This window comes from Xanthomonas sp. WCS2018Noco2-27, assembly GCF_031843525.1.
Classification (GTDB): Bacteria; Pseudomonadota; Gammaproteobacteria; order Xanthomonadales; family Xanthomonadaceae; genus Xanthomonas.
This window is the reverse complement of record NZ_JAVTIK010000006.1, coordinates 114,308-171,978: the sequence shown is the minus strand read 5'-3', so window position 1 is coordinate 171,978 and position 57,671 is coordinate 114,308. Positions and strand designations below refer to the sequence as shown.

Sequence of the window (57,671 nt, the reverse complement as noted above, 5' to 3'; positions counted from 1 at the left end):
GATTGAAGCCGGCATCGACGAATGCATCCAGCAAGGCGAACGAGGTCGCCTCATCGGCGCTCCAGCCGAACACATTGCCGCCGAAGACGATCGGTTGAACCTGCAGGCCGGAGCGGCCCAGTGCGCGGGGGTGAGTCATCGTGGAAGCTCCTGATGCGAACTGCCGACAGGATAGTCATGCACACCGATCATGCGTGTGACATCGATGTGGATTCAGCGTTCCGCCGATCGTGTGCATCGGCTCACAGGATATGAACATCTCGCGGATGCACGGCGATGCGAACCACCGCTTAGCATTGCGATTCGGGCACATGGCAGGCCCCGGGCCGCGTGCTAGGCTCGCGCTACTTTTACCCGGAAGAGGGCGCTGCGATGATCCGCAACAAGCTGGCCTGTGCGTGTGTGATGAGTGTCATGGTGGCGATGAGTGCGCCCCTGGCGATGGCCATGAAGCCGACCGACAGCGCGAGCCTGCCGGCGCCCGATGCCGCGTTGCAGGCGGCCATCAATGGCAACTGGCGCGACCGTGTGTACGTGCAGCGCGATCAGTACCGTCACCCGGGCCAGACGCTGGCGTTCTTCGGTATCAAGCCGACCCAGACCGTTATCGAGATCACGCCCGGCGGCGGCTGGTATTCGGAAATCCTGTCGCCTTACTTGCGCGAGAAGGGCAAGTACGTGGCAGCGGTGGTCGACCCGGCGTCGGCATCCGAAGGCCGTAACCGCGATTACGCTCAGCGTGCGCGCGACGAGCTGGAAAAGAAGTTCAAGGCCAAGCCCGAGGTGTATGGCAAGCCGTCGTTCGTGTCGTATGTGCCCAAGTCGCCGTCGTTCGGCGTGGACAACTCGGCCGACCTGGTGCTGACCTTCCGTAACGTGCACAACTGGCGCATGGCCGGCAGTGCCGAGGCGATGTTCGCCGGCTTCTACAAAGTGCTCAAGCCCGGCGGCGTGCTGGGCGTGGTCGAGCACCGCGCCAAGACCGATGTGCCGGCCGACGACAAGAGCGGCTATGTCGGTCAGGCGCAGGTGATTGCGATGGCCGAAGCGGCGGGCTTCAAGCTGGCAGGCAAAAGCGAGCTCAACGCCAATCCGCGCGATACCAAGGATTACCCGGGTGGCGTGTGGACGTTGCCGCCGAGCAACAGCCACGACAAGGCCGACGATGCCAAGTACAAGGCCATCGGCGAGAGCGACCGCATGACCTTGAAGTTCGTCAAACAGTAAGCACGTGTCTGCATGCCGGCGCAGATGCGGCCGGCATGCAGTGGTTGCTGCGCATAACGGCTGTCTGTGGCTTGCGGTTATGTGTGCATGACCGGCTGCGCAAGAACGCAACGCAAATGTCTTGCGCGTTTTTCAGAATCCGGTCCCTGATGCGCGGCAAACCGTTGCCGCTGATCATGGTCGATGTGCACACCTGAGATACCTGTTCTTTCCCTGCAATGGCGCATGCCAGCGATAGCACTGCTGGCTGCGCGCATCCTGCTTATGTCATACAGCCACGCGCGGCGATCGCTGCGCGCAGCGCTGTCCTGCAACAGGTCTGTCCATGTTGGTGCTGTTGAACAAACCCTATGGCGTGCTGTCGCAATTCAGCGACCGCTCGCAGCCGCCCAAGCGCACGCTGGCCGAGTTCGGCCTGCCGCCGGACGTGTACGCGGCGGGCCGCCTGGATCACGACAGCGAAGGGCTGTTGTTGCTCACCGACGATGGCGCACTGGCGCATCGGCTCACCGACCCACGGCACAAACAGCCCAAAACGTACTGGGTGCAGGTGGAAGGCGAGCCCCAGGACGCACAGCTGCAGGCCTTGCGCGATGGCGTGCTGCTCAACGACGGCCCGACCCGGCCGGCAGCGGTGCGCACGCTCGACCCCGCGCCGGAGCTGTGGCCGCGCAATCCGCCGGTGCGTGTGCGCAAGACCGTGCCCGATGCCTGGCTGGAACTGCAGATCAGCGAAGGCCGCAACCGTCAGGTGCGTCGGATGACCGCATCGGTCGGTCTGCCTACCTTGCGTCTGGTGCGGGTGGCGATCGGCGACTGGAGACTGGATGCGCTCGCGCCTGGCCAGTGGCGTGTGGATGACACGCCTGGCCCGCGACAGGGGCGTGGGTCGCGCAGATAGCGCTGGGGTGTTGCGATCACCTCGATGGTGCGATGGCTGCAATCGCCAGTGATGCGATCGAACTGCGGCGATTGCATGCGTCTTTCAACGAGCGGCTGACGACACGTAGCGAGCAGCTCTTACGTGGGTGTGGATGCCGCACTCGGATCCGGCGTGTACGTGTACGGGTATTCCGTGCTGCACCGAGCACCGAGCACAGGCCGCGCCCGCCTGACGATGGGCGCAGTCGTTTTCTTAGCTGCTCTAAAGCGGCATAGCGATCAGGCAACGTAGTGGGTTGCTATGCGGCTGAGCGCCACACAGCGCTATGAAATGCCTGCCCACAAACGACAACGCCACGGCGCGAGGCCGTGGCGTTGTGTCATGCAGTGCAATCCGCCTGTTCGGCGGACTCGATGTCTTATTCGACGCCGTCGCTCGGGGTCACTGCAGCGCGGCGCTGGTAGGCGGCGCGACGTGCGTTGGCATTGCTGGCGTGTTCGCGATCCAGACGATGCACATTGCCACTCAGCACCTGCTGATCGCGCTGGCGCTTGCGATACACCGCATAGCCGATCAGGCCGAGGCCGGCGACGGCCGCTGCCACGGTGATGGCCGGGTTGCGCTTGACCAGCTTGCTGGCCGCCTTGCCGCCGCTGCGCACTGCGCCCAGGGCCACGCCGGTCTTCAGCCATTCGCTGGCACCCGGACCGAAATGACGCAGGCTGCTGCCGGCGCTACGTGCCTGGTCGCCCGCAGTAGATGCGGCATGACGCAGTTGGTCGCCGGCGGTGCCGGCCAGTTCCAGGGCACGCTCCAGGGCGCGTTCGGTGATCACAGTCAGCTTGCTCATTGAAGGCGTTTCCTTTCCGAGTACGTGGCCTGCAGTCTGTGGCCAATGGCGTATAGGCGGCGTTAGCGGCAGTAAGCGCCGTTTGGCTAACGGTTAAAAAGCGTTGTTGCCTGCGTGCAAAAGAGATGCCGCATCGCATTGCACGATCAATGCGCGGCCGTCCCCGCACCCCAACCGCTCTCCCGGCGGGCGAGGGGCTACAGCAAAGTGGGTCAGGTGCCGCGCGGTTTTGCGCGATGGGTTGCGGCGGCTGTCCAGGGGTCGTCTGGCCATGGGTGTCTGGGATACCGGCCCTTCATTTCTTTTTTGACGTCCGGATAGGTGTTGGCCCAGAAGCTTTTCAGATCCTGCGTGACCTGCAGTGGGCGGCCGCCGGGCGACAGCAGGTGCAGGGTCAGCGGGATGCGGCCATCGGCAATGCGCGGGGTTTCGGCCAGGCCGAACAGTTCCTGCAGTTTGACCGCCAGCACCGGCGGCAGCGGTTGCTGGGTGTGGTCGAGTGCGTAGCTGATCTGGCGTTCCATGCCCGACGGCACGCTGATGCGGGTGGGAGCGTGGCGGTCGATGGCCTGGCGGCGTTCCCACGGTAGGGCGGCCTTGAGCGCCTCGCCCAGGCTGGACTCATCCAGCGCGTCGAGCCGGGTCTTGCCGGCGAAGGCCGGGCGCAGCCAACGGTCCAACGAGGCGAGCAGTGCGGTATCGGAGAGATCGGGCAGCTCCAGCTCGGGCATCCACACCCGCAGCGACAACACGCGCGCGCGCCATTGCTGCAGGGTCTCGGTCCAGGGCAGGGCGTCCAGGCCGAGCTGGCGCACCGCCTCGGTCAGGGCGCCAGCGGCCTGCGCGGGATCGACGCGGCCGGCGGGGCGGCTGTCGAGCACGATGCGGTCGAAGCTGGATTGCCGGCGCGCGACCAAGGCGCGTTTGTCGGCGTCCCACTGCACCACGTCCTGCTGCACGAAACGCTCGGGCAGGCTGCGGCGCAGATACGCCTCGTCGACCGGAGCGGCGCGCAGCAGCAGGGCGTCCTTGGCTTCGTAGCGCAGCTCGCTGGCGACCAGCCACGGTTCGCCGCGCAGGTCGCTGTGGTCGAACAGACGCGCGCTGCGGCCGTTGGCGAGCAGATAGCGCAACGGGTCGGTCGGGTGGCGTGCGGCGATGCGGTCGGGGAAGGCATGCGCGAGCAGGTCGCCCAGCGCGTGCGCCTCCACGCTGCTGGGTGGGGCAGTGTCGCAGCGTAGTCGGCGGCGCCATTGTTTGGCGGCACTGTCGATCGCGGCCAGGCCGCCGCGGTTGGCATCGGGCGCGTTGCGGCCCTGGCGAAATGCCGCCAACGCGCGCCAGCGTGCGGCCAATCCATCGCCGCCCTGCCGCAGCGGGTCGCGCGCTTCCAACAACGCGGCCAGGTCGCAGGCCAATGCCAGGCGCGATGCAGCGCCGGCCTGCGCCAGCATCGCGGCCAGACGCGGATGCGTGCCCAGCGCCAGCATGCGGCGGCCCAGCGCGGTGATGCCGCCGCTGTCGCTGAGCGCGCCCAGCCGTTGCAGCAATTCGCGCGCGGCCGCCAGCGCGCCGGTGGGCGGGGCATCGACAAAGCGCAGCGCATCGCTGCCCCAGGCGGCCAGTTCCAGTGCCAGGCCGGCCAGTTCCACCTGGGTGATCTCGGCGCGCCGTTGCGGTTCCAGGCGCTGCGATTGCGGCCACAGCCGGTACGCCCAGCCGCTGGCCACGCGTCCGGCACGGCCGGCGCGCTGGTCGGCCGACGCCTGCGAAATGGTGGCTACATCCAGCCGCGAAAAGCCGCTGTTGGGGTCGTAGTGCGGCTCGCGGGCCTGGCCGCTGTCGATCACCGCGCGCACGCCGGGCAAGGTCACCGAGGACTCTGCCACGTTGGTGGCCAGCACCACGCGGCGGCGGCCCTGCGCATCCGGCTGCAGCACCTGACTTTGCGCGTCCACCGACAACTCGCCGTGCAGCGGCAATACCTGGATGGCCGGGTCCAGTGCGTCCTGCAAGGCGCCTTGCACGCGCGCGATCTCGCGTTGGCCGGGCAAAAACACCAGCACATCGCCGGGATGGTTGAGCAGGGCATGCTCCACTGCGCGCCGCGTCTGTGGTTCCAGCGCTTCGTCGCGGCGCGCGGGGAAATGTGCGATCTCCACCGGAAAACTGCGTCCGGCGCTGCTCAGGCGCGGCGCATCCAGAAAGCCGGCCAGCCGCTCGCCATCCAACGTGGCCGACATCGCCACGATGCGCAGGTCGTCACGCACCTGTGCCTGCACGTCCAGCGCCAATGCCAGGCCGAGGTCGCCGGCCAGATGGCGTTCGTGGAATTCGTCGAACAGCAGCGCGCCCACGCGTTCCAGCATCGGGTCGTCCTGGATCATCCGGGTCAGGATGCCTTCGGTGACCACTTCGATCCGGGTGCGCGCAGAGGTCTTGTTTTCGAAGCGGATGCGGTAGCCCACCGTTTCGCCGACCGGCTCGCCCAACTGGCGCGCCATGAACAGCGCAGCGCTACGCGCGGCCACCCGGCGCGGTTCCAGCATCACGATGCTGCGGCCGGCCAGCCACGGCGCATCCAGTAACGCCAGCGGCACCTGGGTGGTCTTGCCGGCACCGGGCGGGGCTTCGAGCACCAGACGCGGGTGGGCGGCAAGGCTGTCGCGGATCTGCGGTAGCAGTGCGGCGATGGGGAATGCAGGTTCGGTCATGCGCGGCAAGGATACGGGCCTGCTCGCGCCGGTGCGATGGTCGGGGATCGAGGTGAAGCCTGTCAGGGAATGGCGTATGGCCTGTCGGCAACGCAACTGCTTGGGCTTGCCGCCAGCGCTTGCTGCCCGGCGACGTGCTGCGGGCCAAGAGCCTGCGTGCACAAAGATGTGCGCCACTTAGCCGCTCCGGCAGCGTCCGCTCGGTTGCCGCGCGGCGGATCTGACGAGTGCAAATGCAGGAGGCTTGCATGCTTCAGAGTGCATGGCCGGCGTCGATAACCCGGTTGAACCCGTCACTGGATTGACCATGTCCACCCCGTCCCCGCGTTTTGTCAGTCTGCAAAGCAAGCTGCTGGGCGCCCTTGCGCTTGGTCTGTCGATCATCCTGTTGTGCGCACTTGGCGGTCTGGGCTCTGCCTGGTTGAGTCTGTCCGGCAAGGTGCCGGTGGAAGTGGCACAGGCTTCGGCTAGCGAAGAACTCACCCGCGATTTCCGCCTGCAGGTGCAGGAGTGGAAGAACGTGCTGATCCGGGGCCGCGACCCTGCACAGCTCGAAAAACATCTGACTGCCTTCCGCGACAAGGGCAAGAACGTGCAGGGCACGGTCACCTCACTGGCAGGCGCGCTGGCCGATCCGCAGGCGCGCACGTTGGCGCAGGACTTTGCCAAGGCGCATCTTGAACTGCAGGTCAGCTACGAAGCGGCGTTGGGCAAGTTTGCCGAGTCCGGTTACGACACCCAGGTGGGCGACCAGCTGGTCAAGGGCAAGGACCGTGCGCCCAGCCAGACATTGGAGGCGTTGGTCGCGCGCAGCAAGGCGTTGGCCGATGCGGCCGTGCTGGCAAGTTCGCAATCGGCGCAGCACATGCTGGTGTATTCGGCGCTGGCCACCATTGCCGCGGCGTTATGTCTGGTGGTGGTGTTGGGGTGGTGGATTCGACGCTCGATCGTGCGGCCCATCGAAAACGTCGCGCGTGCGGCACGCCTGGTGGCGGCCGGCGATCTGTCCGCGCGCGCTGCGGTCAGCAACCGCGATGAAATCGGCCTGCTCGGCCAGGCAATGGGGCAGGTGGTCAACACGCTTACCGATGTCTCCAGCGCGCAGGCGGACATGGCGCAGCGCCACGAAGCCGGGCAGATGAGCTACCGTATGGACGCGCAGGCGTTTCCCGGCGCTTACGGCCGCATGGTCGATGACACCAACGGACTGATCGGCGCGCAGGTGGGCCTGATCGGCACCATGCTGCAGGTGATGCAGCATTACGCGGTGGGCGACATGTCGGTGGACATGCCGCGCCTGCCGGGCGAAAAGGCGCAGATCACCGATGCGATGGACACCACCAAGCGCAACCTGGCCGCCATCAATGGCGAAATTCGCGGCCTGGTGGAAGCGGCTGCGGCCGGCGACTTTGCGACCCGCGGCAATGCCGCTGCCTATAAGTTCGAATTCCGCGGCATGGTCGAGGGCCTCAATGGCCTGATGCAGAACGTGGACCAGAATCTGGGCGAGTTGTCGCAGCTGCTTAAGGCGATTGCCGATGGCGATCTGACCGCGCGCATGCGCGGTAACCAGCAGGGCGTGTTCGCGCGGATGCGCGACGATGCCAACGCCACCGTGCAACGCCTCACCGATATCGTTGGCGATATCACGCTGGCCGCGCAGACCATCCGCACCGCCTCGGCAGAAATTGCCGCCGGCAACAGCGATCTGGCGCAACGCACCGAACAACAGGCCGCGAATCTGGAAGAAACCGCCGCCTCGATGGAAGAACTCACCTCGACCGTGCGGCAGAACTCCGACACCGCGCAGCAGGCCAGCCGTGGTGCGCAGGCCGCTGCCGACATCGCCGGCCGTGGCGGCGAGATGGTCGCCAGCGTGGTCGATACCATGGGCGAGATCGAAGTGTCGTCGAAGAAGATCGCCGAGATCATCAGCGTCATCGACGGCATCGCGTTCCAGACCAATATCCTGGCGTTGAACGCGGCGGTGGAAGCCGCGCGCGCCGGCGAACAGGGCCGCGGCTTTGCGGTGGTGGCCTCCGAAGTGCGAGCGCTGGCGCAGCGCTCGGCCGGTGCCGCCAAGGAGGTCAAGCAGTTGATCGATGCATCGGTGGAGAGCGTGGCGCGCGGGAGCGCACGCGTGGATCAGGCCGGACGCACGATGCAGGACATCGTGCAATCGGTGCAGCAGGTCACCACGCTGATCGCCGAGATCTCTGCTGCCTCGCGCGAGCAATCGTCGGGCATCGAACAGGTGGCGCGCACCGTCAACGACATGGACGAAACCACCCAGCGCAATGCAGCGTTGGTGGAAGAAGCCTCGGCCGCCGCACGTGCGATGGAAGAACAGGCAGTGGAGCTGAGCGAAGCGGTGTCGGTGTTCCGCCTGGATGCACGCAAGCCGCGCTTGGTGGCGGCTGCGTGAGCGCGGCGCGCAGCCGCTGCGTCGCCGACAGGTGCGCGGTGGGTTTGCGGTGCCGGCAAGAAGGGCCTGCACGCCGGCTTCTGCGCGCCGCGCGTTGCCGCCTGACCACGGCTCGCTAGGTGGTGTGGGTTGCATCATGGCGCGGCAGCGGCGATGGATCTTCGCAGGTGCGTCGCCTGTTTCAGCGGCCGGGCGACACGGGCGGTTCCACATCGCCCTGGTATTGCCTGCCGAAGCATTTTTCCAGGCGTTGATCGCGCTCGCGCTGGTTGCAGGGCTGGCGTAAGGCCCCGGTCATCGATAAAGCCGCGCGCGCTACGCCGGAGCGGAAGGCCCAGGTCTGCTGCACTTCGCCACCATCCGGTGCCCAGGCCTGGTTGAAGCGCGTGGTGTCCACTGGCAAGGCATCCGGCGGCGTGAGCAGGCGCTGGCTGCGTGCGGCGATTACTGGCGTGGTGTCGTGCACCTGCAGGTTCAAGCCGGGCGTGCCGGCCGCTGCCGTGCCGGGAGTCAGGGGCGAGGGCGTCGCCAATGAGGGTCCGATGGGCTGTTGCGCAGTCGCGATGAGACGCGTGTTCGTGCGCGTCGGTGCCCTGGTGGCTGGTTGCCGCATCAGGACAGGCGGGGTGGGTGCTGGCGACGGGTCACGTGCGATGAACGTGAGGGTGATGCGCGTGGCGGTGATGTCGCGCTGCCGTGGCATTCGGTCAGGGGATAGGTGTATGAGCCAAACGGCAAACATCACGTGCAGCACGAACACAGCGAGCAATGCCGATGCTGACTCGTGCCAACGTGACGCGGCACGCAATCCTGGTGCACTCCCCATGCGTCACATCCGTGTGGTCACTTTTGAAGCGTAGTGATCGCGATGTTGGGTTTGCGTTATCTACATGCGTCAGCTGTGCAAGCCGCGATGCCGCTGCGCTGCGGCACGCCCGTACGGATCGGGATCCGTCGGGCAGTGCGCTAGGCACACTTAACCCGCTTCGCGCACCCGGGCGGTGAGGCCTTTGAGGAAGGCGCGCAGCAGTTGGTCGCCGCAAGGGCGGAAGTTCTTGTGGCCGGGCTGGCGGAACAGGGCCGACAGTTCCGGCTTGGACAGGGGGAAGCCGGCGCCAGCGAAGATGGCGTGCATGTCCACGTCCTTCAGTTCGAAGGCCACGCGCAGCTTTTTCAGCACCAGGTTGTTGCCGACGCGGGTTTCCAGCGGGCGGGCCGGCTGACTTTCGTCGCGGCCGCGGAAGCGCAGCACCAGGCCATCGAGAAAGCGCGCCAGCATCGCATCGGTGCAGGGCTCGAAACCTGGCTCGTCTTCCTTCTTCAGCCAGGCCTGTACCTGCGGCTTGTCGAGCGCGAACTCGGGGTCGGCCAGGTGAGTGATTTCCACCACCTTGTCGTCGCTGAGGTCGAGCATGTAGCGGATGCTGCGCAGTACATCGTTGTGGATCATGACAATTCCGGGGCCCCGGCCTGTCGCCGGAAAGGCGTCATTCTACGGGGCCGGGGTGGAATGCGGCGTGTGTCGCGCCGATCCGTTACCGATCTGAAGCCGCCCGGAAGCGGCTGACAAGGCGTTGTGGGCAGCCGTCGTGAGCCGCTGTCGGGTGCATGCGGCCGGTGCGCGGGAGTTGCAGGTCGAGCGGTAGGCGTCGGCCTACGTACCGACCGCGCCGGTCTTGCGGGCGAGCGCAGTCGGTCTGAGCGCCACTCAGCTGCCGCGATAAGTGGAATACCCGTACGGCGACAGCAGCAGCGGCACATGGTAATGGCCGTGGTCGGCAATGCCGAAGGCGATGGGCACCTGTTCCAGGAACGGCGGGTCGGCCAGTGCGGTGCCGGTGGCGCGCCAGTAGCCGGCCACATCGAATTCCAGCCGGTAGCGGCCGGGTGGCAGGGTCAGGGTAGCCAGCGCTGGGCAACGCCCGTCCTGGTCGGTGACCGCCTCCAGCTGCAATGTGTCGCCAGCGAACAGGCGCAGCGGCACACCGGCAGCAGGGCGACCGGCGGCGGTATCCAGCACATGGGTGGACAGGCTGCTCATGCGACCGCCTGGGTCGGTTGCGGCCACTGGCCGACGAATTCGGGTTGGTCGTAGGCCAGATAGCTGTCGACCATGGCCTGGCGGTCGTCCAGGAACAGCTGGTCGGCCACCGCGCGGGCCAGCCGCGGCAACGCGGCCTTGAGCCCGGACAGCGCGGCGGCCGAGGGGCCGTGGTTGATCAGCGCCGAATAGTTGAAGGCGAACAGCCCGTGCAGCAGTGCGGCGTCGTCCGGCGTGCGTGGCAACAGTTCGAAGCCCGGCCCCAGGTACGGGTGTGCATCGAGCACCGGGTTGGCCTGGCCCGGTGGCGGTTGGTAGCGGTCTGCCCAGCAGGCGATGCGCCCGGACAGCGCGGCCAGCTCCGGGCGCAGCTGCGGGTCGGTGACCAGGCCGGTGGCGACGGCCAGGAAATCGAAGCGGTGTTCGCCGTGCGGGGTACGCACCACCACCGCGCCGTCGCGCTCGGCCACCTCCAGCCACGGCGCGCCCAGGTGCAGCGCAAAGCCTGGGTGCGCGCAGGCGCGCTGGAAGGTGTCGTTGGTGGGCGGTTGGTTGTGTGCGAAGAAGCTGGCCATCATCCGGTACTTGTCCGCATCGGGCAGCGTCAGAAACCGCGGAATGATGCCGGCCTGCTCCATGTGGCGGAACGGGTTGATGCGCGGCAATTCACTGCGGCGCACGAATACTTCGGCACTGGCGACGCCTTGGTCCAGCGCAAAACAGGCATTGTCGAACGCCGAGGCGCCGCCGCCCAGAATGCCCACGCGCTTGCCGGCAAGCGCGGCAAAGTCGATGTGGCTGGAGGTATGTGCGTAGCGGTGGCTGGGCAGGGCACGGCCGATCCAGTCCGGCACCACCCACTGCCCGCCGCCCTGGATGCCGGTGGCCAGGATCAGCTTGCGCGTCAGCAACGGCGCGCCCATCGCCAGATGCAGCCGGTGGATGCCGGGTGCGACCTCGGGTTCGACGCGTGCCAGCTGCGTGGCGTTGCGCACCGGCAGCCGCAGCGCCGCGCGGTACCAGCGCAGGTAGTCCATCCAGCGGGCGCGTGGAATCTTGTCCAGCGTGTCCCAGGCCGCGCTGCCGTGTTGCGCTTCCCACCAAGCGCGGAAGGTCAGCGACGGCACGCCCAGGTCGATCGAGGTGATCTGCTTGGGCGTGCGCAGTGTCTGCATCCGTGCGTAGGTGACCCAGGGGCCTTCCTGGCCGGCCGGGTTTTCGTCGATGACCAGCACGTTGTGCACGCGCTCGCGTTGCAGTGCGAACGCCGCGCCCAGGCCGCTCTGGCCGGCGCCCACAATCACCACGTCGTAGACATGCCCGGCCGGATGTACGCGCGGTTGCACCCAGGCATCGCCGCCGTGGGCCAGACGTTGCAGGTCGCGGGCGAGCTCGCGTTCGAGTTGGGCCAGGCTCATGGCAGTGCCTCCAGGCGCAAGTGGACGATCTTGCCGATCTCGGCGAGGGCGGTGGCGATCTCGGCGTCGCGCGAGGCATCCAGGCGCCGCTCCAGCGCGGCCAGAATGCCGGCCTTGTCATGCAGCCGCACGCAGATCACGAACGGGAAACCGAAGCGCTGGCGATAGGCCTGATTGAGCGCATGGAAGCGGGTAAATTCGTCCTCGCTCAACCGATCAAGACCGGCCGAGGCCTGCTCGGCGGCCGAGGCGGCGGTGAGCGTGCGGTCGATCGCGGCCTTGCCGGCCAGCTCCGGATGCGCGCGAATCAACGCGACCTGATCTTGCGGCGATGCATCGAACACCACCTGCATCAAGCCGCGATACACATCTTCGAACGGGCGGCGACGCGCGGCGCGCTCCACCACCCACGGCGAATGTTCGAACACCTCGCGATAGCGCGCCACGAAGGCGGCATCGTCCAGCACACGGTCGTCAGTCACGCTCATGCGTGAGTCCCTTGCAGCGACACGTGCGCGGCCACCACTTTCCAGCCATCGGCAAAACGTACCCAACTCTGACTCTGGCGGCCGCGCGCGCTGCTGCCTTCGCGGACGAATTCGGCATGGGCGGTTGCGCAGTCATGGCCGTAGCTGTGCACTTCCACATGCGCAAGCTGGCGTTGTGGCGAGCCGCCGCGGCCGATGCGAAACGCGCGGATCGCGTCGATGCCGTACAGCACCTCACCCACGCCGTAACGCACGGTGCTGGGCGCTGCATGAAACAGCGCATCCATCGCGGCGATGTCATCGCGCATCAACGCGCTCTCGTAAGCGTGGAAGGCGGCAGTCACCTGGGCGATCACCTCGGGCAGATCGATGTCGGCAGTGACAATGCTCATGCCGGATGCACCTGCAACCAGTGGCGCGCGATATCGATGCGTCGCGCCACCCAGGCATCGCCGCTGGCCAGCACGTGATCGACAAAGCGCGCCAGTGCGGCCGCGCGTGCGGGCTTGCCGACGATGCGCCCGTGCAGACCGATCGAGAGCATGCGCCCGCCTTCGCTGCGCAACTGCTCGAAGCTGTCGCGCAGATAGCGAAAGAACGGCTCGCCATCGGCAAACCCGTTGTAGGCGACGAACTTCATGTCATTGGCGTCCAGCGTGTACGGCACGATCAACTGCGCGCGGCCGTGGCGGGTGTCGTAATACGGCACATCGTCGGCATAGCTGTCGGCGTCGTAGACAAACCCGCCTTCTTCGGCAACCAGGCGTGCGGTGTTGGGGCTGGTGCGGCCCTGGTACCAGCCCAGCGGGCGGCTGCCGGTGACGCGGGTGTGCACCGCGATCGCCTGCGCGATATGCGCGCGCTCGGTGGCCTCGTCGATGTGTTGGTAGTCGATCCAGCGCAGCCCGTGGCTGGCGATTTCCCACTCGGCGGCCTGCATCGCGGCCACTGCGTCGGGATTGGCGGCCAGTGCGTTCGCCACGCCAAACACGGTCACTGGCACCGCGCGTGCGGCGAACAACCGATGCAGCCGCCAGAACCCGGCGCGGCTGCCGTACTCGTACAGGCTTTCCATGGCCATGGCGCGTGCGCCGGTTTGGGCGTGTGCGCCGACCATTTCCGACAGAAATGCTTCGGATGCCGCATCGCCGTTGAGCACGCAGTTTTCTGCGCCTTCTTCGTAATTGATGACGAACTGCACGGCGATGCGCGCGCCACCCGGCCACTGCGCAGCCGGCGGGGTGGCGCCGTAGCCGACCAGGTCGCGCGTCGCGCTCATGCAGCCGGCTCCGCATGCCAGGCCGCCAGGGCGGCTTCCACCGCCAGACCCGGCGTGCAGATGTAGCCTTCGGCACGCAGCACCGCTTCCAGCGCGGCCAGGGTGAGCAGCACCTTGTGCTTCATCGCGTTGTAGCCCATCGCGCCGATGCGCCAGATCTTGCCTTGCAGCGGGCCGAAGGCGGTGCCGATCTCGATCTCGAAATCCTCGCGCATACGCCGCCGCACCCCGTCGTTGTCGATACCCGCCGGGATCACCACACCGGTGACGTTGGTCATGCGATGCGCCGCGTCGCCGAACACCTCCAGACCCATCGCGGTGATGCCGGCGCTCACCGCACGGCCGGCGGCGGTGTGGCGCGCGAACCGCGCGGGCAGGCCTTCCTGCAGCGCGACGCGTGCGCATTCGCGTGCGCCGTACAACATGGTGGTGGCTTCGGTGTGGTGGTTGAGGCGCTTGTCCGACCAGTAATCCATGATCATCGCCAGATCGAAATAATTCGATGCGATGCGTGGCCCGGTGCCGTTGACGATGTCGTTGCGCACGATGCCGCGTTCGACATGCCGGCGCGCAAAGATCGCCTCGGCCGCGCGCTCGGACACGGTGATCGGTGCCGAGCCGGACGGCCCGCCCAGGCATTTCTGCAGGCCGCCGGTGACCACGTCCACGCCCCAGCGGTCGCTGGCGATCTCCATGCCGCCGATGGTGGCGGTGGCATCCACGTAACTCAGCGCGCCGGCCGCGCGGCACAGTGCGCCCAGGCCATCGAGCGGCTGCGCCATGGTGGTGGAGGTGTCGCCGTGCACGGTGGCCACCAGTTTGGGCGCCACCCGTTCGATCGCCTCGGCAATGGCCGCCAGCGGCACCACCTCGCCCCATGGTGCATCCACGCTGTGCACGTCGGCGCCCAGGCGCTGCAGGATTTCGGTAAGCAACAAGCCGAAGCGGCCGAAGTTGATCACCAACACGCGGTCGCCCGGTTGCACCAGCGATACCAGCGCCGCTTCGATGCCTGCACGCGCGGTGCCGTCGACCAGAAACGTCCAGCGATTTTCGGTGCCGAACAAGGGCCGATACAGCGCCATCACCTCGTTCATATAGGTGGTCATTTCCGGGTCGAACTGGCCCAGCAGATCGGCCGCCATCGCGCGCAGCACGCGCGGATGCGCATTGACCGGGCCGGGGCCCATCAACAGGCGTTGTGGCGGATCGAGTTCGCCAAAGGTATGCAGGTGGCGCAGATCAGGTGACAAGGGGGTCTCCCAGGTGTTCGATGAAATGGCGCATGACCGCCAGGGCGACCTCGGCATCGGCCGGGTCGACGTGTTCGTCCGGATGATGGCTGATGCCGCCGGCGCAGCGCACGAACAGCATCGCGGTTGGGCAGAGTGCGGCCATCGTCATCGCATCGTGGCCGGCACCGGAGACCAACCGCCGCGGGGCGATACCTTGCGCGGCGACCGCGTGGTCGAGCCGGGTCATCAGCGTCGGTGCGCATGGGCTGGCGGCGAGGGTTTGCAGCGGGGTGATGGCGATGGCGATGCCGCGCGCCGCGCCGATGCGCGCCAGTGCCTGTTCGATGGCGCGCACCGCGGCGTCGCGGGTGGCATCGTCGCCGGCGCGTACATCCAGCGTGCAGTCCACGCGGCCGGGCACCACGTTGACGGCGCCGGGTGCGAGCTGCAGCTTGCCGACGGTGGCGACCAGATCGTTGCTGCCATCGCGCGCGATGCGCTCGATCGCCAGCAGCGCCTCGGCCGCTGCGCTCAAGGCATCGCGACGCAGCGCCATCGTGGTGGTGCCGGCATGCCCGGCGCGGCCGTCGAAGCGCAGCGCGAAGCGGCGTTGCGCGGCGATCGCGGTGACGATGCCAACCGGCAGGCCGTCGGCTTCGAGCACCGGACCTTGTTCGATATGGGTTTCCAGATACGCCAGCACGCTGCCCGGCGTGCGTGCGGCGTGCTGGATGTTCGCGATGTCCAGATCCCAGTCTGCCAGCGCGCTGGCGACATCGATGCCGGCGGCGTCGGTCACCGCCAACGTGGTCGGGTCGAGCGTGCCGGCTACCGCACGGCTGCAGAACATCGAGGCCGGAAAGCGCGAGCCTTCTTCGTCGCCGAACGCGATGACTTCGATGGCGAATGGCAGGCGGCGCGCTTGCGCGTGCAGTGCGGCGACGCATTCGATGCCGAGCAGGATGCCGAGCGGGCCGTCGTAGCGGCCGGCATCGCGCACGCTGTCCAGGTGGCTGCCGATCAGCAGCGCCGGTGCGTCGGCCTGCGTGCCGTCGTAGCGGCCGATCAGGTTTGCCGCCGCGTCCAGGCGCACCTGCATGCCGGCCTGGCGCATCCACGTGCTCACCTGCGCGATGGCAGCGCGGTGCGCCGGGCTGAGCCAGGCGCGGAACAGTCCCTCGGGTGTATCGCTGTAGGGCGCAACGCCCAGCGCATCGCAACGCGCCACCGCACGTGCGCCGGAGCCGCTGTCCGGTGAGATGCTCTGGGTGCTCAGCATAGGGCGTGGTGCGGGTGAGCCGATCCACAGGCGCTGTACGGACCGCGATGCGATAGCGACTGATGCATGGAGCCTCCGCAAGCGGTGGGGAAGGACGAGGTATCACCGGGCGATGGAGTGCCCGGACGATGGTGTGGCGACAGGCGCTTACCGAGCGGGCAGCGCCTTGAGATCGACTATACGAACCACCCCCGTCACCCCAAAGCGGTTTTTTTAGGGTCACGCGTTGCAAAAAATGCGACAGGCGCCGTGGCCATGCGTCCCTTCCTCCATCGGGAGAAGGGGCCCGAAGGGCGGATGAGGCGGCGTCGCAGAGCGCTGTCAGTCCTTGCAAAGACAAACGCCTCGCCACGCGCCTATAGAAGCGAGGCACCGCCTGCTTCGCCAAGCCCTCCCTCCCCAACCCCGGCTCCACGCCCCGGCCCACGCTTGCGGCGCGGGCGCACCAATGCACGCACGCCAGGGGCGCGCACGCCGTGCCTTGGAGCCCCGCAGGAAAGTGGCGATAACCGCGCCGCCTCGAATCCAAACGGCTGCTACAGTCGGCGCATTCCATGAAAGAGATTCACCAATGGCGCGCGACAATTTCAAGGATTTGTTGGCGCTGATCGCCATCGTCCGCGAAGGCAGCTTCACCCGGGCCGCGGCCACGCTGGGCGTCTCGCAGTCGGCGTTGAGCCATACCATCCGTGGGCTCGAAGCCACGCTGGGCTTGCGCCTGCTGACGCGCACCACCCGCAGCGTGGCGCCCACCGAGGCGGGCGAGCGTCTGATTCAGACGGTGGCGCCGCGATTTACGGAGATCGAAGACGCGCTGTCGGCGCTGAGCGAAATGCGCGATACCCCTGCAGGCAACGTGCGCATCACCGCCACCGACTATGCCGCGCGCGCGATCCTGTGGCCCAAGCTGTCCAAGCTGCTGCAGCAATACCCCGACATCAACGTTGAAATGTTCATCGACAATGGACTAACCGACATTGTTGCCGATCGCTACGATTTGGGCGTACGTCTGGGCGACCAGGTCGAAAAGGACATGATCGCCGCACGCATCGCCCCGGATATGCGGATGGCGCTTGTTGCATCGCCGTCGTACCTGGCGCGCCGGCCGCTGCCAAAAACGCCGCAGGACCTCACCGCGCATCGCTGCATCAACCTGCGTATGAAAACCGCCGGTGGCATCTATGCCTGGGAGCTGGAGAAGGACGGCCGCGAAGTCATCGTGCGCGTGCAGGGCCAGCTGACCTTCAACGGCACCTATGAAGCGGTGGACGCGGCCGTCGATGGTTTCGGCATCGCGTTCGTGCAGGAAGATCTTGCCCGCGCACATATCAAGGCCGGACGCCTGCGCTGGATCATGAAGGATTGGTCGCCCACCTGGCCGGGCCTGCATGCGTTCTATCCCAGCCGCCGCCACTCGTCGCCAGCGTTCAATCTGGTGCTGGATGCATTGCGTTACAAAGGCTGATGCGCGCGCGTGATGGCGGAGCACTCGGTGCAGGCGTGCGACGCGTGGCATGGCCCTGCAGAGATGTGCCAAGCGTTGTTGATGTGAGTCGAACGGCGGCACCGTGAGCCAGGGCGCTGAACCTGAAAACAGGCGCCGCAGCCGCGCAGCTGTGGCAAAGATGGCGTCTGGATCGAGGCTGCACCAGCATTGCATTCGATCTCCCGGCCTGTGCATGCATGGACGCACCGTCGAACCGCCGTGCATCGCGCGCTTCACCACGATCATCCACAGACCACGCTCATGAGTGCACCTCATAAGCCCGTGCGGCGCAGGCGTCTTACTCCGCGAAGGCGGACCACGTAACCTGCGCAACCTCCATACACGAGTATGCCGGCGCCGCGATCATGCGCTGCATCACGTTTGTCGTGCGGCCGAAGCAAGCGAGGGCCGTTGCAGTCCATCGCCGCCCGTAGCGTATCCATCCCGAACAGCACAGTCGCTTGCGCGCCGTAGCGCGCCCATGTGCCGTGTGTCCTGTCTCTTACCTAAGGCTTCCCCATGCCAGCCAACACCTTGACCACCGATACAGCCCAGCCCGATGCCGTTGTCGCGACCCGTCAGACCTGGAGCGCGGTCGGCTCGATGTCGCTGTGCGTTGCGCTGTTGATCGCATCGGAATTCATGCCGGTGAGCCTGCTGACGCCGATCGCCGCCGATTTGCACGCAAGCGCCGGCATGGCCGGGCAGGCGATCTCCATCTCCGGCCTGTTTGCGGTGATTGCCAGCCTGCTGATCGCGCCGCTGTCGTCGCGTTTGAACCGGCGCCATGTATTGCTGGGCCTGAGCGCGGTGATGTTGCTGTCGTTGTTGCTGATTGCCAGCGCACACAGCTTTGGCATGTTGATGGTCGCGCGTGCCTTGCTCGGCATCACCATCGGTGGGTTCTGGGCGCTGTCCACCGCCACGGTGATGCGCATCATGCCCGAGCATTCCGTGCCCAAGGCATTGGGCATCGTGTTTATCGGCAATGCCGTGGCAACCGCGTTTGCCGCGCCGCTGGGCAGTTACCTCGGCGCCATCATCGGCTGGCGTGGTGTGTTCTGGGGAATGGTGCCGTTGGTGTTGCTGGCCATTGCCTGGCAATGGCGCAGCCTGCCGTCGATGCCGGCGCAAGGTGCCAGTTCACTGCGCGATATCGCCAGCTTGTTGAAGCGCCGCTACGTCGCCCGCGCAATGCTTGCGGTGATGCTTGGCTTTGCTGGCGCATTCTCTGCATTCACCTACTTCCGCCCGTTCCTGGAAACCGTCGCGCAGGTCGATGTGTCGCAGCTGTCGTTGTTGCTGCTTGGCCTGGGTCTTGCCGGCTTCGTTGGCACCTACGCGGCCACCGCGCTGGTCGCCAAGCGGCTGTTCACCCTGCTCAGCGTGTTGCCGGCCGCACTGGGCGTCGTAACGCTTAGCATGTTGCTGGGCGGCCACGTGCTGTGGGCGGTGGCGGTGGCAATGATCGCCTGGGGCACGCTCAACGCGGCAATTCCGGTGGCGTGGTCCACCTGGCTGAGCCGCTGCATCAAAGATGCGCCGGAAAGTGGCGGCGGCCTGATGGTGGCTGCGATCCAGTTGTCCATCATGCTCGGTGGCGCGCTGGGCGGTGTGTTGCTGGATCACCTGTCGATCGGCGCCACATTCATTGGGGCAAGCGTATTGCTGCTGGCGTCGTCGCTGGTGGCGAGCAACGGCGCGCGGCTACAGCCGTGATGCCAGCGCCCTCGCCGGCACGGACGCAGCAACACGCAATGCGTGTTGCCTTAAGCGCCGTGCCAGCTGAGCTTCGCGCGGCGCGTACGCCAGGGCTGGAATCAGCCCATGCCGAATTGCTTGTGCAGCACCTTGTCCAGCAACGCGCGTGGCAAAAAGCGCCTGGCGAATGCGCCTTGCCGTGCCGACTTACCCGAGGGATAGCGCAGCTTGGGGTGCTGGTCGCGGGCCGCCCGCACGATGGTCTCGGCCACGCTGTCGGCGCTGTCGGCAACTGCCATCGCCGTGTCGTAGGCGCGCTGGTAGCTGGCGCGTAGCGCATCGTAGGCTGGCAGCAGGCGGTCCGCCGTTGCGGTGCCCGACTCGAAACCGGTCTTGGTGGCGCCCGGCTCGATGACCGCCACGCGAATACCGAAGCCGCGCACTTCATGATCGAGCGATTCGGAATAGCCTTCCAGCGCGTGCTTGGTGGCCGAGTAGTACGCACTGAAGGGTGCCGGCAGCAAGCCCAGACCCGAGCCCACGTTGAGGATGCGTCCGCTGCGTTGCGCACGCATGATCGGCAGCACCGCATTGGTCACCCGCACCACGCCATGCACGTTGGTGTCGAACAGCGCACGCACCTGCTCGATCGAGCTTTCCTCGGCGGCTCCGGTGATGCCGATGCCGGCGTTGTTGACCAACAGGTCGATGCGTCCTTCGCGCGTCTGTAGCGTGGCGATGGCGGCCTGCACCGACGCATCGTCAGTGACGTCCAGCGCCAGCAACGGAAAGCCGCGCTGCCCTGCATCGGCGCCGCGGCGGCTGGTGCCATAGACGGTGTAGCCGGCCGCAGCCAGTTGCGTGGCCGCGGCAAGGCCGATACCTGAAGAAGCGCCGGTGACCAGCGCCACGGGATGCTTGGATGTCATGGAATGTTCTCGATGGTCACGGTGAAGAAGGAGCGCATTGCCACACGTGGAGCGTGCGATAACGCGTGGCTGTGTTGCTGTGCAGCCGGCTGACGCGCGGCGTGCAGGGCTGTTGTGGCCTCGCCCGCGCAGCCGCGTCGTGGATTGCGCTTAGGTGCTGGTGTGATACCGCTCGGCCGCATGCGCCTGGCGCAGGTCCGACAGCAGGCCCTGGCGGGCGCCGTCCAGTGCGTCCCAGCGTTCGGCCACGTGCAGCGGCGGGATGGTGATCAGCTCGCGGCGGTCGAAACCGACCAGCGCCGCATCGACCAACTCCTCCACGTCCATGACCTCGGGCAATGCATTGACGTCCATCCCGGCGCGCTCCCAGATTTCGGTGCGGGTGGCGGCCGGCAGCACGGCCTGCACGTAGACGCCCTTGGGCGAGAGTTCCACGTGCAGGCCCTGCGACAGGAACTGCACGTAGGCCTTGGTCGCGCCATAGACGGTGGCGGCGAACTCCGGCGCCAGCCCGACCACCGAGCCGAGGTTGACGATGGCGCCGCGACCGGCAGCGGCAAGGCGCGCGGCTACCGCGGCCGCGAGGCGGGTCGGTGCGGTGGTGTTAAGCGCGACCAGGCGCTCGATGCTGGCGGCATCCTGGTCCAGAAACCCGCCGGACTGCGCAATGCCGGCGTTGTTGATCAGGATCTCGATCTGGCTGTCGTCGCGCAGGCGCGCCTCGACCGCCTCCAACTCAGAGTGGCTGGTCAGGTCTGCCTGCAAGACGTCGACCGTGACGCCGTGGGCGTCGCGCAAATGCGCGGCCAATGCCTCCAGGCGCTGCTTGTCGCGCGCCACCAGCACCAGTGCATGGCCGCGCTGCGCAAAGCGCTGGGCATAGACGGCGCCAATACCACTGGAAGCGCCGGTGATCAGAACAGTGGGACGCGTGGTCATGACAGGTCTTCGGGTTGAGATGGAATTTATGATGATTATCATCATCTAAAAAAGCAAGCGTTTGCTGATGCTCGATATCGGGTCCTGCCAAGGACTGGTTGGATGGGCGCCGCGCTTGCCCGGGCAATCGGCCGGGCAGGGTGTTGTTGGGTAGGCGCGGTGTAGCCCCGTGCAGCGCTGTCGCCAGACTGGCGTTGCATCGACAATCCGAACGGCTGCCTTGGGACTTGCGAAGTCCGCTGCGTCAACGTGACCGGTGACGGGCGCTGTTTAACGCCGTGGCGTACGCATCCTGCGTGCGCATGCCACGCCTACATCGCCGGGCATCGGCTGTCTCGGCAATGCAGTCGCAGCCGGCTAAGCCAGCACTGTTGGGCCGTGATCCCGGTGCACTCATCGAGCAGGCGCAATGCAGCAATCCCGTCGCCGTGGTCGGGCTAGCTAGCCGCTGCATGAGAGGACAACCCGGAAGCAGTGGCGGCGAAACGTCTAGCTCAACGATGCAGCAGCAATCAGATCCTGCCGCAGGGCATCCACGCAGTCATCGACAAACGTGCGCACCTTGGATGAGCCCCGACGACCTTCCACATAGACCACATGCACCGGTTCCGGTGCGATCTCGAACGTCTCGAGGATGCACGTGAGTGTGCCGTTCTGGAGGTATTCGCGGATCTGGTAAGACGGCACTTGCGTCAGTCCCCAGCCCTGTACTGCGGCGCCGATGGCGGCATTGGACGAGGTCACGCTGAGGCGTGAGCCAACCTCGACCAGAGACTCACGCCCATCGATGCGAAACGGCCACTTGGGTGCGCGCTCCGAAGATGCGACCGAGAGGGTGCGGTGCTGCGATAGATCGTCTGGGTGCTGTGCAATGCTGTGTTCTGCCAGATAGCCCGGCGACGCGCAGACCATGCGACGCACGCTGCCCACCGGGATCGCGGTCAACGATGAATCGGGGAGTGCGCCGATGCGCACCGCGACGTCGATGCCCTCGTCCAGCAGTGGTAGCACGCGGTCGGCCAGAATGGCGCGTGCGGTGACCTTTGGGTAACGACTGAGAAAGCGCGTCAACACCGGCATGACATGCAACGCGCCGAACATCTGCGGAGCCGTCACCGTCAGCGATCCGCTGGGGACTGCGTGCAACCCGGCTGCTGTATTTTCGACATCCTCCAAGTCGGCCAACAGGCGTCGGCAGTCGATGGCGTACTGCTGTCCAGCCTCGGTAAGCCGCATGGTGCGGGTGGTGCGTACCACCAGCAGCACGCCGAGGCGTTTTTCCAGCTGCGCAATGGTGCGCGTCACCGTGGCGGTGGAAATGCCAAGGCGGCGCGCGACGCCGGCAAAGCTCGCTTGCTCTGCAAGTGCGGCAAACAGCGTCATTTCCTGGATGCGATCCACCGGTGCCTCACGCTTGGTTATCGCCACAGAGTAGCAGTGCGCCGCCGATGCACGGTGCAGGGCAGGGCGTGTGCAGGGAGCGCCGCAGCATTGCGAGCGCCGCAATGGTCAATTGATGGGCGCGGTGGTTCTGCTGCTGCGAAGCGAGGCCTAGCATGTCGATCACTTCATCCGATCTTCGACGTGCCATGACGCAGTCCGCTTCACCCATCACGCTCCATGCCGATCACGCGATTGAACTCGGCCGCCGCAAGATGCTTGTTTCATGCATCGGAACGGCAGTCGCGCTGGGCGCCGGCAGCCTGCGTGCAGGCGTGCTTTCCGGCAACACGCAGACCAACAAAGGAGCCGCTATGTCTCATGATCCAAGCATCAACGTGACCTACAAGACCCAACGCGTCGGCGATGTCGAGGTGTTCTATCGCGAAGCCGGGCGCGCGGATGCGCCTGTGTTGCTGTTGCTGCATGGCTTCCCCAGCGCCAGCCACATGTTCCGCGATCTGATGCCGTTGTTGGCAAGCCGCTACCGGTTGATTGCACCGGACCTGCCGGGCTTCGGCAATACCAAGGCGCCGCCACGCGGGCAGTTCGATTACACCTTCGAACAGCTTTACAAGGTGATCGAGGGCTTTACCGAAGCGCTGGGACTGCGCCGTTACGCGCTGTATCTGTTCGATTACGGCGCGCCGGTCGGGTTTCGCCTGGCTGCGGCAAACCCGCACAAGGTGAGCGCCATCATCAGCCAGAACGGCAATGCGTACCTGGACGGCTTCAGCGACCAGTGGGGTGCGTGGCAAGCGTATTGGCGCGACCCGACTGACGCCAATCGTGAAGCGTGCCGCGCCACCTTGTCGCCGCAGACCACGCGCGACTGGCAATACGGCACCGGTGCCGACCCGAGCAAGCTCTCCCCCGATGGCTACACATTGGACATCGCGTACATGGCGCGCCCCGGTGCGGAAGACATCCAGCTGGATCTGATCCTGGATTACCGCAGCAATGTGGAGGCCTATCCGGCATTCCACGCGTATTTCCGCAAGCATCAGCCGCCGTTGCTGGCGGTGTGGGGCAAACACGATCCGGCCTTTATTCCGGCGGGTGCGCAGGCGTATGCCAAGGATCTGCCGAAGGCCGAAATCCATCTGCTGGACACGGGTCACTTCGCGCTGGAAACGCATGCGCCGGAGATCGCGCAGTACATCGGTGAGTTCCTGCAGCGGACGCTCACGGCATCGGCGTAACCGGCGCGTTGCACGGGCGCTGCGGACGCGGCGACAGGGCTGCGTGCGCACGCAGATGTGGGGCTGCAGGCGCGTGCTAGTTTGCTGCGATCATTGCCCAGAGAACGACCGAGATGCTCAGCGCGTACCGATGGAGCGGATGGCTGGTGCTTGCCAGCCTGTTGCCGGTGTCTGCCTTTGCCGGCACGCCCGATGGCGGTTACCGGCAGCCGCCGGAGCCGCTCTTGAGCGTGTTGCGCGCGCCGCTCAATCCATCGCCGCGGCTGGATCCCACCGGCAAGACCCTGTTGCTGGTGCAGCGCACGCAGTATCCGCCGATCGCGCGCGTGGCCGAGCCGTACCTGAAGCTGGCCGGCGTGCGGGTGGAGCCGCGCACGCATAGCCGTCACGACATGTCCAGCGGCTACGGCATTCGTTCCTGCCTGGAAGGCTTCAGCCTGGTCGACGTCGCCACTGGCAAGCAGACCGCGGTGACCCTGCCGGCGGGCGCCTGCCCGGCAGCGCCGGTGTGGTCGCCGGACGGGCGTCGCTTCGCCTTCAACAACACGGCCGCCGATCGCGTCGAGCTCTGGGTAGGCGAGGTGGCTACCGGCAGCGTGCGCAAGATCGACGGTGTGCAACTCAACCCGGTGCTGGGTGGCGAAATCCAGTGGTTGGGCGGCAGCGACACCTTGCTGCTGAAGACGGTGCCGCACGACCTGGGCGCCGCGCCGCGCAAGGCGGCGGTGCCACCGGGCCCGGAGGTCAAGGAAACCATCCAGGGCAAGGGCGAAAGCAGCACCTACGAGGCGCGGGACACGCTCTCCAGCCCAGAAGACGAGGCCTTGTTTAGCTACTACGCCACCTCCCAGCTGCTCACGGTGGATGCGGCCACCGGCAACCAGCGCAAGCTCGGTTCGCCTGCGGTCTACAGCACCGTGGATGGCGCGCCCGATGGCCGCCACGTGCTGGTGGAACGGTTGAAGCAGCCGTATTCCTACGTCACCACTTACGCGCGCTTCGCCCACGACGTGGCGGTGCTGGATCTGGCCAACGACAGCGAGCGCAAGCTGGCCGATCTGCCGGTTGCCGACCGGGTGCCGGTGCAAGGGGTTGCGATCGGCCCGCGCGCCTATTCCTGGCGTGCCAATCAACCGGCCACGCTGGTCTGGGCCGAGGCGCTGGATGGGGGCGACTGGAAAACCAGCGTGCCCGCGCGCGACAAGCTGATGACGCTGGCTGCACCGTTCACCGCCAAGCCGCGTGAACTCACACGCGTGCAGCAGCGCTATGCCGGCCTGTCGTGGTTTGCCGAAGGCGGCCGGGCGCTGTTGGACGAGTACGACGAAAACCGCCATTGGCGTCGCACCACGCTGCTGGATGCCGACCGCCCCGGCACTGCCGGGCGGGTGTTGTTCGACTTGTCCACCGACGACCTGTATGCCGATCCCGGCGTGCCGGAAACGCGTCTACTGGCCAACGGCCAGGCCGTACTGCGCGAAGAACAGGGTGCGTTGTTCCTGAGCGGTCAGGGCGCCTCACCGGCGGGCGACCGGCCGTTTCTGGATCGCTACGCACTGGCCAGTGGCAAGACCCAGCGACTGTTCCGCAGCGACGCCAGTGTGGACGAACTGTTCTTCGGCTTTGCCGGCGACGATGTGTCGCGCCTGCTGACCTGGCACCAGTCGCCGACCGACCCGCCCAATGTGTACCTGCGCACGTTGGGTCAGCCATTGCCGACGGCGGCGACGGGTGAGGCGATCCTTGCCTCCACTGCCACGCCGGTCACCCGTTTTCCGGATCCGACCCCGATGGTGCGGCAGATCAAGAAGCGCCTGGTGACTTACAAGCGCAAGGACGGCGTGGAGCTGTCGTTCACCCTGTACACGCCGCCCGGCTATACCGAAGGCACGCGCGTACCAGCGATCCTGTACGCCTACCCGCTCGACTATGCCGACCCCTCCAAGGCCGGCCAGGTCAGCGGCGCCAGCGAGCGCGACTTCACCCGCCTCAGCTACTACCAAGTGCTGCTGTTGGCCGGTTACGCGATCATCGACGATGCCGCCTTCCCCATCGTCGGCGACCCCAAGACCGCGTACGACACTTACCTGCAGCAGCTGGTGGACGACGCCACCGCCGCGGTGGACAAGGCAGTGGAGTTGGGCGTGGTCGACCGTCAGCGTATCGGCGTCACCGGGCATAGCCACGGCGCGCTGATGACGGCCAACCTGTTGGCACACACCGACCTGTTCCGCGCCGGCGCCGCCACCAGCGGCAGTTACAACAAGACGCTGACGCCGTTCGGTTTCCAGAGCGAGCGCCGCTCGTTCTGGGCCGCGCCGGAGATCTACGCGCAGGCGTCGGCATTCTTCCACGCCGACAAGATCAACGAGCCATTGTTGATCGTGCACGGCATGGACGACGCCAACCCCGGCACCGAAACCACCCAGGCACCGCGCTTGTTCCAGGCGATTCGTGGCAACGGCGGCACCGCGCGGCTGGTATTGCTGCCGTTCGAACCGCACTGGTATACCGCACGCGAATCCACTGAGGATGTGGTCGCCGAGATGCTGGACTGGTTCGACCGCTACGTGAAAAACGCGCCGCCGCGTGATGCGGCTGGCAAGCCAGCGCGGTAAATCAAGGGCCACTGGCGCTGGCTGGAACGACGGCGGCAACGCACGCAGCTTTCGCCGTTGTGCAGCGCTGAAGCATGCCTGGAGATCCGTTCGAACAGTTTGATGTGAGGTGGCGAGCACCTCACACCAACACCGAGCCTATCGGGCTTAATCCGCCGACAGCGATCCCAGCGTAAAGCCGGACACGGCATTGACCTTGCCGCGCCACAGCACGCCGCGGTTGCTCGGCAGCGGCTGGCCGCCGGGCGAGAAGCAACGTGACTCGATCAGGTGAATGAACTGCGGCGGCCTGCTGCTTTGCTGCGCATCGTCCTCGGTGTCGTAGATGCTGGCATGGCTGGCGAACGCACGACGGATATCCTCTTTTTCCTCGGCATCGCCGGGATAGGCAGCGGAAAATTCCTGCGCAAACGCTTCGAAGTACTGCTTCCCGCTAACCAGCTGGCCGGAAACGATGATGCCTTCCACGAACAGCGTGATGCCGAACTGCACGTTCGAGGTGTTGACGGTTGCGACCAGCTTCTGCAGATACCAATCCAGGCTCTGGCCGTCGAACGCCAGCTTGACGTCTTCCAGACTCGGTTGATTGTCTTCTTGATCTGTCATGTGGCTCTCCTTGGTGGAAGGTTTGATGCGTCTGTCGAAATAAGCGCGGCGACGTCCCTACTCATCGCCCCGCATGCCCAAGAAAGCAAGTGCATCACTGTCCAGTGATTGGCGCAGTTGGGTCCGCTATGGTCGCCTTGGAGAGCATGCCCAGAGTCTATGACATGTTCACCTTGTCGGCCTGCTTCGGCCGGAATCTCGATCCTAAGCGCCAGCGCGTGCTGCTGCGTAGGCTTTCTGCTCGCGTGCGTGTTCGATTGGGGTGTCGGTCAACGTTTGTTGTTGAGCGCCGGGCAGTCGCGGCGCAGCTTGGCGGTCCGCAGCGGTGTGAGCGACGGCTCGGCATAGGCCTGGATGACCAAGGTTCTCTGCGGAACGTGCGCGGCTGGAGGTGGCTTGCTTCGACACGTGTCAGCCTTGATGGCTCGCCATGCCTGCCCGCCTCTTCATTGAGGAGCGCCGATACAATCACACCGCGTCGAGAGAACAGGTCAATCGTCGTGGCTCCCCGATAGGCGGTGGATTTCCAAAGAACGCCATCGGCTGCGTGTCGCCCAGCCAGCAATGGAAGATGTAGAGCCACTTGCGAGGCTGGTTGCCGAGCCAAGAACGGGCATGCCATTGCAACGACTTGGCTCGGTTTCGATCAAGATTTACCTGTGTCGTCTAAACAGAAGCGCGCCATCAATGAAGACTGTAGAAGACTGCAACATGCTGGTCCAAGAGGGATATCTCTCTCCAGAGAAGTGGGAGGCGAATCTTGCGCAAGCTCAGCGGCTGCTTTGCGAAGCGCTGGAGGACGATTCAGACAACCCGCTTCTGCGCACCTGTCTGGGTGCGGTTCTTTGCGATCAAGGCCAGCACACAGACGCCGCACTGCAATTGCGCCATGCGATAGCGCACGGCTCACAAGACAAAAATACCTTCTTCAATCTCGGGGTTGCATTGCTCAACTCCAGAAGCGGCAAGGACGCCATGACGTTCTTCGACAAGGCACGATCATGTCAGGCCTCGCCTCTGTCCTGGCAGGCGTACTTCGACCCTCAGGCGCACTGAATCGATAGGGTGATGTGCAGTCTTTGAGCTGCGGCCTGGGATGCGTCAGTCCGCATTTGATCTTTGTGGTCCCCAGAGTTGGAAAACGCGCCAGGTCTTGGCTTCCCTGATCTTGTCGGCCCGCTTGGACGACTCCAATCCCCAACCTCACCACCCAGCCACTGCGCCATCGGAGCGCGGGTCACTGGCGCCGCTGATCACGCCATCCACCTCGCGCACCAATGCACCGGCGTGGCCCATCACCGAGGTATAGGCGGGCAATAGTTCCACTGCATGTCCGGCGTCGCGTAGTGCCTGTACCACGGCCCGGTCGAAGCGGCCTTCCAGCTTCAGCGAGGTGCTGTCTTCGCCCCAGGTGCGGCCGAGTAGCCAGCGTGGTGCGGTGATGGCTTGTTGCAGCGGCATGCCGTAGCGGGCGTAGCGCGAGAACATCGCCGCCTGGGTTTGCGGTTGGCCTTCGCCGCCCATGGTGCCGTAGGTCATGACGCGGCCGTCGTCGAAGGTGGCCAGCGCGGGGTTGAGCGTGTGGAAGGGTTTGCGCCCCGGGGCGAGGGCGTTCCAGCCATCGGGTGCGAGACGAAAGCTGCAACCGCGGTTTTGCCAGGTGATGCCGGTGCGTGGCAGGACCAGGCCGGAGCCGAATTCGAAATAGGTGGACTGGATGCAGCTGACCGCGCGGCCGTGCGCATCGATGGCGCCGAACCAGACAGTGTCGCCAGCCTGCGATGGTTGCGGCCACGGCAACGCGGTGGTCATGTCGATGCGCGCGGCGAGTGCGTCGAGCGCGGCGCTATCGTCGAGCAGCGCCTGTGCGTCGAGCGACATCCAGGACGGGTCGCCGATGTGCGCATCGCGAATCAGGAAGGCTTGTTTGGTGGCTTCGATCAGGCCGTGCAGATGCGCGTAGCTGTCCGGCTGGTCGGCATGCAGGCGATCGAACAAGGCCATGATCAGCAGCGAGGCCAACCCTTGGGTGGGCGGTGCATGGTTGTACAAGCGCGCACCGGCGATGGCGACCGACAGCGGCACGCTGACGTCGGCGCTGTGTGCGGCCAGGTCGTTAGCCTGCAGCGGGCTGCCGAGCGTGTGCAGATCGGCGGCGATGTCGTCAGCCAGGGCGCCGCGGTAGAAGCTGTCCAGCCCATCGTTTGCCAGCCGCTGCAGGGTGCGCGCGAGTTGCGGCTGCTGCAGCACTGCGCCTTCGTGCAGGGGCGCGCCACGTGGCTCGAAGATGCGCGCGTACGCGCCGGGCAGGCAGCGCAGTGCATCGCCCTTGCTGGCGGCGACGTGTGCACCGCCGAGGGTGATGGGGACGCCTGCGTCGGCGTGATGGATGGCCTCTTGCAGCAGCTGCGGCAAGGGCAGTGCGCCACCGGCCTGTTGCAGCGCCAGCGCCCAGCCGGAGACGGTGCCGGCCACGGTGTTGGCTGCGCCGGGGCCGCGCCAGGGGATCTGCGTGTGGCCGCGATAGAAGTCCAGCGTGGCCGCCTGCGCGGCGCGGCCGCAGGCATCGATGGCGTGCACGCGGCCATCGGGCTCATGGATCAGCCAGAAGCCATCGCCGCCGATCCCGGTCATGTGCGGATACACCACGGCCAGGCAGGCGGCGGTGGCGACGGCCGCTTCGATGGCGTTGCCGCCGGAGCGCAGGATGTCACGCCCGGCCTGTGCGGCCAGATGGTGCGGGGCGACGACCATGCCGCGACGTGCGCGCAAGGTGTGCAGCATCAGGGTGTCTCCGGCGGCGCGCTGAAGGCGAGCAAGCCGTCGCGCTCGAGTTGTGCGGCGAGCGCGAACAGGCGGTCTTCGCGGCCGGGTGCGGCGATCAATTGCACCCCCAGCGGAAGGCGCCCCGGACGCGGCAACGGTGCGGCCAGCACCGGGCAGGCGGCCAGGCCCAGCGGTTGGGTGAAGATGCCGAGATTGGCGCGCGCAGACACGGGCAGGCCATCGATCACGATGGTGTCCTGATCGATGCGCGGCGCAACGCAGGGCGTAGCCGGTGCGATCAGCACGTCTACGTCGTCCCACAGCTGTTGCATGGCTGCGCGAAACCAGTGTGCGAAGCGGTGCGCATCGGCCACCGCGCTGGCCGGCAGCTGCAGACCGGCGAACAGGCGGTCGCGTGTGGCCGGGTCGAATTGATCGCCGTGCGTGGTGAGTGCTGCGCGATGGCGGTGGCCGCCCTCGGCCGCGGTGAGTACGAAGGCAGCCGCGCGGGCGCGCTCTGCTTCCGGCAATTCGACGAGCGTGCTGCTGTTGCACGCGGTCAGCAATGCGCCGATGCCGGCATCCAGCTCGGGATCGAGATTGCGTTGAAACCAGCCGCCGAGCCGGGCGATACGCAGGTTGGCGACGTTGCAACTGCGCAGCGCATGGCTGTGCATGACCTCGTACACGCGGCGCAGATCGGCCACCGAGTTAGCGAACGGGCCGACCACATCCAGCGCATCGACGAACGGAAACACGCCCTCCAGCGGCACGGCGCCATGGGTGGGGCGCAGGCCGTACACGCCGCACAGCGCGGCCGGCACGCGGATGGAACCGTTGGTGTCCGATCCGAGTGCGAACGGCACCAGCCCGGCCGCCACTGCTGCCGCCGAGCCGCCGGACGAACCACCGGCCAGATGCCGGTGATCGTGCGGGTTGGCGGTGGTGCCGTAATGCGCGTTGACGGTGGCAAAGCCGTAGGCGAATTCGTCCATATTGGCGGTGCCCACCAGCACCGCACCGGCGTCGCACAGGCGTTGCACCACCGCCGCATCGCGGCTGGCGGGCGCGCACTGCGCGCGGACCACGGCGCCAGCGGTGGTGACCTGGCCGGCGACGTCGAATAGATCCTTGACCACGAACGGCACCCCGGCCAACGCACCGCCATCGCTGCCGCCGGCCAGCGCGGCTTGCACGCGCGCAGCATCGGCAGCGGTGCGTGCGGGCAGCAGGCGGGTGATCGCGCATAGGCGGTCGTTGGCCTGGTTGATGCGCGTGAGCGTCTGGGTGGCATGACGTGCTACCAGCGTAGGCTGGCTGCGGGTGGTGCTGACGATCGCTGCGATCTGGCCGCGCGGGGTGGTGGTGTCCGGTGATGCGGGACGCGGGACGATGAAGTTGGCAAGTAGCTGCGCGTGGCCGCGCAGGACCTCGCTATTGCGATCGATGCCGGCCTGCCACTGCGCTGGGAGTTGCATGGGGTCACCTTGGGTTGCTGGGAGTGCGGCGGGTGTGTGGTGCGTTGCTGGACCGCGGCGCCTGCGGCTGTGGGGCCGGACGACGCTGTGGATGCGCGATCAAAGCACGATGCGGCGGGAAAGTGCGGCGATTTTGTCTCAGCGTGTTGCGCTCTGGACGCTAGCCCCTTTCTGCGGGTGATGCGTTAGGTGATGGTGCCCGATAGGTTGGGGATGCGTGGGGCACTGGTAGCGCGCAAGTGGGTCATTGCGCTTGGGTCGGGGGAAAGGAAGGCAGTGCGGCGACGATGGAGCGGACCTCGCATGCGTAGGAGCGTGCCTGCGCGCGATGACGCTGTATCGATGAAGCCCATCACGCAGACGCGCTCGCATGTCGCGTGTTTCATATGCGTGGTCTCGGCCCTAGTTGCGTTGCGCCAGCAACGTGCGCTCGTACTGCGCCAGGTCGGTTTCCAGCTGCCATTGCAAGCGTGCCTTCTCGCTGGCCTTGCGGAACTCGGCGCAGGCCGCATCATCGGTTTCGCGCTGTACCGCTGCGGCACAGACCGGCACGGCGGCGCCTTCGGCGGTCCACAGGCTGTCGCCCGGCAGAAAGCTGTAACTCAGGCCGTTGCGTGCCAGCTGTTTAAGGGTCCGGTAGTCGATGGCTTGCTCCTGCATGGCACGCTGATATTCATGGGTCATGTCCGCGCGCGAAACGCCGGCATCGTCGGTGGACAGCACCACGGGGACACCGGCGCGCAGATACATCGCCAGCGGGTGCGCAGCGCCCTTGACGCCCAGAATCACATCGTTGCTGGTGAGGTTGATTTCCACCGCGACCTGTTGGCTGCGCATCTGTTGCAGTAGCCCGTTGGCATCGTCTTCGTAGGGCAGATCCACCCCATGGCCGATGCGCCGCGCACCGGCCTCCACCGCCTGGCGGATATGCGAGCGCAGTTGCGCTGGCGGCACCAACCCCAGCGTCAGCTCGCCGGCATGCAAGGACAGCGGCACCCCCGAATAGCGCGTAGCGAAGAAGCGGAACATCGCCATATGCCGGGTGTAATCGGCCAATGCCACCGGGTGGTCCTCGGGCGCGACGATATTCACCGCCACCGCGCGACTGCCGCCAGCGGCGATCAGGGCATGCGCAAGCGCCATCTGCCCGAACACCATCGGTTGCGGCAGCACGCGCAGCACATAGGGCACGTAGCGATAGCTCACCTGGCAGCCGGCGTGCGCATCCGCCTGGTCGCAGCGCAGGACACGGCGTACCTGCGTGTCGGTGGCCGCCAGCTCGCGTTGCGCGGCCTGTACCAGCGGCGGCAAGGCGTCCTGCAGGGCGCGCAGGTTTGCGGCATCGTCATCGCCACTCCACGGCAGCGACTGCATGCGCTGCGCTGCCTGATCCATCTGTGGCGGGTTGGCGATGATCTCCACATACGGCACGCGGTCGCGTGCAGCCTGGTCGAGCACCGCAGCCACGGTGTCTGCTACACGCGCCCGCACCACCGCGTCGAACTTGCCGAAGGTGCTGAAAAACTGGTCATGCCCGCTGGGCTGGGCAGCATTGGGGAGAAACTTGCGCATCGACAATGCATCGACCACCCGTCCGTACAGCGCCGCATTGCGCGCGGCCAGACCACGTGAGGGCTCCTGCCCCTGACCGCACGGCGCAGCGCGCAGGCTCAGGTCGTCCAGCTGCACGCAGGCACCGTCTTCGCTGGCCCATTGCAGATAGTCCTCGGCATACACCGAACCGGAGAGATGATTGTGCAGGTCGCCGCCCTTGGGCATGGCCTGCAGCCACGCGCGCAATTGCGCAGGTTGCGCGGCCGCGTCGTGAAACAGCTGTGCCACCTGCTGCTCGCGCTGCTGCGCGGGCGCTTGCAAAGGACGTGCGAGCGTCATGCCCGGTAACAAGGTGCACAAGGCAAGGATCAGACAGCGATAACGATGTGGCATGCGGTGAGCTCTGGGAAAGAGGCGGCAATGCTGTGGCGCTGCCGATTGCGATGCAGCTTGCCGCGCGACGCGGTGCGAGGCCAGTGGGTGGTGAGATGGAACAGGCCGGGCAATCCGTTCATTCCAACGCATAGCGCAGCACGAACAGGCCGGCAATCGCCCAGGTGGCCGGATGCACCGCGCGCCAGCGGCCACTGCCCAGCTTGAGTGCTGCGTAGGTGATGAAGCCGAAGGCCAGGCCGGTGGCGATGGAGTAGGTGAGCGGCATCGCCAGCATGCAGATGGCGGCCGGTAGTGCGTCGCCGACATCGTCCCACTGGATCTGCGTGCACTCGCGCAGCATTACCGACGCCAGGTAGATCAGCGCCGGTGCGGTGGCATACGCCGGCACCATCGCCGCCAATGGCGAGAACAACAGCGCCAGCAGAAACAGCGCTGCCACCACCAGCGCGGTGAGGCCGGTGCGCCCGCCTGCCTGCACGCCGGCAGCGCTTTCCACGTAGGCGGTGGTGCTGGAGGTGCCAAGCAGCGAGCCGGCCAGGATGGCGGTGCTGTCGGCGAGCAGGGCGCGGTCGAACTGGCGACGGTGCGCCGGGGTGCGCAACAGGCCGGCGCGCTGGGCCACGCCCATCAAGGTGCCGGTGGCATCGAACATCTCCACCAGCACGAACACCAGCACCACGTGCAGCACGGCGGTCAAAGCGCCGCTGCCGCCATGGCCTTGCAAGGCGCCGGCAATATCGAGCTGCAGCAGGGTGGGCGCAAGGCTCGGCGGCAGCGACAGCACGCCCTGGTAGTGCACCAGACCCAGCGCCAGCGCCGCCACGGTGACCGCCAGGATGCCCAGCAACATCGCCCCACGCACGCGGCGGACTTCCAGCACGCCGATCAGCAGCAGCCCCGCCAACGCAAGCAGCGGCTCGGGCCGATGCAGGTCGCCCAAGGTCACCAGTGTCTGCGGATGCGCCACCACCAGCCCGGCTTTTTGCAAACCGATCAGGGCCAAAAACATGCCAATACCTGCCGCAATCGCACTGCGCAACGCGGGCGGAATGCCATCCACCAGCCAGCGCCGCGCGCCGGTGACGCTGAGCAGCAAGAACACGCAGCCGGAGACGAACACCAGCCCCAACGTCTGCTGCCAGCTGTAGCCCAGCGTGCCCACCACCGAGAAGGCAAAAAACGCATTCAAGCCCATGCCCGGCGCCATCCCGATGGGATAGTTGGCCAGCACGCCCATCAACAGCGAGCCAAGCGCGGCGGCCAGACAGGTCGCCACGAACACCGCGCCGTGGTCCATGCCGGTGGTGGCCAGAATGTCCGGGTTGACGAAGACGATGTAGGCCATCGTCAGGAAGGTGGTGGCGCCGGCCAGAACCTCCGTGCGCACGCTGCTGCCATTGGCGGCAAGCGCAAATCCTTGCCAGCGCATCAGCGTGCGCCCCGGCAAAGGCGGGCGAAGGCGATCACACAAACGACCATCGGCAGACATCTCATCGACACAAAGGGACACGCGCGGTCGCGGTGTACGCGCGCGGGGCGATTATCTTGCACTGTGCGACGGCGGTTGCCACGGACCTTGGGCACGGAATGCGGCGCAGGCGCGTTGCGTCTTGCGTAGCAGGAAGGCATGCCGGCCCCTGTCTGGCTGGGGTTGTGCCAACGTGGCGCTGTGCCGGCCTCAATCGTCCCGTGCAAGAAGACGCAGCGCCAACGCCTGTCCGCAGGCTTTGACGGCGCTGGTACGTGCATCGCGCTGCGGCGTTACCCGCATCACCCACCTGCGCGCCCGCTGTCGTCCTGTCTGCGCACGCGCATGCCGCACAAAGCGATCAAAGATCCAGCACCAAGCGCGGCGAACGGCTACGCGAGCAGCACAGCGTGATCTGCGCGTTAGCGGCGCGCTCGCTGTCGCTGAGCACGCTGTCGCGGTGATCCGGCGTGCCGGCGATGACGCCGGTCAGGCAGGCGCCGCACATGCCTTGTTCGCAGGACAGCGGCACCGCGATACCGGCATCCAGCAAGGCGCTGGCGATGCTGCAATCGGCCGGCACCTGCACCACGCGACCACTCGCGGCCAGCTCCACTTCGAAGGCGCTGTCGGCATCATGCGCAAGGCCGGTATCGATGGCGGCAAAGTGTTCGCGATGCAGCTGCGCCGCCGTCCATCCATGCGTCCTGGCGAGTTGGGTGAAGTGATCCATGAAGGCCGCCGGCCCGCACAGATACAGTTGATCGCGCGCACCTGCCTGGACGAGTGCGTCGGGCACGTGCACGCGCGGACTCTGCCCGCCATCGCTCAGATGCACGTGCACCTGCCCATGGCTGAAGCCTTGTTGCAGCCGCTGCACGAAGGCCACATCGGCATGCCGGCGTGCGTAGTAATGCAGCACGAACGGCTCGCCACGCGCTTCCAGCGCTTCAGCCATCGACAGCAGCGGGGTGATGCCGATGCCGGCGGCCAGCAGCACATGCCGCTCGCCCGGATGCAGTGGGAACAGATTGCGCGGGCTGGAAATCTGCAGGCGGTCGCCGGTGCTGAGCTGTTCGCACAGATGGCGCGAGCCACCGCGCGAGGCGTCGGCCAATTTGACGCATAGCAAATAGTGATCGCGCGCATGCGGTGCGCTGGCAATCGAATATTGCCGGATCAAACCATCAGGCAGATGCAGGTCCACATGCGCGCCGGCCTCGAAGGCAGGCAGTTCGGCATCGATCGGTTCCAGCCGGATCGCACGCTGGCGATGCCCCTGGTCGACCACCGCGGCAACGCGCACTTGATGCAGGCTCATGGCAGTGTCCTTGGCGGTCAGCGTAGAAAGAAGTCGCTATAGCCCTGGCTGCGCAGGCCACGGCGATAGGCGATCGAGCTGCGGTCGGCCGGGATGTGCACCTCCAGCAGCGGGTCCAGCGGCAGGTATTCGGGGCGCTGCGCTTCGACCATGGCGCGGTCTTCCTCGAATACGCGCAGGTTGAAGGCGTGCACGTCTTCCACCGGCAGATGGGTGTCGAAGTTGCGTGCGATCGGCACCAGCAGCCGCGTCTTGTGCTTGGACACCGGGCTGGCGGCATTCATGATCACCAGCCGCTTGCCCGGCACCGGGAAGTGGATGGTGAGCGTGGCAGTAAACGGCAGATGGATTTCAAAGTGCCGCAGCCACTGGAAGCTGGGGTCCACCTCCGGCAACGGCATGTCCACCGAATAGTTGGCCACGCTGCTGAGGTAATCGGCGTTGAAGCCGGTCGGCGTTTCGGTGGTGGTGTAGGCCGGCACCTCGCGCTTGTCCGGCTGGGCGAAGGTGGCGGTGTGCACGAAGGCGAAATGCGCCACGTCGATGAAGCCTTCCAGCTGGCGCGCGGCGCTGCCGCCGATGTCGAACGCCGGGCACACGATCTGCTGGAAGCCGTCCTCGTCCCAACCCGGCATCGGCGGGATCTGCACCTCGGCCGCACTCACGCCCGCCGGTTTGGCCAGGCACACCCAGATCAGCCCATAGCGCTCGGCCACCGCATAGGTGTGCAGGCGCATCTTGGTCGGGATGTTCTGATTTGGGCTGGCCGGGATGTGATTGCAGCGCCCGCCCGCGCCGAAACGCAGGCCGTGATACGCACACACCACGCCACCACCGTCGGCGGTGCCCATGCTCAGCGGCACGCCGCGGTGCGGGCAGACATCGCGCGCGGCCACCAGCTCCTCGCCCAGCCGGTACAGCACCAGCGGCTCGTCCAGCAGGGTGGCCTTGAACGGCGCCTGCCCCACCTCACTGCTCAGCGCCACCGCGTGCCAATGTTGGGCCAGGCGCTGCCAGTCGGCGGCTTCGAAGGTGCAGTGCAGCGGCAGGGCGGGGACGGCGACATCCATGGGGCGGTCTCTGGCGTGAGGCGGGAGCGGTGCCCGATTGACTCTAGGAAGCCGGGGGTGTGTGATCAAACATCGTTTTTCCGCCAAGCCATTGCAAAAAATGCAACACCAACCGAGCCCCGCCGCATGCTGACCTTCTCCCGCTTCACCCGTTACTTCATCGAAGTGGCCCGCTGCGGCAGCATCCGCAAGGCGTCCGACGTGTTGCACGTGTCCGCCTCGGCGATCGACCGGCAGATCCTCAAGGCCGAAGAGGAGCTGGGCGCGCAGCTGTTCGAACGCCTGCCGGGCCGGCTGCGGCTGACCGCCGCCGGCGAGCTGCTGCTGGTGGATGTGCGCGGCTGGGAGAAGGCCTACGCGCGCACCCTGGAGCGCTTTGACGAACTCAAGGGGCTGCGCCGCGGGCATGTGGAGATCGCCATGATCGACGCGCTCAGCGAAGGCGTGGTGCCGGCAGCGGTGGCCGCGCTGGTGCAGGAATACCCGGGCATCACCTTCAATCTGTCTACCGCGCGCAACCAGCGGGTGATGGAAATGGTGACCTCCGCCGACGTGGATATCGGCTTGCTGCTGGACCCGGTGAGCAGCGTGGACCTGGAGGTGCGCGCGTTTGCGGATATCCCGTTGGGCATTGCCATGCCGGTCGGGCACCCGTTGAGCACGCGCACCGAGCTGCAGCTGAGCGAAACGCTGGAGCATCGGTTGCTGCTGCCGGCCGCCCCGCTGATCGTGGGCGAGCACGCCAAGGTGCTGTACCAGCGCCAGCACATCGACGTGAAGCGACTCACCCACTGCAACGATGTGCGCACCCTGCGCGGACTGGTGCGCGCGGGTGCGGGCGTGGGTCTGATGTCGTGGTTGGACGCCGCCCCCGATGTGGCCGACGGGCGACTGGCGTTCGTGCCGTTCCGCCAGCACCTGACCAAGCCGATGACACTGGCCTTGTGCGTGGCCCCGCAGCGACAACTCTCGCGCTCGGCGCAGCTGGCAATCCAGGCGCTGGCGGCGAAGATCGATGCGATGGTGGTGCCGGTGGTGGGGTGAGTGTGTTGCGCAAGCGGCCCTCACCCCTGCCCCTCTCCCGCAGGCGGGAGAGGGGTACGGCAACGCAGTCGCTGCAGACCGGTGGTGTGCAGGTGCTGCATGGCGGCATGCAGTGCTGTCAGCCGTGTTCGGGTGCATAGAGCGCGCGCAGATGCCGACGAGCGCATGCAGACATAGCTAGCCGCGCGCGGATACCGCGGACAGCTGCGGAGACCGCCAACAGCATGCGGATACCCCCAGCAGCATGCAGATACCCCAACAGCATGCAGATACTGCCAACAGCATGCAGATGCCGCAGCGGCTATCCCTTCTCCCGCGTGCGGGAAAACGACAAAGCGCCGAGATAATCACCCCGCCACCCGCGCCCGCAGCGCGTCCCTTCTCCCGCCTGCGGGAGAAGGTGCCCGCAGGGCGGATGAGGGCAACGCTCACCCAGTACAATCGCATCTGCTCTTTCAGGCCACACCCGCACCATGCAGTTGATCGATATCGGCGCCAACCTCACCCATGATTCCTTTGATCGCGACCGCGACGCCGTGTTGCAACGCGCACGCGAGGCGGGCGTGGCGCAGCTGGTGATCACCGGCGCCAGCCGCGAGCATTCGCCGTTGGCCCTGCAACTGGCGCAACAACATCCCGGAGTCTTGTACGCCACCGCCGGCGTCCACCCGCATCATGCCGTGGAATTTACCGCCGAATGCGAGGCCGAAATGCGCACCTTGCAGGCGCATCCGCAGGTGGTGGCGGTGGGCGAATGCGGGCTGGATTACTTCCGCGATTTCGCACCGCGCCCGGCCCAGCACAAGGCCTTCGAGCGCCAGCTGCAACTGGCCGCCAACAATGGCAAGCCGCTGTTTCTGCATCAGCGCGACGCGCACGACGACTTCCTGTCCATCATGCGCAGCTTCGACGGCAAGCTGGGTGCGGCCGTCGTGCATTGCTTCACCGGCACGCGCGAAGAACTGTTCGCCTATCTGGATCGCGATTACTACATCGGCATCACCGGCTGGCTGTGCGACGAACGCCGTGGCGCGCATCTGCGCGAGCTGGTGCGCAATATCCCCGCCAACCGCTTGATGATCGAAACCGACGCGCCCTACCTGTTGCCGCGCACGCTCAAGCCCATGCCCAAGGACCGCCGCAACGAGCCGATGTTTCTGTCGCATATCGTCGAAGAACTGGCGCGCGACCGCGGCGAAGACGTAGCGGTGACCGCTGCCAACAGTACCGCTGCGGCGCGTGCGTTTTTCCGTTTGCCCGCGCCTCAATCGGCCAGCTGAAGATACGCAGTTATCGGCTGCCACATCGCCGAGATATCGCATCGCTGAAGTGAGTGCTGGTTATCGGCACCATCGCGCGCTGTTTCGTGCATGGACAATGGTGCCGAAGGCACAATGGCTACCGTTCGATAACCCGCTGCCCGCCAGCGCGTGTGCACTGCGCTAAAACCGCCAGATTCACGACGCTCTCGTCGTGGAGACCAGGGCACTTAACGGCACGACGTGCAGCTGGACGTTAATGCGATGGTGCAGCGTGCAGCCACGTAGCGCGTTGTCGAGCGATGTGCCGGTGTTGTCACGCGCAGGTCGTCATGCGGTCACCGCCAGTGTCCACCTTCGCCGACGGGCAATCGGCCCTCGCACTGAAGGGAAAGACCATGCGCATTTCTCGTTACCTGGAGCGCGGCGTGTTCGCCGTGGCTGCAGTGCTCACCTTGACCCTTGGCGGCGTCACGTCGGCCTACGCGGATTCGTTCAAGGTCAGCGGGAATCTGTCCTATCGCTCGACCGAGGTGAAACGCCTCGCCAATTGTGCGGCGACGCACTGGTACAACAAATCCGAATCGGGCGCCAAGCTCACCGGCTGCGACAATGCCGACAAGGATGCTTATTGGGACGCGATCCATTTGTCCGCCGCAACGCAGATGGAAATCGTTGGCGAGCGTGTGGGCTATTACAAAGGCGCATGCCCGCCCAAGCGCGGTTATGCGTACATCAAGTGCTACTACGTGGGTGGCCGCGCCCGTGGCAATCCGGTCATGACGGTGGCGGTGGAGTCGTCCGGCCTGGGTGGGATGACTGCCCATGTGACCTGGTACTACCTCTGAGTTTGCAACGCGACCGATGCACTGGGCTGCCACATCGGTGGCGGCGCAGTGCATGCGTCGAGCAGGTCAGTCAGTGGGTGTGCGATGGCAGAGCGCCGTGCTGTGGCTATCGCACATCAGCACGGCAGCGGGGTAAAGCATGCATGGTTGAAGGGACGGCGATGCGGCGCGACGCCGCCTTGCACTGCAAAGCCATCGTGGTGCCGTGGCCTAGGCAGCCAGCAATTCCCAGCCCTGCGCATCGCGCAGCCGCAGGCCCGGCTTTGGTGCGTCCACGCTAACGCGCAAGCCGTCTGCCCACGGCAGCTGACGTTGTTGCGGGAACCAGCGCCGGCGCTGATCCACCACGATCAACAAGCCGTCATCGTCGCCCAGCGCGACAAAGCCTTCCACGGCCGGCGCAAACGGGTGCACGCCGAAATGATGACCAACGCTGCTGGTCACCGCGTCGACGTTATTGCTGGGCAAGCCGATCTCGCTCAGACAAAGCAATTCGCTGCCATGAAATATGCCCTGGCCGGTGGGTGCGTCTTGCAGTGCATTGCGCGCAATCAGTTCGAGCACGGCGCCATCGGGGCCGGCAAAGTAGACCGAACGCGATTGCCACACGCCATCGAGCTGGAAGCGTTCCTGGCCAGCGGGATCGGTGAGCAGCGTTGCACGTGCGCCGATCCATGCCGCCGCTGCATCGAAGCGCGCAGGCGCAACGTTGAAGGCCAGATGCACGCTGCCCACAGGCTGCTGCGCCTGGATGCATTCCAGCGTGCTCCAGCCGATGCGAACGCTGTTGCCCGACAGTGGCAACTGCAGCGTATCTGCATAGAAGCGCAGGCTGAGGGTCGGATCGAGGCAGGGTAGAACAAGGTGGCGCAGTTGCATGGCGATACTTCTGTAGCGGGGAAGTCCATATTGAACAACCTCAATCATGGTTGAGATCAAGACCCCGTTGCCAACAAAGCGCTGTCGTCGCGATGGCAGGCCCGAACCTGATCGCACTAAATGTGACCGGAATATGTCGCATGGCGAACCCTTGGAGCATTGCACGAAGTTGCCTCCGTTTTTTTGCAGAGCCGTCAAGTAGAGTCCGGATGTGATTAGCGATTGTCACTGCGCGCAACAGCGGATGCAAGTTGCCATCCTTGGGTGGAACCCATTGCACAATGATGACCGCGGTCACCGGAAGTCCCGTCAAATGGGTTTCTCATCTTTAATCGATCAAAATCCGGGAGTGAATAAAAATGAGCATAAAGAGTTCGTTTATGGCCGCCAGCGTGCTGGCTGCATCGCTGTGTTTTTTGCCGAGTGCCAATGCCCAGTTGAGCCGGGATTACCATGTGTTGATGGTCGGTGTTCCGAACAGCAGTAACATCAACTCAGTTTATGTGGTTGGCAGAGGTATCAATAATACAGGATTTGAAACGTGTATTAGAGTGACTCGTGGAAACGATCGTGGGGCAATCACGTGGGTTACACCTCCCCAATCTCTGGTGGCCAACGGAACACCCGTAACCATTCGTGGATTTACTTCAACTCGTTGTCTGAACGGCATCGTGCTACGTAGGATGTCGACTGTCCCAGGGTTTGACCGTCTTACAAATTTCTGGTTCTCACTGCGCTGATATCTGTCGCGCATATCACTGCTGCAGTCAGGGCATGTCGTTGGCAGCAGTGATGCGTGGCAGCATGAACCTTGTTCCAAGCAACGGATTACCCTGGGGGTAGGCATTAAAGTGGCGAGAGCGGTGCGGCAAGCCAGTGCGCAGGTGTGGAAAGTGCCGCGCCCGCTGCCGGGCGCGTAAAGGGCGATCAGCCGCTTGAGGTCGTTGCGACGTCGGTTCTTGATTACATTCAGATCAATTCCGCCAGCCCCCATAGATGGCGCACCAGCGGAGCGCTGTCCAGCGCGCCCGGTGCAACCGCCAGGGCCAGTCGAGCGAGCGGCATGCGTCCTTCGATATCCAGGTAGCGCACGCCGGGGCGCTGCAATTGCGCGGTGGAGGCGGGCACCACCGACACGCCCAGTTCGGCGGCGACCAGGTTGATGATCGACGACATCTGCGGCGCCTCCTGGGTGATACGCAAGGTCACTCCCGACTCGCGGCAGGCAGCGAGGATTTCGTCGTACAGGCTCGAACCGAAGCTGCGCGGAAACAGGATGAACGGCTCGCCGGCCAACGCCGCCAACGGCGCGCTGTTGTGGGCGGCCAGCGGGTGCGCCGCCGGCACCGCGATCTTCATCGGCTCATCGGCAAAGCGCAGTAGCTGTAGGTCCGGTGGCGTGCTCAGGCCATAGCGGACGAACGCCGCATCCAGGCGGCCATCGGCCAGGCCCACCAGCAAGCTGGCGGTGTTGGTTTCTTCCAGCAACAGTTCGACCTGCGGCCATTGCCGACGGAAGTCGCGGATCAGGCGCGGCACCACCGGGCTGAAGGCGGCCGAGGCGGTGAAGCCCATGCGCAGCCGGCCGGATTCGCCGCGCGCCACACGCCGGGCGGTTTCCGCGGCGCGCTCCACATCGGCCAGCACCCGACGCACTTCGCCGAGAAAGGCCTCGCCGGCCGGCGTCAGTTCCGCGCCGCTATGGGTGCGGCGGAACAGCGGTGTGCCCAGCTCGCGCTCCAGTGTCTGGATCTGCTGGCTCAGCGGCGGCTGGCCGATGCCGACCCGTGCCGCAGCGCGGGTGAAGTTGCCTTCCTCGGCAACCGCCAGGAAATAACGCAGGTGACGCAGCTCCATGGTATCTGTTTCATATATGGCAACTGCCAGCATCATATATTGGACAGGGGGTTGTGGCGGGCGAATACTCCCTGTCCCCGGTCTCATCCAGATACCCGTGCCTGCTTCCGATTCCCGCTCCAGCGCCCTACCGGCCAGTGCCGCCGTCCCCGAGATCGCGGTGCCCGCCACTGGCCGCATCCGGCTGGCATTGTTCCTGGCCGGCTTTGCCACCTTCTCGCTGCTCTACAGCGTGCAGCCGGTGCTGCCCGAGTTCGCACGCGCCTTCGGCGTGGATGCGGCCACCGCCTCGCTGCCGCTGTCGCTGGCCACCGGCGGGCTGGCCGTGGCGATTTTCTGTGCCGGTGCGGTCTCGGAAAATCTGGGCCGGCGTGGGCTGATGTTCGCTTCCATCGCGCTGGCCGCGGTGCTGAACCTCATCGCGGCGTTCCTGCCGCACTGGGGCGCGCTGGTGGTGGTGCGCACCCTGTCCGGCATCGCGTTGGGCGGCGTGCCGGCGGTAGCGATGGTGTATCTGGGCGAAGAACTACCGGCCAACAAACTTGGCGCGGCCACCGGCCTGTATGTGGCCGGCAACGCATTCGGCGGCATGAGCGGGCGCATCATGATGAGCGTACTGACCGACCACACCGACTGGCGTACGGCATTGGCGCTGTTGAGCGGATTCGACCTGCTGTGTGCCGTCGCGTTTGTGTGGCTGCTGCCGCCGTCGCGCCATTTCGTGCGTCGGCACGGGGTCAATCTGCAGTTCCACCTGCGCGCCTGGGCCGGGCATCTGCGCGATCGCAATCTGCCGTGGCTGTTTGCATTGCCATTCCTGTTGATGGGCGTGTTCGTCAGCCTCTACAACTACGCCGGGTTTCGCTTGGGCGGGCCGGAATTCAACCTGAGCCAAAGCCAGATCGGCATGATCTTCAGCGCCTATGTGTTCGGCATCGTCAGCTCGTCGGTGGCAGGGGCGGCGTCGGATCGTTTCGGTCGCGGGCCGGTGGTCAGTGCCGGCATCGTGCTGTGCGTGCTCGGCGTGGCGCTGACCCTGGCGCATGTGCTGGCGCTGGTGGTGGGCGGTATCGTGTTGCTGACGATTGGCTTTTTTATCGCGCATTCGGCCGCCAGCGCGTGGGTGAGCCGGCTCGGCGGCACGCACCGCAGTCATGCTGCGTCGCTGTATCTGCTGGCGTATTACGCCGGCTCCAGCGTGATCGGCGCGCTCGGCGGCTGGTTCTGGCAACACGGCGGTTGGGCCGGGTTGGTCGGTATGTGCCTGACGCTGTTGGTGCTGGCGTTTGCCGCCGCGCATGTGTTGCGCCAACGCGCCGATGACGCACGCCCGTATGGCCGCTTTGCGCCGCATCCTGCGCGTGGCGAATGACAGGCGAATCGAGCGACTCGACAACTTGTTGCTCAGCGTTGTCGATGTGCATGCCACCTGCGACTTTGATGCGCGCGTGCTCGGCATGCAGGTGGTGAGTTCGGCGAAGGCCGGCCTGCGTTGGCCTTCGGCCAGCAGAAGATCAACCGGCATGCCGCCGGGCGCGCGTCCGACCCCAACGCACGCGTGCCGACGCCCGGATCGGCCGATCTGTGCCTGATCACCGCAACTGTGCTGCAGCAGGCGCAGGACTGCATCGTCGCTGCCGGCGTCATCATCGAGCAGGTTCCGATCCAGCGCACCGGCGCAACCGGCGCGGTGTTGTCGGTCTCCGCCGCGACCCGGATGGCAGTTTGATCGAGGTCAGCAGCTTGCTGTAATGGCGGATTGCTGCCGCATCTGCGGACCGTGCGCCTGTGCGCGATGCTGCGGTTCTCCGCGCGGCCGAGGGTCTTGACGCGATGGTCATCGCTCACCCACACGCGCTGCGCGTTGGTGTCGCAACTCCACCGCCAGATGGCGATGCACGCAAACACCGGACCGCGCTGCACACGCTCGGCTCCCTGCCTGCAGGCACACGACGAACGACAGGCGCAAACCCGCAACTGCATACTGCCTTGTCGCAGATGCGGCGCCTGGGTCCGCCGCAGGCGTCGGCTTGGAATTGGCCCGCACGGCCCCATCGTGATCGACACAGCCGCTTGCTGCATGCGGATGGATCTGCATCCAGCGCAGCGCACAGGTCGTACCCCTGTGCTGCAGACATCACGTGGCGCCACTGGCGCGCGTCGCGCGCTACCCACTGCCCGCAGTGCAGCGGTTGAACGTGTTGCGCCGCTGCAGGCGCGTCACACCAAGGTGTTGCACAGTGATCTCACCGCTAACGGAGTTGCATGATGACGGGCCTGACCGACCACACCGGCGATGCGTTGCAAGCGTTCATCGAGCGCTACCAGCGCCTGTTCGTGCTCACCGGCGCCGGTTGCAGCACCGACTCGGGCATTCCCGATTACCGCGATCTGCAAGGCGGCTGGAAGCGTCCGCAACCGGTGACCTTTCAGGCCTTCATGGGCGAGCTGTCCACGCGGCAGCGCTATTGGGCGCGCAGCCTGGTCGGCTGGCCGCGCTTCGGGCTGGCGCAACCCAACGCCACCCATCACGCATTGGCCGCGTTGGAAGCGCGCGGGCAACTGGAAGTGTTGCTCACCCAGAACGTGGACCGCCTGCATCAGGCCGCTGGCAGCCAGGCGGTGATCGATCTGCACGGCCGGCTCGATGTAGTGCGGTGCATGAGCTGCGAGCGGCGCATGCCGCGCACCGAGTTTCAGCTGCTGCTGGAGCGGGACAATCCCGGCTGGGCCACGCTGGACGCGGCGCAGGCGCCCGATGGCGATGCGGATCTGGACGATGTCGCCTTCGAGACCTTCGTGGTGCCGCCGTGCCCGATGTGTGGCGGCGTGCTCAAGCCGGATGTGGTGTTCTTCGGCGAGAACGTGCCGCGCGAGCGTGTGGAGCGCGCGTTTGCACATTTGCAGGCCGCCGATGCGGTGCTGGTGGTGGGCTCGTCGTTGATGGTGTATTCGGGTTTTCGCTTCGTGCAGACTGCCGCACGCAACGGCCTGCCGATCGCCGCGCTGAACTTCGGGCGTACCCGCGCCGATGACTTGCTCAGCCTGAAGGTGGAGCAGTCGTGCGCGCAGGCGCTGGCCTTCCTGCAGCAGCCACCGGACCCGCTGCACAGCGCGGCGGCCAGGTACGACAGTGCGCGCTCTGCATGACGCAGTGATCCATTGCAGCGGTTGTGCGGCGGCGCGTGGCGCAGTGCAATGGGCGTCCCCATGTCGCGTCTGGATGTTGCCTTGAGCCAGTTGTTCACCCCCATCGCCTTCGGCCCGCTCGCGCTCGCCAACCGTATCGTCATCGCGCCGATGTGCCAGTACTCCGCACAGGACGGCCGCGCCAGCGATTGGCACCGCATCCATCTGGGCACGCTGTCGCAATCGGGCGCGGGCCTGTTGATCCTGGAGGCCGCCGCAGTGCTGCCGGAAGGGCGCATCAGTTACGCCGATCTGGGCTTGTACGACGACGCCACCGAGCAGGCGCTGGATGAGGTGCTGCAGTCGGTGCGACGCTGGTCGCCGATGCCGATCGGCATCCAGCTGGCGCATGCCGGCCGCAAGGCTTCCACCGATCTGCCGTGGAAGGGCGGTGAGGCCATCGCCCCCGATCACGCGCATGGCTGGCAGACCGTGTCTGCCTCGGCGCAGCCGTTCCAGCCGGGCAAACCGGCGCCGCAGGCGTTGGACGAGGCCGGAATCGATGCGGTGGTCGCCGCATTCGTCACCGCGGCCACCCGCGCCGAACGCCTGGGCCTGGAGCTGATCGAACTGCATGCCGCGCATGGCTATCTGATGCATCAGTTCCTGTCGCCGCTGAGCAATCAGCGCAGCGACGCGTATGGCGGCTCGCTGGAAAACCGCATGCGCCTGACGCTGCGCGTCTTCGACGCGGTACGTGCGGCGGTGTCCGAGCGCATCGCGGTCGGCGTGCGCATCTCGGCCACCGATTGGGTGGAAGGCGGCTGGGATCTGGAGCAGAGCATCGCCTTGTCCAAGGCGCTGGATGCACGTGGCGCGCAATACATCCATGTCTCCAGCGGTGGGCTGGATCCGCGTCAGCAGATTCCGGTGCAGGCCGGCTACCAGATTCCGTTTGCGCAGGAGATTCGTGCGCAGGTCACGATGCCGGTGATCGGCGTGGGCCTGATCACCGAGCCGGCGCAGGCCGAGGCGATTTTGCAGGAGGGCCAGGCTGACGCAATCGCACTGGCGCGCGGCATCCTGTACGACCCGCGTTGGCCGTGGCATGCCGCCGCTGCGCTGGGTGCGTCGGTCACACCGGCGCCGCAATATCTGCGCTGCGAACCGCGCGATGCACGCGGCGTGTTTGCCAGCTGACGCACGCCACCGACGTCATACCGAGGAGGAAGCATACGCATGCCGATAGGATTTCTGGGGCTGGGCACGATGGGCCTGCCGATGGCGCACAACCTGCTGCGCGGCGGCTTCGAAGTGAGCGTCTGGAACCGTTCGCCAGAACGCGCGCACACCTTGCGTGATGCCGGGGCCACGGTGGTGGATGCGCCGGTGGGCGCCGCACACGGCCCGCTGTTGTTCTCGATGCTGGCCGACGACAGCGCGGTCTGTCAGACCGTGCTGGACGGCGGCGTGCTGGACGCACTGCCGGCCGGCAGCGTGCACGTCAACATGGCCACCATCTCGGTGGCGCTGGCGCACGAGCTGACCGCACTGCACGCCGAGCGCGGCATCGCCTACGTTGCCGCACCGGTGCTGGGCCGCGTCGACGTGGCCGAGGCAGGCAAGCTCAATATCCTGGCGGCCGGCGACGCTGCAGCGCTGGCGCGGGTGCAGCCGATGTTCGATGTGCTGGGGCAAAAGACCTGGCACATCGGTAATGCCCCGGAGCAGGCTAACGCGGTGAAACTGGCGGCTAACTTCTGCCTGGCCAGCGCCATCGGCGCCATGGCCGAGGCCAGCGCACTGGCACGCGGGCACGGCGTGGACGCCACCCAATTCCTGGGCATGCTCACCACTACCTTGTTCGCCGCACCCGCGTACCAGGGCTACGGCAAGCTGATCATGCAGCGCCAGTACACACCGGCCGGCTTCACTGCCACGCTGGGGCGCAAGGATGTGGACCTGGCCATCCAGGCCGGCGCCGGCAAACAGGTGCCGATGCCACTGGGCGAACTGCTGCGCGCCAGCCTGGACGACGCCATAGGGCATGGCGATGGCAATGCAGACTGGGCCGTGCTGGCAGAGGTGTCGGCGCGGCGGGCAGGGCAGGCCTGATCGCCACGCAGAGGCGCGCGCGCTTCGCTTGAAAGCGCGGCGCGATGCGTCTTGATCACCTCAACATGCAGCAGACCTTCTAAAATGCCGGCTCGTTACAGCCGCCGCTCCAGGGAGGATGCGATGCGACACCTGCATATCACGCTCGGTTCGACCGAGCGCACACCGCGCGCACTGACCTGCGCCGGTGGCACACGATGACCGCCGAGCCGGTCGTCAACCAGGGCCCGGTGGGGCCGGACCATCCCGAACATCCGGACCACTATCTGTTTGCGCAGATCCGCGAAGCGGTGGGCGTGCTCGATGCCGAGTTGAACAAACCCACCGACGAGGCCAGCGTCCGCATGGCCGCGCGCCTGCTGCCGCTGGCCAAGCAGCATGGCTTCGATCAGGTGGATTACGTGGTGCTCAGCCGGCACGTCGGCGAGGTGGGCGAGAACGTGTTTCTGGTGCGTGGCGAACTTTCCGACCCTGCGCATCTGCGTGCGCACATCACCACCCAGGAAGCGATGGAGACCTCGGTGGAGGCCTCGATGACGCAACTGGACGAGATCAATCGGCGACTGATGTTGCGGCTGCCGCCGCGCTGACCTTGATCGGGAGTGGCATGCGCATCGCGTTTGGCGAGGCATGCCACCAGCGCAACGCCTGCAGTGCGCTGATCGGCCGATCTGCACGCACCACGGGCACCGTGCCATCGCGCATACCTGCAGTGCAGCTGCCCCGACGTTTGCACCACGTCGCAGTGTAAAAGTTACCGACGCAAGCACTGCGCCAGCGGTGTCATCCATTGGCTATCATTGCGCCGATGCGCTCCGACTACATTCTTACGCTGTCCTGCCCCGACCGTACCGGTATCGTGTACCGCGTCACCGGGCTGCTGTTCGATCTGGCTTGCAACATCCTCGACGCCCAGCAATTCGGCGACGACGAAAGCGGCCGCTTTTTCTTGCGCGTGCATTTCGACAAACCGCCATCAACCGACATCGCCACCCTGGAGCAGCAGTTTTCGGTGTTGGCCAACGCGTTTGAGATGGAATGGCAGCTGCACGACGCGCGCCGTCGCGCGCGGCTGCTGGTGCTGGTGAGCAAGCAGGGTCATTGCCTCAACGACCTGCTGTTCCGCACCCATAGCCGGCAGTTGCCGGTGGATATTGTCGCGGTGGTCTCCAATCACCCCGATTTTGCACCGCTGGCCGCGTCCTACGGCATCGCCTTCCATCATCTGCCGGTGACCGCAGACACGCGCGCCGAGCAGGAAGCGCAGCTGCTCGCGCTGGTCGACGACCTGCACATCGATCTGGTGGTGCTGGCGCGCTACATGCAGATTCTTTCGCCCGGTCTGTGCCGCGCGCTGGCCGGGCGCGCGATCAATATCCATCACAGCTTCCTGCCCAGCTTCAAGGGCGCGCAGCCGTATCACCAAGCGCACGCGCGCGGGGTCAAGATCATCGGCGCCACCGCGCATTACGTCACCGAAGATCTGGACGAAGGCCCGATCATCGAACAGGACGTCGCCCGCGTGGACCATGCCATGACCCCACGCGATCTGGTGCGCCTGGGCAGCGACACCGAATCGCTGGTGCTGGCGCGTGCGGTGCGACGCCATGTCGAGCATCGCATCGTGCTCAACGGTCATCGCACGGTGGTGTTTCGCTAGCGATAGTGATGCGTGTCATCCCATCGGACAGGGACGATTGCAGCAAGCGTGGTGCAGCAGTGGTCATGCCATGTTTCAACCAGCGAGCGCCGGCTTGGCGGCCCCGTCGCCGTTTCCGTTCGCAGCTCCCATTGGAATTTTTTGCATGTCGCTTGCACCTAGCTCCAGCGCTCGCGCGCAGCAATACGCCACGCGCGCAGCCTTCTTCATTCCCGGCTTTGCTGCAGCCATCTGGGCGGTGCTGGTGCCGTTCGCCAAGGCCAGAACCGGCGTGGACGATGGTGCGCTCGGGTTGATCCTGCTGTGCCTGGGCGCAGGCTCGTTTCTGGCGATGCCGCTGGCCGGCGCCCTGTCAGCGCGCTTCGGCTTTCGCATGGTGATGGCGGTGACGGCTGCATTGATTTGCATCAGCCTGCCGTTTCTGGCCGTTGTCGCCAACCCGTGGACGCTGGGCGCGGTGCTGTTCGTGTTCGGCGCCGGCGTGGGCGCGATGGATTGCGCGATGAACATGCAGGCGGTGGTGGTCGAACGCGATGCCAAGCGCGCGATGATGTCGGGATTTCATGCGTTTTTCAGCATCGGCGGCTTTGTCGGTGCCGGTGCGATGACACTGCTGTTGTCGGCGCGCATTGGTCCGCTGAGCGCTACGATCGCCGGTGTGATTACCATGCTGCTTGTCGGTGCACTGTCCGTTCGGCATTGGCGTGCCGAGCGTATCTCCCAGCAGGGGCCGTTGCTTGCGCTGCCCAAGGGCATCGTGCTGTTTATCGGCGTTCTGGCATTTGTGGTGTTTCTTGCCGAGGGCACCATTCTGGACTGGAGCTCGGTGTTCCTGGCAGATGTGCACCAGGTCAACCCCAGTACCGCCGGCCTGGGCTATGTGGTGTTTGCGTTGACCATGACGGTGACCCGTCTGTTGGGTGACTCGGTGGTGGAGCGGTTGGGACGCATCCGTTCGATCGTGCTTGGCGCGCTGCTGGCCAGTGTGGGTTTTCTGGTGCTCACGCTGGTGAACCCGTGGCAGGCCTCGTTGGGCGGTTACGTGTTGGTGGGGCTGGGGTGCGCCAATATAGTGCCGGCCCTTTTCTCGCTGGCCGGCAACCAGACGCGCATGCCGGAGAGCATCGCCATCACCGCAGTCACGACATTGGGCTACGCCGGTATTCTGACCGGGCCGGCATTGATCGGGTTCGCCGCCCACGGCATCGGCCTGGTCGGTGCCTTGATCGGGGTTGCGGTGTTGATGGTGGGCGTGGCGATTTCCACGCGGTGGTTGAAGGTGTGAGTGTTGGGCTTCATCCGCCTGTCGTTGGTGGGTTGTCGGTAATGTGTCGCGCGTAGGCACGTTCTTACCAAGGGCGGAGCGTGGATTACGCCTTGGTGGGTAAATACTCAAAGCCGTTAGGAGTGGTGTTGGCCGCGCTTAGGCGAGAGAGAATCAATACATGCAACACACCACGTGTTCGCATGTATGTCGCGATGGCCGACGCAGACGCCGGCCATCGCATTGCACACCGCTAGAACTGCATCACCGCGCCGCGTTAGCGTTCATCACCGCGTTGCGGTTTGCATCCAGATATTGCGCCGGGTCGCGCATGCCGGTGGTATGGCATTGGCCGGTGGTGTGGCCGCGATTCACGCCGCCCGGCAGCTGCGCATTGACCTGCTCCACGGTGCCGTCTTCGGGGTCGTTCAAGATCAGATCGGATGCGGCGTTGCAGTAGTCGTTGGTGTACCAGTTGGTCTTGGCGAACGAGGTGGTGTAGTAGTTGACCTTGGCGCGCGCGTCGGCGGGAATGCCGGCCAACCAGGCCTTGGCGCCGTCGTAGGTGAGGTCGGTGTTGGTGCCGCAGCCCACGCCGAACCACGAGCCCACCGCAGCAAGCACGCCCGACAGATTGGTGCCCTGGTAGGGCGTGCCCACCGACTGCATCACGCGCCCACCGCTGGCGTTATCCAGGCCGCTCCAGTAATACGCATACAGATGCAGTGCGGCCATGCCGCCCTGGCTGTGCGCCACGGTGGAAAACGACGACCACTGGCTGGCGAACTGTGCGATGCGCTGTGCGAACTGGTCGTTGCTGCGATTTTGCTTGGCATCGAGAAACGTCGAGGCATTGGTGAACTGCGCCTGCGGCCACACGCCGTTGGAGCAGTAACCGTGCACCAGCACCAACTGCGACCCGGCCGCCTGCGGCTGTGCCATCGCGGTGGCCAGCGTCGACGGACGCGGCCCCATGCGCATGCTGTCGTCGATCGCAGCGCTGGACCGCGCGATGCTGGCGCGTCGCAACGCGGGCACCTGCAACGGCAGCGTGCCGGCCTGCACCAATGGGATGTAGTGGTCCGGGTCTTCGATACGCAACCCACGCAGCGTGAACGGTGCACGCGCGCCGGCACGTGCGATCCAGCGTTCGTCCAGGCTCAGCGGTAACTGCCCCTGCTGCGGCGTCAGCATGCCGCCGATCCACGCTACCGGCACATCCTTGCCCTTGGCATCGGTGCCCCACACTTGGCCGAACACCCGATAGTGCGACGGCGCATTACCGCGTGCGGCCACCGGCAGTGCCACGGTCAGCCGCGTGCCTTCGGCAGCACGTGCGCTGAGCGTGTTGCCGAGCAATCGCAACGCGGTATCCAGCACCGGCAGCACGTGTTCGCTGGTACGGACAAACGCCTGCCCGGCCTGGTCGTGGCCACGCACGATCACCTGCGCGATCCAGGTGCCCTCACGCGTTGGCTGGAAGTTGCCGCCATATACGCCGTCGCCGGCGGCGCCATCGTTGTGCGCACCATCGTCGGCCATCGGCAGAACGCGCACGCCGCCTTGCGGGTCGATCACGCGCAGGCTGGCTTGGTCGATCTGCCCGGCCTGGCCGGCCAGCAAGGTTGCACCACGCGCGTCGCTGCCACTCAGCATGGCGTTGAGCGTGAGCGACTTGCCCACCAGTTGCTGGCGGTCGCGCGGATACGAAGCCAGCTGCGTGCGCGCATCGCCTTCCATCAGCACATAGCCACGCTGCGCCACCGGCGATGCCGATTGCAGGGTCAGCGACCAATCGCCGTTCTGAGCGGTGTCCACGGCATAGCGCATGCCGCTGGTGCCGCTTTCTGCGCTGCCCAGCACCGTGCGTTGTGCCTGCACCTGGGGTGCGGCAGTAGCGCGCGCGCTGGCAACGCGTGGCGCGCTCACGGCTGCATCCCAGGCCTGGTCGCCTGCCAGCACCATGAAACGCAGGTGGCCGTTTTCCACCGGCAGCGTGCCTTGCCAGCGCGCCGCAGTGCCTGCGGGCGTCAGCTCCACCGGCAGCAATGCACTCTTGGACAGGATCGCCGACTCGGCCGGGTCGGGCGCGCGCATCTGCGCAAACTCCTCCGGTGGGCCGGCGAGCAATTTGGGCTGCAACTCGGCCGCTGCCAGCGGCAGGGACACGAGCGACAGGGTGCACATCAGCGATAGCAATGACGGCTTGGGCATGGCGACATCTCTCCTTGGACGTTGCGGATGCAATGCCGCCACGCAGGGCAACGGCATCGGATGCAGCGCCCCCTCGCCGCGATTCGCCGATGGTTATACCTCGCACTTGAGACAGGTCTGCTGTGCGCTGCAGCACCTCACGCGTAGCAAACAAAACGCCAGAAATAGAAATTACAGACTGTGATCTGGGTCGTGGACATGTCGAGGCCACAACGCATTGCTTGATAAAAGCCGGAGGTCTGCAGTCGATGTGCGGCGCTGAATTAGGCGGGTGTTAGTCCGCCCTGACCCGCGCGATGCGGCAGCGGTAGCGCTCCACCCACGCGACAGTCTGTGCGATCCCGCCGAAAGGGTAGAAATGCAGGCTGACGTCTCCGTGCGCTTCGGTAAGGCCAGTGGCCAGGCGATCCACAAAACGCTCCGGCCCCGCGGTGCCCAACAGCTTGCCGAGCGAGATGCCGTACGTGGACAGCATCGCTGTGCATGCGCCAACACCGCAGCGTGCGGCATAGCGTGCGAGTACCGCCACGCCAGCAGGACCGGGAACGCCCACGCGCACGGGATGTTCAATGCCGTGCGCGCGCAGCGCTTGCAACCACGTCAGCACGATGTCGGCATCGAACGCGAATTGAGTGATGATCAGCGGCGCCATGCCGCGCGCGGAAATGCTGCGACACTTGTGCTCCAGCACCTCCCATCGATCGATGGCAGGCATGCTCGGATGCCCTTCCGGATGTCCCGCCACGGCGATGGTCTGGATACCCAAGCGCTCAAAGACCCCGGTATCGATCAGCGACACGCTGTCCGGAAACGGCCCGAGCGGAGCAGGCGGATCGCCTGCGATCACCAGGCAGCGCTCAACGCCGGCTTCATCGACAGCGCGGCTGACGAAGCTGTGCAGCGCGTCGCGCGAGGCGATGCGGCGCGCGGACAGGTGCGGCATCGGCTGAAAGCCGAGTGCGCGCACCCGCCGAGCCGCAGCCAGCCGCGCGTCGTCGTCCTGATTGGGCAGGTAGGGGATGGCAATGGTTGCGCCACGCATGATCCGCGGCGCCGCTGCTGCCAGCCCGGCAATGTCTTTTGCGCTGACTTCCAGAGAATAGGCGTCGGCGATGGTGCGGGCGACGCCGGGCGTCTTGGCATCAATCAAGGGGTCTTGTCGTCCTGTCTCAGTGGGCTGCAGATGTCGTGGCGGTGCCAGTGGCAGGCTGGCGGGCCAGTTCGATGAAGGCGCGCAGATAGTCGATGGCGATATCTGCCTCGCGTACGCCCAGGAAGATCTGTTTGGGGATACCGCGCGCACCCAGCCGCACCGGCACCACGTCCATCCTGGAGGCGTATTCCTCCACCAGCCAGCGCGGCATGGCGGCCACGCCGCGGCCACTGGCCACCATCTGCATCATGATGTCGGTGGTTTCGATGGCCTTGTGGCGCCTGGGCGTGACACCGGCCGGCAGCAGAAACTGGCTGTAGATGTCCAGGCGATCAAGGTCCACCGGATAGCTGATGAGCACTTCGCGCGTCAGCTGCTGGGGCTTGACGTAGGCCGCCGACGCCAGCGCATGGCCCTTGGCCACAACCAGCACCTGCTCATAGTCGAACACCGGCTCGAACCGCAGCCCGGGTTTGTACAGCGGGTCGGGCGTGACCAGCAGATCGATCTCGTAGCCGAACAGTGCGCCGATGCCGCCGAACTGGAACTTCTGCTTGACGTCCACATCCACATCCGGCCAGGTGGCCAGATAGGGCGCCACCAGTTTGAGCAGCCACTGGTAGCAGGGGTGGCACTCCATGCCGATGCGCAGCGCGCCGCGTTCGCCCTGCGCGAACTGCCCCAGGCGCTCTTCGGCCAGATCCAGTTGCGGCAGTACGCGGTTGGCCACCGCCAGCAGGTACTGGCCGGCCTGGGTCAGGCGCAGGCTGCGCCCTTCGCGCAGCCAGACGTCGGTGCCCAGCTGCTGTTCCAGCTTTTTCATGCTGTGGCTCAGCGCCGATTGGGTCAGGTTCAACACGCCTGCGGCGGCCGTCAGCGAGCCTTGCTGCTCGACCTGCTGGACGATGGTGAGATGGATGCGCTCAAGCATTCAGATGATCAGAATTCATGGATTGTTGAAATAACACCATTTTACTTCATCGAATGCGAGTCCTAGCATCAGGGCTCGTCGTTCTAGGTCGCCCCGCATGACTGTCAACGTGCCACACCCGCTCCGCGTCGTCGCCGTCTCCGGCGGGCTGCAACGTCCCTCCAAGGCCGTCGCCCTGGCCGAGCATCTGCTGGCCTTGATCGCCGACGCAGTGCCGTGCCAGCAGCATCTGGTCGAACTCGGGGCGTTGGCGCCGCAGTTCGCCGGTGCGCTCTGGCGTTCGCAGCTGCCCGCAACGGTGGAGCAGGAACTTGCGGCCGTGGAGCAGGCCGACATTGTGGTGGTGACCACGCCGGTCTATCGCGGTTCCTTTACCGGGTTGTTCAAGCACTTCTTCGACTTCATCCATCAGGATGCCTTGATCGACACGCCCGTGCTGTTGGCGGCAACCGGCGGCAGTGAACGCCATGCGCTGGTGATCGATCACCAGTTGCGGCCACTTTTCAGTTTCTTCCAGGCACGCACCCTGCCGCTGGGTGTCTACGCCACCGACCGCGACTTTCTGGACTACCGCGTGCACAACGAGGCCCTGGCCGAGCGCGCCAAGCTGGCGGTGCAACGCGCACTGCCGCTGATCGCATTGACGCAGCAGGCAAACGCGATCGCCGCGGGAAAAATTGCCGCAGAAAAAAACGTGGCCGCCGCCTGAGGGCCATTCGGCACAAGGCCGGCCGCAATGCCTCTTGCCGGCCACAGGATCAGCCGGCGATCGCTTGCCGATCCGCATTCCCGGCGTCCCTCCAGCGCGCATCACTGCCTGTGCAGGGCCGCGCGCTCGTCTCATCTCGGAAACAAGGCGTCAGCTCGCAATGACTCAAGAATTCACCTTCGGCATCAAGAGCCTCCGCTTCGACGAGGACTATCGTCCTGCGGGCAATACGCGCAACACGACGAACTTCGCCAACCTGGCCAGGGGTGAACGTCGCCAGCAAAACTTGCGCAACACGCTTGCAATGATCAACAACCGCTTCAACGACCTGGCGCATTGGGATAACTCAAGGCGCGACCGCTATGCTGTGGAACTCGACATCATCTCGGTGGAGATGATGGTTGCCGGGAGCGAACGGGGCGACGAGTTTCCGTTGATCGAGATACTGAAGACCAACATTCTCGATAGAACGACCGGTGCGCGCATCGATGGCATCGCAGGAAACAATTTTTCCTCCTACGTACGCGACTACGATTTCAGCGTCCTACTGCCGGCCCACAATCAGGACCGGTCCGCATTCGGCATTCCGGACGATTTCGGCAGCCTGCATGGACAGTTGTTCAAGCATTTCGTGAACTCGGATGCGTACAGCGCGCGTTTCGCCAAGCCGCCTGTCATCTGCATCAGCGTCTCCAGCAGCAGGGTCTATCACCGAACGGGAAACCGGCATCCCATCCTGGGCATCGAGTACCGGCAGGACGAGTTGTCATTGACGGATCGGTACTTCGAGAAGATGGGCCTGACCGTGCGCTACTTCATGCCTGCCAACAGTGTCGCCCCGCTGGCGTTCTATTTCTTCGGCGACCTGCTGGGCGATTACAGCAATCTCGAGCTGATCGGCACCATCAGCACCATGGAGACGTTCCAGAAGATTTACCGTCCGGAAATCTACAACGCCAATTCCGCGGCGGGGGCCATCTACCAGCCGAGCCTGACGCATCAGGATTATTCGGCGACCCAGATCGTCTACGACCGGCAAGAGCGTAGTCAGCTCGCGGTGACGCAGGGGAAATTCACCGAAGAGCACTTCATCAGGCCCTACGGACATCTTCTCGCGCAGTGGGCCTCCGGCCACGCGCTCTGATCAACCAGAACCCAAGACATCGCCCATCATGAACAAGCTGCTCCCCACCTCCACCGCCGGTAGCCTGCCCAAGCCTTCCTGGCTCGCGCAGCCGGAGAAACTCTGGTCGCCCTGGAAGTTGCAGGACGACGAACTGATCGAAGGCAAGCAGGACGCATTGCGCCTGTCGCTGCAGGAACAGCAGCACGCCGGCATTGATATCGTCAGCGACGGCGAACAGACCCGCCAACATTTCGTCACCACTTTCATCGAACACCTAAGCGGCGTCGATTTCGAAAAGCGTGAGACCGTCAGGATTCGCAATCGCTATGACGCCAGCGTGCCGACCGTCGTGGGCGCGGTGAGCCGCCCCAAGCCTGTCTTTGTCGACGATGCAACGTTCTTGCGCCAGCAAACCCGGCAGCCGATCAAATGGGCACTGCCCGGTCCCATGACGATGATCGATACCCTCTTTGATGCGCACTACAAAAGCCGCGAAAAGCTGGCATGGGAATTCGCCAAGATCCTCAATCAGGAAGCCAGGGAGCTCGAAGCTGCCGGCGTGGATATCATCCAGTTCGATGAGCCGGCCTTCAATGTCTTCTTCGACGAGGTCAACGACTGGGGTATTGCCACCCTCGAACGGGCGGTCGAAGGGCTCAAATGCGAAACC

48 protein-coding genes and 1 pseudogene (2 of these 49 running past the window's edge) are annotated in these 57,671 nt (G+C 65.7%); 22 read left to right on the top strand and 27 right to left on the bottom strand.

The window, feature by feature from the left end:
* Positions 1–139: the start of an aldo/keto reductase gene (locus RQH86_RS12460; RefSeq protein ID WP_115515022.1), read on the bottom strand. 830 nt of this gene lie to the left of the window's left edge; the window shows 139 of its 969 coding nt (coding positions 1–139); the start codon lies at positions 137–139; its stop codon lies beyond the left edge, outside the window.
* A 233-nt stretch (positions 140–372) separates the two neighbouring features.
* Between RQH86_RS12460 and RQH86_RS12455 the strand changes: the two genes are divergently transcribed.
* Entirely contained in the window at positions 373–1,227 is an 855-nt protein-coding gene (locus RQH86_RS12455; protein WP_311239434.1) for a methyltransferase, read from the top strand.
* Positions 1,228–1,552: 325 nt separating this feature from the next.
* A complete protein-coding gene (locus RQH86_RS12450) occupies positions 1,553–2,128 on the top strand; it encodes a pseudouridine synthase (RefSeq protein ID WP_311239433.1) in 576 nt (191 codons plus the stop codon).
* A gap of 400 nt (positions 2,129–2,528) precedes the next feature.
* Here the strand turns inward: RQH86_RS12450 and RQH86_RS12445 are convergent, their stop codons facing one another.
* Together RQH86_RS12445 and hrpB are read right to left on the bottom strand one after the other, a co-directional pair.
* Entirely contained in the window at positions 2,529–2,960 is a 432-nt protein-coding gene (locus RQH86_RS12445) for a hypothetical protein (protein WP_311239432.1), read from the bottom strand.
* Positions 2,961–3,172: 212 nt separating this feature from the next.
* Entirely contained in the window at positions 3,173–5,674 is a 2,502-nt protein-coding gene (gene hrpB, locus RQH86_RS12440; RefSeq protein WP_311239431.1) for an ATP-dependent helicase HrpB, read from the bottom strand.
* A gap of 307 nt (positions 5,675–5,981) precedes the next feature.
* On the opposite strand from hrpB, the gene RQH86_RS12435 reads away from it, so the two are divergent.
* The gene (locus RQH86_RS12435; RefSeq protein ID WP_311239430.1) at positions 5,982–8,099 is read left to right on the top strand and encodes a methyl-accepting chemotaxis protein; all 2,118 of its coding nucleotides are present in this window, start codon (positions 5,982–5,984) and stop codon (positions 8,097–8,099) included.
* 181 nt (positions 8,100–8,280) lie between these two features.
* Here the strand turns inward: RQH86_RS12435 and RQH86_RS12430 are convergent, their stop codons facing one another.
* The 9 genes from RQH86_RS12430 to RQH86_RS12390 form a co-directional block, all read right to left on the bottom strand.
* On the bottom strand, positions 8,281–8,631 hold the full coding sequence (locus RQH86_RS12430; protein WP_311239429.1) for a hypothetical protein: 351 nt from the start codon (positions 8,629–8,631) through the stop codon (positions 8,281–8,283).
* Between the two features lie 444 nt (positions 8,632–9,075).
* The gene (locus tag RQH86_RS12425; RefSeq protein WP_055853578.1) at positions 9,076–9,549 is read right to left on the bottom strand and encodes a DUF1456 family protein; all 474 of its coding nucleotides are present in this window, start codon (positions 9,547–9,549) and stop codon (positions 9,076–9,078) included.
* A gap of 258 nt (positions 9,550–9,807) precedes the next feature.
* The gene (gene uraH / locus RQH86_RS12420) at positions 9,808–10,140 is read right to left on the bottom strand and encodes a hydroxyisourate hydrolase (protein WP_311239428.1); all 333 of its coding nucleotides are present in this window, start codon (positions 10,138–10,140) and stop codon (positions 9,808–9,810) included.
* Positions 10,137–11,558 (bottom strand): FAD-dependent urate hydroxylase HpyO, encoded by a 1,422-nt coding sequence (hpyO, locus tag RQH86_RS12415; protein ID WP_311260583.1) that lies wholly within the window; start codon positions 11,556–11,558, stop codon positions 10,137–10,139. Before hpyO ends, uraH begins: the two co-directional genes overlap by 4 nt.
* Complete coding sequence (uraD, locus tag RQH86_RS12410) at positions 11,555–12,046, bottom strand: 2-oxo-4-hydroxy-4-carboxy-5-ureidoimidazoline decarboxylase (protein ID WP_311239140.1); 492 nt, start codon at positions 12,044–12,046, stop codon at positions 11,555–11,557. The genes hpyO and uraD overlap by 4 nt, the downstream gene beginning before the upstream one ends.
* Complete coding sequence (gene hpxZ / locus RQH86_RS12405; RefSeq protein ID WP_311239141.1) at positions 12,043–12,438, bottom strand: oxalurate catabolism protein HpxZ; 396 nt, start codon at positions 12,436–12,438, stop codon at positions 12,043–12,045. The genes uraD and hpxZ overlap by 4 nt, the downstream gene beginning before the upstream one ends.
* Positions 12,435–13,325, bottom strand: a complete 891-nt coding sequence (gene puuE, locus RQH86_RS12400) for an allantoinase PuuE (protein ID WP_311239142.1) — start codon at positions 13,323–13,325, stop codon at positions 12,435–12,437. The genes hpxZ and puuE overlap by 4 nt, the downstream gene beginning before the upstream one ends.
* Positions 13,322–14,578: an alanine--glyoxylate aminotransferase family protein gene (locus tag RQH86_RS12395; RefSeq protein WP_311239143.1), complete on the bottom strand. Its 1,257-nt coding sequence runs from the start codon at positions 14,576–14,578 to the stop codon at positions 13,322–13,324. The genes puuE and RQH86_RS12395 overlap by 4 nt, the downstream gene beginning before the upstream one ends.
* On the bottom strand, positions 14,568–15,839 hold the full coding sequence (locus RQH86_RS12390; protein ID WP_311239144.1) for an allantoate amidohydrolase: 1,272 nt from the start codon (positions 15,837–15,839) through the stop codon (positions 14,568–14,570). Before RQH86_RS12390 ends, RQH86_RS12395 begins: the two co-directional genes overlap by 11 nt.
* A 571-nt stretch (positions 15,840–16,410) precedes the next feature.
* On the opposite strand from RQH86_RS12390, the gene RQH86_RS12385 reads away from it, so the two are divergent.
* On the top strand, positions 16,411–17,304 hold the full coding sequence (locus RQH86_RS12385; protein WP_115526780.1) for a LysR family transcriptional regulator: 894 nt from the start codon (positions 16,411–16,413) through the stop codon (positions 17,302–17,304).
* 540 nt (positions 17,305–17,844) lie between these two features.
* Positions 17,845–19,044, top strand: a complete 1,200-nt coding sequence (locus RQH86_RS12380) for an MFS transporter (protein WP_311239145.1) — start codon at positions 17,845–17,847, stop codon at positions 19,042–19,044.
* A 101-nt stretch (positions 19,045–19,145) separates the two neighbouring features.
* Here the strand turns inward: RQH86_RS12380 and RQH86_RS12375 are convergent, their stop codons facing one another.
* The 3 genes from RQH86_RS12375 to RQH86_RS12365 all read right to left on the bottom strand — a co-directional run bounded on the left by RQH86_RS12375 (position 19,146) and on the right by RQH86_RS12365 (position 22,277).
* A complete protein-coding gene (locus RQH86_RS12375) occupies positions 19,146–19,955 on the bottom strand; it encodes an oxidoreductase (protein ID WP_311239146.1) in 810 nt (269 codons plus the stop codon).
* A gap of 150 nt (positions 19,956–20,105) precedes the next feature.
* Entirely contained in the window at positions 20,106–20,894 is a 789-nt protein-coding gene (locus RQH86_RS12370) for an SDR family oxidoreductase (protein ID WP_311239147.1), read from the bottom strand.
* Positions 20,895–21,383: 489 nt separating this feature from the next.
* Entirely contained in the window at positions 21,384–22,277 is an 894-nt protein-coding gene (locus tag RQH86_RS12365; protein ID WP_311239196.1) for a LysR family transcriptional regulator, read from the bottom strand.
* A gap of 371 nt (positions 22,278–22,648) precedes the next feature.
* Here RQH86_RS12365 and RQH86_RS12360 point away from each other — a divergent pair, with 371 nt between their 5' ends.
* Both RQH86_RS12360 and RQH86_RS12355 read left to right on the top strand, forming a co-directional pair.
* Positions 22,649–23,536, top strand: coding sequence for an alpha/beta hydrolase (locus RQH86_RS12360; RefSeq protein ID WP_311239148.1), 888 nt, complete (start codon positions 22,649–22,651; stop codon positions 23,534–23,536).
* Positions 23,537–23,649: 113 nt separating this feature from the next.
* Positions 23,650–26,154 (top strand): prolyl oligopeptidase family serine peptidase, encoded by a 2,505-nt coding sequence (locus tag RQH86_RS12355; protein ID WP_311239149.1) that lies wholly within the window; start codon positions 23,650–23,652, stop codon positions 26,152–26,154.
* A 147-nt stretch (positions 26,155–26,301) separates the two neighbouring features.
* On the opposite strand, the gene gvpU is transcribed toward RQH86_RS12355, so the two are convergent.
* Positions 26,302–26,760 (bottom strand): gas vesicle accessory protein GvpU, encoded by a 459-nt coding sequence (gene gvpU, locus RQH86_RS12350; RefSeq protein ID WP_055853542.1) that lies wholly within the window; start codon positions 26,758–26,760, stop codon positions 26,302–26,304.
* Positions 26,761–27,447: 687 nt separating this feature from the next.
* On the opposite strand from gvpU, the gene RQH86_RS12345 reads away from it, so the two are divergent.
* A complete protein-coding gene (locus RQH86_RS12345) occupies positions 27,448–27,816 on the top strand; it encodes a UDP-N-acetylglucosamine-peptide N-acetylglucosaminyltransferase (protein ID WP_311239150.1) in 369 nt (122 codons plus the stop codon).
* 147 nt (positions 27,817–27,963) lie between these two features.
* On the opposite strand, the gene RQH86_RS12340 is transcribed toward RQH86_RS12345, so the two are convergent.
* The 6 genes from RQH86_RS12340 to RQH86_RS12315 all read right to left on the bottom strand — a co-directional run bounded on the left by RQH86_RS12340 (position 27,964) and on the right by RQH86_RS12315 (position 36,813).
* Positions 27,964–29,544, bottom strand: coding sequence for a gamma-glutamyltransferase family protein (locus RQH86_RS12340; protein ID WP_311239151.1), 1,581 nt, complete (start codon positions 29,542–29,544; stop codon positions 27,964–27,966).
* Complete coding sequence (locus tag RQH86_RS12335; protein WP_311239152.1) at positions 29,544–31,004, bottom strand: AtzE family amidohydrolase; 1,461 nt, start codon at positions 31,002–31,004, stop codon at positions 29,544–29,546. The genes RQH86_RS12340 and RQH86_RS12335 overlap by 1 nt, the downstream gene beginning before the upstream one ends.
* A gap of 402 nt (positions 31,005–31,406) precedes the next feature.
* A complete protein-coding gene (locus RQH86_RS12330) occupies positions 31,407–32,951 on the bottom strand; it encodes an adenosine deaminase (RefSeq protein ID WP_311239153.1) in 1,545 nt (514 codons plus the stop codon).
* A 118-nt stretch (positions 32,952–33,069) separates the two neighbouring features.
* Positions 33,070–34,383, bottom strand: coding sequence for an NCS2 family permease (locus tag RQH86_RS12325; protein WP_311239154.1), 1,314 nt, complete (start codon positions 34,381–34,383; stop codon positions 33,070–33,072).
* Between the two features lie 400 nt (positions 34,384–34,783).
* Entirely contained in the window at positions 34,784–35,743 is a 960-nt protein-coding gene (locus RQH86_RS12320) for a PDR/VanB family oxidoreductase (protein ID WP_311239155.1), read from the bottom strand.
* A 17-nt stretch (positions 35,744–35,760) separates the two neighbouring features.
* A complete protein-coding gene (locus tag RQH86_RS12315; protein ID WP_311239156.1) occupies positions 35,761–36,813 on the bottom strand; it encodes an aromatic ring-hydroxylating dioxygenase subunit alpha in 1,053 nt (350 codons plus the stop codon).
* 126 nt (positions 36,814–36,939) lie between these two features.
* Here RQH86_RS12315 and RQH86_RS12310 point away from each other — a divergent pair, with 126 nt between their 5' ends.
* The 3 genes from RQH86_RS12310 (at position 36,940) to RQH86_RS12300 (ending at position 39,964) form a co-directional block, all read left to right on the top strand.
* Positions 36,940–37,857, top strand: coding sequence for a LysR family transcriptional regulator (locus tag RQH86_RS12310; protein ID WP_115515045.1), 918 nt, complete (start codon positions 36,940–36,942; stop codon positions 37,855–37,857).
* 473 nt (positions 37,858–38,330) lie between these two features.
* On the top strand, positions 38,331–39,137 hold the full coding sequence (locus RQH86_RS12305; protein ID WP_115515046.1) for a TatD family hydrolase: 807 nt from the start codon (positions 38,331–38,333) through the stop codon (positions 39,135–39,137).
* A gap of 326 nt (positions 39,138–39,463) precedes the next feature.
* Positions 39,464–39,964, top strand: a complete 501-nt coding sequence (locus tag RQH86_RS12300; protein WP_115515047.1) for a hypothetical protein — start codon at positions 39,464–39,466, stop codon at positions 39,962–39,964.
* A gap of 210 nt (positions 39,965–40,174) precedes the next feature.
* Here RQH86_RS12300 and RQH86_RS12295 read toward each other — a convergent pair whose 3' ends face one another.
* Positions 40,175–40,843, bottom strand: a complete 669-nt coding sequence (locus RQH86_RS12295) for a hypothetical protein (RefSeq protein ID WP_311239157.1) — start codon at positions 40,841–40,843, stop codon at positions 40,175–40,177.
* Positions 40,844–41,812: 969 nt separating this feature from the next.
* The gene (locus RQH86_RS12290) at positions 41,813–42,700 is read right to left on the bottom strand and encodes a LysR family transcriptional regulator (protein WP_115526793.1); all 888 of its coding nucleotides are present in this window, start codon (positions 42,698–42,700) and stop codon (positions 41,813–41,815) included.
* A 97-nt stretch (positions 42,701–42,797) separates the two neighbouring features.
* On the opposite strand from RQH86_RS12290, the gene RQH86_RS12285 reads away from it, so the two are divergent.
* The 8 genes and pseudogenes from RQH86_RS12285 (at position 42,798) to RQH86_RS12250 (ending at position 50,889) form a co-directional block, all read left to right on the top strand.
* Complete coding sequence (locus RQH86_RS12285) at positions 42,798–44,072, top strand: MFS transporter (protein WP_311239158.1); 1,275 nt, start codon at positions 42,798–42,800, stop codon at positions 44,070–44,072.
* A pseudogene (locus RQH86_RS12280) lies at positions 44,035–44,452 on the top strand (VOC family protein). The gene RQH86_RS12285 and the pseudogene RQH86_RS12280 overlap by 38 nt, the downstream one beginning before the upstream one ends.
* 516 nt (positions 44,453–44,968) lie before the next feature.
* The gene (locus RQH86_RS12275) at positions 44,969–45,850 is read left to right on the top strand and encodes an NAD-dependent protein deacetylase (protein WP_311239159.1); all 882 of its coding nucleotides are present in this window, start codon (positions 44,969–44,971) and stop codon (positions 45,848–45,850) included.
* A gap of 60 nt (positions 45,851–45,910) precedes the next feature.
* Positions 45,911–47,029, top strand: a complete 1,119-nt coding sequence (locus RQH86_RS12270; RefSeq protein ID WP_311239160.1) for an NADH:flavin oxidoreductase/NADH oxidase — start codon at positions 45,911–45,913, stop codon at positions 47,027–47,029.
* 39 nt (positions 47,030–47,068) lie between these two features.
* Positions 47,069–47,944 carry an NAD(P)-dependent oxidoreductase gene (locus RQH86_RS12265; RefSeq protein ID WP_311239161.1) on the top strand — a complete coding sequence of 292 codons (876 nt, stop codon included), beginning with the start codon at positions 47,069–47,071 and terminating at the stop codon, positions 47,942–47,944.
* Between the two features lie 197 nt (positions 47,945–48,141).
* A complete protein-coding gene (locus RQH86_RS12260; protein ID WP_055853508.1) occupies positions 48,142–48,534 on the top strand; it encodes an XVIPCD domain-containing protein in 393 nt (130 codons plus the stop codon).
* 218 nt (positions 48,535–48,752) lie between these two features.
* Positions 48,753–49,604 (top strand): formyltetrahydrofolate deformylase, encoded by an 852-nt coding sequence (gene purU / locus RQH86_RS12255; RefSeq protein WP_311239162.1) that lies wholly within the window; start codon positions 48,753–48,755, stop codon positions 49,602–49,604.
* A 145-nt stretch (positions 49,605–49,749) separates the two neighbouring features.
* Positions 49,750–50,889 (top strand): MFS transporter, encoded by a 1,140-nt coding sequence (locus RQH86_RS12250; protein ID WP_311239163.1) that lies wholly within the window; start codon positions 49,750–49,752, stop codon positions 50,887–50,889.
* 243 nt (positions 50,890–51,132) lie between these two features.
* On the opposite strand, the gene RQH86_RS12245 is transcribed toward RQH86_RS12250, so the two are convergent.
* From RQH86_RS12245 to RQH86_RS12235, 3 genes are all read right to left on the bottom strand, one after another.
* Entirely contained in the window at positions 51,133–53,082 is a 1,950-nt protein-coding gene (locus RQH86_RS12245) for a choice-of-anchor X domain-containing protein (protein ID WP_311239164.1), read from the bottom strand.
* 274 nt (positions 53,083–53,356) lie between these two features.
* Entirely contained in the window at positions 53,357–54,232 is an 876-nt protein-coding gene (locus RQH86_RS12240; protein WP_311239165.1) for a methylenetetrahydrofolate reductase, read from the bottom strand.
* A gap of 19 nt (positions 54,233–54,251) precedes the next feature.
* A complete protein-coding gene (locus tag RQH86_RS12235; RefSeq protein ID WP_311239166.1) occupies positions 54,252–55,166 on the bottom strand; it encodes a LysR family transcriptional regulator in 915 nt (304 codons plus the stop codon).
* A gap of 97 nt (positions 55,167–55,263) precedes the next feature.
* On the opposite strand from RQH86_RS12235, the gene msuE reads away from it, so the two are divergent.
* The 3 genes from msuE to RQH86_RS12220 all read left to right on the top strand — a co-directional run.
* Complete coding sequence (gene msuE, locus RQH86_RS12230) at positions 55,264–55,875, top strand: FMN reductase (RefSeq protein WP_311239167.1); 612 nt, start codon at positions 55,264–55,266, stop codon at positions 55,873–55,875.
* A gap of 160 nt (positions 55,876–56,035) precedes the next feature.
* Positions 56,036–57,019, top strand: a complete 984-nt coding sequence (locus RQH86_RS12225) for a DUF1852 domain-containing protein (protein ID WP_311239168.1) — start codon at positions 56,036–56,038, stop codon at positions 57,017–57,019.
* A 28-nt stretch (positions 57,020–57,047) separates the two neighbouring features.
* Positions 57,048–57,671, top strand: partial view of a methionine synthase gene (locus tag RQH86_RS12220; RefSeq protein ID WP_311239169.1) — the 5' portion only. It continues 408 nt past the right edge of the window; only the first 624 of its 1,032 coding nucleotides appear in the window; it begins with the start codon at positions 57,048–57,050; the stop codon falls past the right edge of the window.

Excerpts from the sequence above, each read along its gene's own strand:
- RQH86_RS12390 (WP_311239144.1), bottom strand. The coding sequence starts at position 15,839 with ATGCTGAGCACCCAGAGCATCTCACCGGACAGCGGCTCCGGCGCACGT.
- gvpU (WP_055853542.1), bottom strand. The coding sequence starts at position 26,760 with ATGACAGATCAAGAAGACAATCAACCGAGTCTGGAAGACGTCAAGCTG.
- RQH86_RS12275 (WP_311239159.1), top strand. The coding sequence starts at position 44,969 with ATGACGGGCCTGACCGACCACACCGGCGATGCGTTGCAAGCGTTCATC.
- RQH86_RS12235 (WP_311239166.1), bottom strand. The coding sequence starts at position 55,166 with ATGCTTGAGCGCATCCATCTCACCATCGTCCAGCAGGTCGAGCAGCAA.
- RQH86_RS12445 (WP_311239432.1), bottom strand. The coding sequence starts at position 2,960 with ATGAGCAAGCTGACTGTGATCACCGAACGCGCCCTGGAGCGTGCCCTG.
- hpyO (WP_311260583.1), bottom strand. The coding sequence starts at position 11,558 with ATGAGCCTGGCCCAACTCGAACGCGAGCTCGCCCGCGACCTGCAACGT.
- RQH86_RS12435 (WP_311239430.1), top strand. The coding sequence starts at position 5,982 with ATGTCCACCCCGTCCCCGCGTTTTGTCAGTCTGCAAAGCAAGCTGCTG.
- RQH86_RS12225 (WP_311239168.1), top strand. The coding sequence starts at position 56,036 with ATGACTCAAGAATTCACCTTCGGCATCAAGAGCCTCCGCTTCGACGAG.
- purU (WP_311239162.1), top strand. The coding sequence starts at position 48,753 with ATGCGCTCCGACTACATTCTTACGCTGTCCTGCCCCGACCGTACCGGT.
- RQH86_RS12375 (WP_311239146.1), bottom strand. The coding sequence starts at position 19,955 with ATGACATCCAAGCATCCCGTGGCGCTGGTCACCGGCGCTTCTTCAGGT.
- RQH86_RS12295 (WP_311239157.1), bottom strand. The coding sequence starts at position 40,843 with ATGCAACTGCGCCACCTTGTTCTACCCTGCCTCGATCCGACCCTCAGC.
- RQH86_RS12325 (WP_311239154.1), bottom strand. The coding sequence starts at position 34,383 with ATGCGCTGGCAAGGATTTGCGCTTGCCGCCAATGGCAGCAGCGTGCGC.
- RQH86_RS12360 (WP_311239148.1), top strand. The coding sequence starts at position 22,649 with ATGTCTCATGATCCAAGCATCAACGTGACCTACAAGACCCAACGCGTC.
- uraD (WP_311239140.1), bottom strand. The coding sequence starts at position 12,046 with ATGAGCGTGACTGACGACCGTGTGCTGGACGATGCCGCCTTCGTGGCG.
- RQH86_RS12250 (WP_311239163.1), top strand. The coding sequence starts at position 49,750 with ATGTCGCTTGCACCTAGCTCCAGCGCTCGCGCGCAGCAATACGCCACG.
- RQH86_RS12335 (WP_311239152.1), bottom strand. The coding sequence starts at position 31,004 with ATGCAACTCCCAGCGCAGTGGCAGGCCGGCATCGATCGCAATAGCGAG.
- RQH86_RS12425 (WP_055853578.1), bottom strand. The coding sequence starts at position 9,549 with ATGATCCACAACGATGTACTGCGCAGCATCCGCTACATGCTCGACCTC.
- RQH86_RS12315 (WP_311239156.1), bottom strand. The coding sequence starts at position 36,813 with ATGGATGTCGCCGTCCCCGCCCTGCCGCTGCACTGCACCTTCGAAGCC.
- RQH86_RS12260 (WP_055853508.1), top strand. The coding sequence starts at position 48,142 with ATGACCGCCGAGCCGGTCGTCAACCAGGGCCCGGTGGGGCCGGACCAT.
- RQH86_RS12450 (WP_311239433.1), top strand. The coding sequence starts at position 1,553 with ATGTTGGTGCTGTTGAACAAACCCTATGGCGTGCTGTCGCAATTCAGC.
- RQH86_RS12310 (WP_115515045.1), top strand. The coding sequence starts at position 36,940 with ATGCTGACCTTCTCCCGCTTCACCCGTTACTTCATCGAAGTGGCCCGC.
- RQH86_RS12330 (WP_311239153.1), bottom strand. The coding sequence starts at position 32,951 with ATGCCACATCGTTATCGCTGTCTGATCCTTGCCTTGTGCACCTTGTTA.
- RQH86_RS12290 (WP_115526793.1), bottom strand. The coding sequence starts at position 42,700 with ATGGAGCTGCGTCACCTGCGTTATTTCCTGGCGGTTGCCGAGGAAGGC.
- hrpB (WP_311239431.1), bottom strand. The coding sequence starts at position 5,674 with ATGACCGAACCTGCATTCCCCATCGCCGCACTGCTACCGCAGATCCGC.
- uraH (WP_311239428.1), bottom strand. The coding sequence starts at position 10,140 with ATGAGCAGCCTGTCCACCCATGTGCTGGATACCGCCGCCGGTCGCCCT.
- RQH86_RS12370 (WP_311239147.1), bottom strand. The coding sequence starts at position 20,894 with ATGACCACGCGTCCCACTGTTCTGATCACCGGCGCTTCCAGTGGTATT.
- puuE (WP_311239142.1), bottom strand. The coding sequence starts at position 13,325 with ATGAGCGCGACGCGCGACCTGGTCGGCTACGGCGCCACCCCGCCGGCT.
- RQH86_RS12320 (WP_311239155.1), bottom strand. The coding sequence starts at position 35,743 with ATGAGCCTGCATCAAGTGCGCGTTGCCGCGGTGGTCGACCAGGGGCAT.
- RQH86_RS12380 (WP_311239145.1), top strand. The coding sequence starts at position 17,845 with ATGCCAGCCAACACCTTGACCACCGATACAGCCCAGCCCGATGCCGTT.
- msuE (WP_311239167.1), top strand. The coding sequence starts at position 55,264 with ATGACTGTCAACGTGCCACACCCGCTCCGCGTCGTCGCCGTCTCCGGC.
- RQH86_RS12385 (WP_115526780.1), top strand. The coding sequence starts at position 16,411 with ATGGCGCGCGACAATTTCAAGGATTTGTTGGCGCTGATCGCCATCGTC.
- hpxZ (WP_311239141.1), bottom strand. The coding sequence starts at position 12,438 with ATGAGCATTGTCACTGCCGACATCGATCTGCCCGAGGTGATCGCCCAG.
- RQH86_RS12340 (WP_311239151.1), bottom strand. The coding sequence starts at position 29,544 with ATGCTGCACACCTTGCGCGCACGTCGCGGCATGGTCGTCGCCCCGCAC.
- RQH86_RS12245 (WP_311239164.1), bottom strand. The coding sequence starts at position 53,082 with ATGCCCAAGCCGTCATTGCTATCGCTGATGTGCACCCTGTCGCTCGTG.
- RQH86_RS12455 (WP_311239434.1), top strand. The coding sequence starts at position 373 with ATGATCCGCAACAAGCTGGCCTGTGCGTGTGTGATGAGTGTCATGGTG.
- RQH86_RS12270 (WP_311239160.1), top strand. The coding sequence starts at position 45,911 with ATGTCGCGTCTGGATGTTGCCTTGAGCCAGTTGTTCACCCCCATCGCC.
- RQH86_RS12345 (WP_311239150.1), top strand. The coding sequence starts at position 27,448 with ATGAAGACTGTAGAAGACTGCAACATGCTGGTCCAAGAGGGATATCTC.
- RQH86_RS12265 (WP_311239161.1), top strand. The coding sequence starts at position 47,069 with ATGCCGATAGGATTTCTGGGGCTGGGCACGATGGGCCTGCCGATGGCG.
- RQH86_RS12365 (WP_311239196.1), bottom strand. The coding sequence starts at position 22,277 with ATGACGCTGTTTGCCGCACTTGCAGAGCAAGCGAGCTTTGCCGGCGTC.
- RQH86_RS12305 (WP_115515046.1), top strand. The coding sequence starts at position 38,331 with ATGCAGTTGATCGATATCGGCGCCAACCTCACCCATGATTCCTTTGAT.
- RQH86_RS12355 (WP_311239149.1), top strand. The coding sequence starts at position 23,650 with ATGCTCAGCGCGTACCGATGGAGCGGATGGCTGGTGCTTGCCAGCCTG.